General features: G+C 73.1%; 55 protein-coding genes (1 of these 55 running past the window's edge). 20 read left to right on the plus strand and 35 right to left on the minus strand.

Annotation, left to right across the window (positions count from 1 at the left end; genetic code table 11):
• Positions 1–151: 151 nt before the first annotated feature.
• Entirely contained in the window at positions 152–796 is a 645-nt protein-coding gene (locus tag ACPFP2_RS18785; RefSeq protein ID WP_424090478.1) for a C39 family peptidase, read from the plus strand.
• A 242-nt stretch (positions 797–1,038) separates the two neighbouring features.
• Here ACPFP2_RS18785 and ACPFP2_RS18790 read toward each other — a convergent pair whose 3' ends face one another.
• Complete coding sequence (locus tag ACPFP2_RS18790) at positions 1,039–1,398, minus strand: glyoxalase (protein WP_424090479.1); 360 nt, start codon at positions 1,396–1,398, stop codon at positions 1,039–1,041.
• Between the two features lie 160 nt (positions 1,399–1,558).
• Between ACPFP2_RS18790 and ACPFP2_RS18795 the strand changes: the two genes are divergently transcribed.
• Both ACPFP2_RS18795 and ACPFP2_RS18800 read left to right on the plus strand, forming a co-directional pair.
• Positions 1,559–4,414: an aconitate hydratase gene (locus ACPFP2_RS18795; RefSeq protein WP_424090480.1), complete on the plus strand. Its 2,856-nt coding sequence runs from the start codon at positions 1,559–1,561 to the stop codon at positions 4,412–4,414.
• A gap of 121 nt (positions 4,415–4,535) precedes the next feature.
• Positions 4,536–5,312 carry a hypothetical protein gene (locus tag ACPFP2_RS18800; RefSeq protein WP_424090481.1) on the plus strand — a complete coding sequence of 259 codons (777 nt, stop codon included), beginning with the start codon at positions 4,536–4,538 and terminating at the stop codon, positions 5,310–5,312.
• A 51-nt stretch (positions 5,313–5,363) separates the two neighbouring features.
• Here the strand turns inward: ACPFP2_RS18800 and ACPFP2_RS18805 are convergent, their stop codons facing one another.
• The 7 genes from ACPFP2_RS18805 to ACPFP2_RS18835 form a co-directional block, all read right to left on the minus strand.
• Complete coding sequence (locus ACPFP2_RS18805; protein WP_424090482.1) at positions 5,364–5,969, minus strand: GTP-binding protein; 606 nt, start codon at positions 5,967–5,969, stop codon at positions 5,364–5,366.
• Positions 5,950–6,336 (minus strand): DUF742 domain-containing protein, encoded by a 387-nt coding sequence (locus tag ACPFP2_RS18810; RefSeq protein WP_424090483.1) that lies wholly within the window; start codon positions 6,334–6,336, stop codon positions 5,950–5,952. Before ACPFP2_RS18810 ends, ACPFP2_RS18805 begins: the two co-directional genes overlap by 20 nt.
• A 4-nt stretch (positions 6,337–6,340) precedes the next feature.
• Positions 6,341–6,763, minus strand: coding sequence for a roadblock/LC7 domain-containing protein (locus ACPFP2_RS18815; RefSeq protein WP_088975097.1), 423 nt, complete (start codon positions 6,761–6,763; stop codon positions 6,341–6,343).
• 84 nt (positions 6,764–6,847) lie between these two features.
• Positions 6,848–9,391 (minus strand): nitrate- and nitrite sensing domain-containing protein, encoded by a 2,544-nt coding sequence (locus ACPFP2_RS18820; RefSeq protein WP_424090484.1) that lies wholly within the window; start codon positions 9,389–9,391, stop codon positions 6,848–6,850.
• Positions 9,392–9,479: 88 nt separating this feature from the next.
• Positions 9,480–11,078, minus strand: coding sequence for a prenyltransferase (locus ACPFP2_RS18825; RefSeq protein ID WP_424090485.1), 1,599 nt, complete (start codon positions 11,076–11,078; stop codon positions 9,480–9,482).
• Entirely contained in the window at positions 11,075–11,974 is a 900-nt protein-coding gene (locus ACPFP2_RS18830; protein ID WP_424090486.1) for a terpene synthase family protein, read from the minus strand. The genes ACPFP2_RS18825 and ACPFP2_RS18830 overlap by 4 nt, the downstream gene beginning before the upstream one ends.
• A 5-nt stretch (positions 11,975–11,979) precedes the next feature.
• Positions 11,980–13,362 (minus strand): cytochrome P450, encoded by a 1,383-nt coding sequence (locus tag ACPFP2_RS18835; protein ID WP_424090487.1) that lies wholly within the window; start codon positions 13,360–13,362, stop codon positions 11,980–11,982.
• Between the two features lie 495 nt (positions 13,363–13,857).
• Here ACPFP2_RS18835 and ACPFP2_RS18840 point away from each other — a divergent pair, with 495 nt between their 5' ends.
• Complete coding sequence (locus ACPFP2_RS18840; protein WP_088975100.1) at positions 13,858–14,106, plus strand: DUF2630 family protein; 249 nt, start codon at positions 13,858–13,860, stop codon at positions 14,104–14,106.
• 55 nt (positions 14,107–14,161) lie between these two features.
• Here the strand turns inward: ACPFP2_RS18840 and ACPFP2_RS18845 are convergent, their stop codons facing one another.
• The 3 genes from ACPFP2_RS18845 to ACPFP2_RS18855 form a co-directional block, all read right to left on the minus strand.
• On the minus strand, positions 14,162–15,091 hold the full coding sequence (locus ACPFP2_RS18845; RefSeq protein WP_424090488.1) for a serine protein kinase RIO: 930 nt from the start codon (positions 15,089–15,091) through the stop codon (positions 14,162–14,164).
• A gap of 202 nt (positions 15,092–15,293) precedes the next feature.
• The gene (locus ACPFP2_RS18850) at positions 15,294–15,938 is read right to left on the minus strand and encodes an HAD family hydrolase (RefSeq protein WP_424090489.1); all 645 of its coding nucleotides are present in this window, start codon (positions 15,936–15,938) and stop codon (positions 15,294–15,296) included.
• 61 nt (positions 15,939–15,999) lie between these two features.
• On the minus strand, positions 16,000–16,872 hold the full coding sequence (locus tag ACPFP2_RS18855; RefSeq protein WP_424090490.1) for a carbon-nitrogen hydrolase family protein: 873 nt from the start codon (positions 16,870–16,872) through the stop codon (positions 16,000–16,002).
• Between the two features lie 105 nt (positions 16,873–16,977).
• On the opposite strand from ACPFP2_RS18855, the gene ACPFP2_RS18860 reads away from it, so the two are divergent.
• From ACPFP2_RS18860 to mug, 6 genes are all read left to right on the plus strand, one after another.
• Positions 16,978–17,550: a TetR/AcrR family transcriptional regulator gene (locus ACPFP2_RS18860; RefSeq protein ID WP_088975104.1), complete on the plus strand. Its 573-nt coding sequence runs from the start codon at positions 16,978–16,980 to the stop codon at positions 17,548–17,550.
• Positions 17,551–17,649: 99 nt separating this feature from the next.
• A complete protein-coding gene (locus ACPFP2_RS18865; RefSeq protein ID WP_424090491.1) occupies positions 17,650–18,564 on the plus strand; it encodes a TIGR04222 domain-containing membrane protein in 915 nt (304 codons plus the stop codon).
• Positions 18,561–19,373 (plus strand): DUF692 domain-containing protein, encoded by an 813-nt coding sequence (locus ACPFP2_RS18870; RefSeq protein ID WP_424090492.1) that lies wholly within the window; start codon positions 18,561–18,563, stop codon positions 19,371–19,373. The genes ACPFP2_RS18865 and ACPFP2_RS18870 overlap by 4 nt, the downstream gene beginning before the upstream one ends.
• Positions 19,370–19,861, plus strand: a complete 492-nt coding sequence (locus ACPFP2_RS18875; protein WP_424090493.1) for a hypothetical protein — start codon at positions 19,370–19,372, stop codon at positions 19,859–19,861. Before ACPFP2_RS18870 ends, ACPFP2_RS18875 begins: the two co-directional genes overlap by 4 nt.
• A 49-nt stretch (positions 19,862–19,910) precedes the next feature.
• The gene (locus ACPFP2_RS18880; RefSeq protein ID WP_424090494.1) at positions 19,911–20,672 is read left to right on the plus strand and encodes an SDR family oxidoreductase; all 762 of its coding nucleotides are present in this window, start codon (positions 19,911–19,913) and stop codon (positions 20,670–20,672) included.
• Positions 20,669–21,406 (plus strand): G/U mismatch-specific DNA glycosylase, encoded by a 738-nt coding sequence (gene mug, locus ACPFP2_RS18885; RefSeq protein WP_424090495.1) that lies wholly within the window; start codon positions 20,669–20,671, stop codon positions 21,404–21,406. The genes ACPFP2_RS18880 and mug overlap by 4 nt, the downstream gene beginning before the upstream one ends.
• Here the strand turns inward: mug and ACPFP2_RS18890 are convergent.
• The 3 genes from ACPFP2_RS18890 to ACPFP2_RS18900 form a co-directional block, all read right to left on the minus strand.
• Complete coding sequence (locus ACPFP2_RS18890) at positions 21,403–23,385, minus strand: ABC transporter ATP-binding protein (RefSeq protein WP_424090589.1); 1,983 nt, start codon at positions 23,383–23,385, stop codon at positions 21,403–21,405. The genes mug and ACPFP2_RS18890 overlap by 4 nt on opposite strands.
• A gap of 114 nt (positions 23,386–23,499) precedes the next feature.
• Positions 23,500–24,267 carry an enoyl-CoA hydratase/isomerase family protein gene (locus ACPFP2_RS18895; RefSeq protein ID WP_424090496.1) on the minus strand — a complete coding sequence of 256 codons (768 nt, stop codon included), beginning with the start codon at positions 24,265–24,267 and terminating at the stop codon, positions 23,500–23,502.
• Between the two features lie 46 nt (positions 24,268–24,313).
• The gene (locus ACPFP2_RS18900; RefSeq protein ID WP_007072022.1) at positions 24,314–24,541 is read right to left on the minus strand and encodes a helix-turn-helix domain-containing protein; all 228 of its coding nucleotides are present in this window, start codon (positions 24,539–24,541) and stop codon (positions 24,314–24,316) included.
• A gap of 205 nt (positions 24,542–24,746) precedes the next feature.
• Here ACPFP2_RS18900 and ACPFP2_RS18905 point away from each other — a divergent pair, with 205 nt between their 5' ends.
• On the plus strand, positions 24,747–25,340 hold the full coding sequence (locus ACPFP2_RS18905; protein ID WP_424090497.1) for a cadmium resistance transporter: 594 nt from the start codon (positions 24,747–24,749) through the stop codon (positions 25,338–25,340).
• 142 nt (positions 25,341–25,482) lie between these two features.
• Here the strand turns inward: ACPFP2_RS18905 and ACPFP2_RS18910 are convergent, their stop codons facing one another.
• Entirely contained in the window at positions 25,483–27,087 is a 1,605-nt protein-coding gene (locus ACPFP2_RS18910) for an ABC-F family ATP-binding cassette domain-containing protein (RefSeq protein WP_424090498.1), read from the minus strand.
• 244 nt (positions 27,088–27,331) lie between these two features.
• Between ACPFP2_RS18910 and ypfJ the strand changes: the two genes are divergently transcribed.
• A complete protein-coding gene (ypfJ, locus tag ACPFP2_RS18915; protein ID WP_424090590.1) occupies positions 27,332–28,246 on the plus strand; it encodes a KPN_02809 family neutral zinc metallopeptidase in 915 nt (304 codons plus the stop codon).
• Between the two features lie 202 nt (positions 28,247–28,448).
• On the opposite strand, the gene ACPFP2_RS18920 is transcribed toward ypfJ, so the two are convergent.
• The 3 genes from ACPFP2_RS18920 to ACPFP2_RS18930 form a co-directional block, all read right to left on the minus strand.
• Entirely contained in the window at positions 28,449–29,666 is a 1,218-nt protein-coding gene (locus ACPFP2_RS18920) for an RCC1 domain-containing protein (protein ID WP_424090499.1), read from the minus strand.
• A gap of 159 nt (positions 29,667–29,825) precedes the next feature.
• Positions 29,826–30,464: an acVLRF1 family peptidyl-tRNA hydrolase gene (locus ACPFP2_RS18925; protein WP_424090500.1), complete on the minus strand. Its 639-nt coding sequence runs from the start codon at positions 30,462–30,464 to the stop codon at positions 29,826–29,828.
• 41 nt (positions 30,465–30,505) lie between these two features.
• A complete protein-coding gene (locus tag ACPFP2_RS18930; protein ID WP_424090591.1) occupies positions 30,506–31,111 on the minus strand; it encodes a LysE family transporter in 606 nt (201 codons plus the stop codon).
• A 377-nt stretch (positions 31,112–31,488) separates the two neighbouring features.
• Here ACPFP2_RS18930 and ACPFP2_RS18935 point away from each other — a divergent pair, with 377 nt between their 5' ends.
• Positions 31,489–32,235 carry a glyoxalase gene (locus tag ACPFP2_RS18935; protein WP_424090501.1) on the plus strand — a complete coding sequence of 249 codons (747 nt, stop codon included), beginning with the start codon at positions 31,489–31,491 and terminating at the stop codon, positions 32,233–32,235.
• A gap of 109 nt (positions 32,236–32,344) precedes the next feature.
• On the opposite strand, the gene ACPFP2_RS18940 is transcribed toward ACPFP2_RS18935, so the two are convergent.
• The 8 genes from ACPFP2_RS18940 to ACPFP2_RS18975 all read right to left on the minus strand — a co-directional run bounded on the left by ACPFP2_RS18940 (position 32,345) and on the right by ACPFP2_RS18975 (position 39,034).
• Entirely contained in the window at positions 32,345–32,767 is a 423-nt protein-coding gene (locus ACPFP2_RS18940) for a metal-sulfur cluster assembly factor (protein WP_424090502.1), read from the minus strand.
• Positions 32,764–33,240 (minus strand): Fe-S cluster assembly sulfur transfer protein SufU, encoded by a 477-nt coding sequence (gene sufU, locus ACPFP2_RS18945; protein WP_424090503.1) that lies wholly within the window; start codon positions 33,238–33,240, stop codon positions 32,764–32,766. Before sufU ends, ACPFP2_RS18940 begins: the two co-directional genes overlap by 4 nt.
• Positions 33,240–34,544: a cysteine desulfurase gene (locus tag ACPFP2_RS18950; RefSeq protein ID WP_424090504.1), complete on the minus strand. Its 1,305-nt coding sequence runs from the start codon at positions 34,542–34,544 to the stop codon at positions 33,240–33,242. Before ACPFP2_RS18950 ends, sufU begins: the two co-directional genes overlap by 1 nt.
• 25 nt (positions 34,545–34,569) lie before the next feature.
• On the minus strand, positions 34,570–35,343 hold the full coding sequence (gene sufC, locus ACPFP2_RS18955; protein WP_424090505.1) for a Fe-S cluster assembly ATPase SufC: 774 nt from the start codon (positions 35,341–35,343) through the stop codon (positions 34,570–34,572).
• Positions 35,343–35,669, minus strand: a complete 327-nt coding sequence (locus ACPFP2_RS18960; protein WP_424090506.1) for a non-heme iron oxygenase ferredoxin subunit — start codon at positions 35,667–35,669, stop codon at positions 35,343–35,345. Before ACPFP2_RS18960 ends, sufC begins: the two co-directional genes overlap by 1 nt.
• Positions 35,669–36,814 carry a Fe-S cluster assembly protein SufD gene (gene sufD / locus ACPFP2_RS18965; protein WP_424090507.1) on the minus strand — a complete coding sequence of 382 codons (1,146 nt, stop codon included), beginning with the start codon at positions 36,812–36,814 and terminating at the stop codon, positions 35,669–35,671. Before sufD ends, ACPFP2_RS18960 begins: the two co-directional genes overlap by 1 nt.
• A 91-nt stretch (positions 36,815–36,905) precedes the next feature.
• Positions 36,906–38,336, minus strand: coding sequence for a Fe-S cluster assembly protein SufB (sufB, locus tag ACPFP2_RS18970; protein WP_424090508.1), 1,431 nt, complete (start codon positions 38,334–38,336; stop codon positions 36,906–36,908).
• Complete coding sequence (locus ACPFP2_RS18975) at positions 38,333–39,034, minus strand: helix-turn-helix transcriptional regulator (protein ID WP_424090592.1); 702 nt, start codon at positions 39,032–39,034, stop codon at positions 38,333–38,335. The genes sufB and ACPFP2_RS18975 overlap by 4 nt, the downstream gene beginning before the upstream one ends.
• A 215-nt stretch (positions 39,035–39,249) precedes the next feature.
• Between ACPFP2_RS18975 and ACPFP2_RS18980 the strand changes: the two genes are divergently transcribed.
• Positions 39,250–40,203: a COX15/CtaA family protein gene (locus tag ACPFP2_RS18980; RefSeq protein WP_424090509.1), complete on the plus strand. Its 954-nt coding sequence runs from the start codon at positions 39,250–39,252 to the stop codon at positions 40,201–40,203.
• Positions 40,204–40,329: 126 nt separating this feature from the next.
• Here the strand turns inward: ACPFP2_RS18980 and ACPFP2_RS18985 are convergent, their stop codons facing one another.
• The 3 genes from ACPFP2_RS18985 to ACPFP2_RS18995 form a co-directional block, all read right to left on the minus strand.
• Positions 40,330–41,262 carry an ATP-grasp domain-containing protein gene (locus ACPFP2_RS18985; RefSeq protein WP_424090510.1) on the minus strand — a complete coding sequence of 311 codons (933 nt, stop codon included), beginning with the start codon at positions 41,260–41,262 and terminating at the stop codon, positions 40,330–40,332.
• Positions 41,259–41,591, minus strand: a complete 333-nt coding sequence (locus ACPFP2_RS18990; RefSeq protein WP_424090511.1) for a hypothetical protein — start codon at positions 41,589–41,591, stop codon at positions 41,259–41,261. The genes ACPFP2_RS18985 and ACPFP2_RS18990 overlap by 4 nt, the downstream gene beginning before the upstream one ends.
• A 288-nt stretch (positions 41,592–41,879) precedes the next feature.
• Entirely contained in the window at positions 41,880–42,839 is a 960-nt protein-coding gene (locus ACPFP2_RS18995; protein ID WP_424090512.1) for a heme o synthase, read from the minus strand.
• Between the two features lie 262 nt (positions 42,840–43,101).
• Here ACPFP2_RS18995 and tkt point away from each other — a divergent pair, with 262 nt between their 5' ends.
• The 6 genes from tkt to pgl all read left to right on the plus strand — a co-directional run bounded on the left by tkt (position 43,102) and on the right by pgl (position 51,682).
• Positions 43,102–45,240, plus strand: a complete 2,139-nt coding sequence (tkt, locus tag ACPFP2_RS19000) for a transketolase (RefSeq protein ID WP_424090513.1) — start codon at positions 43,102–43,104, stop codon at positions 45,238–45,240.
• A gap of 16 nt (positions 45,241–45,256) precedes the next feature.
• Positions 45,257–46,438 (plus strand): transaldolase, encoded by a 1,182-nt coding sequence (gene tal / locus ACPFP2_RS19005; protein ID WP_424090514.1) that lies wholly within the window; start codon positions 45,257–45,259, stop codon positions 46,436–46,438.
• Between the two features lie 75 nt (positions 46,439–46,513).
• Positions 46,514–48,142: a glucose-6-phosphate isomerase gene (locus ACPFP2_RS19010; RefSeq protein ID WP_424090515.1), complete on the plus strand. Its 1,629-nt coding sequence runs from the start codon at positions 46,514–46,516 to the stop codon at positions 48,140–48,142.
• Positions 48,143–48,144: 2 nt separating this feature from the next.
• The gene (gene zwf / locus ACPFP2_RS19015; RefSeq protein WP_424090593.1) at positions 48,145–49,695 is read left to right on the plus strand and encodes a glucose-6-phosphate dehydrogenase; all 1,551 of its coding nucleotides are present in this window, start codon (positions 48,145–48,147) and stop codon (positions 49,693–49,695) included.
• A gap of 58 nt (positions 49,696–49,753) precedes the next feature.
• Positions 49,754–50,770 (plus strand): glucose-6-phosphate dehydrogenase assembly protein OpcA, encoded by a 1,017-nt coding sequence (locus ACPFP2_RS19020; RefSeq protein WP_424090516.1) that lies wholly within the window; start codon positions 49,754–49,756, stop codon positions 50,768–50,770.
• Between the two features lie 141 nt (positions 50,771–50,911).
• Positions 50,912–51,682 (plus strand): 6-phosphogluconolactonase, encoded by a 771-nt coding sequence (pgl, locus tag ACPFP2_RS19025; protein ID WP_424090517.1) that lies wholly within the window; start codon positions 50,912–50,914, stop codon positions 51,680–51,682.
• Positions 51,683–51,734: 52 nt separating this feature from the next.
• Here the strand turns inward: pgl and ACPFP2_RS19030 are convergent, their stop codons facing one another.
• From ACPFP2_RS19030 to whiA, 6 genes are all read right to left on the minus strand, one after another.
• The gene (locus ACPFP2_RS19030) at positions 51,735–52,079 is read right to left on the minus strand and encodes an RNA polymerase-binding protein RbpA (RefSeq protein WP_424090518.1); all 345 of its coding nucleotides are present in this window, start codon (positions 52,077–52,079) and stop codon (positions 51,735–51,737) included.
• A gap of 129 nt (positions 52,080–52,208) precedes the next feature.
• A complete protein-coding gene (gene secG, locus ACPFP2_RS19035; protein ID WP_363877378.1) occupies positions 52,209–52,469 on the minus strand; it encodes a preprotein translocase subunit SecG in 261 nt (86 codons plus the stop codon).
• Between the two features lie 95 nt (positions 52,470–52,564).
• Positions 52,565–53,356: a triose-phosphate isomerase gene (gene tpiA / locus ACPFP2_RS19040; RefSeq protein WP_424090519.1), complete on the minus strand. Its 792-nt coding sequence runs from the start codon at positions 53,354–53,356 to the stop codon at positions 52,565–52,567.
• Positions 53,356–54,555: a phosphoglycerate kinase gene (locus ACPFP2_RS19045; RefSeq protein ID WP_424090520.1), complete on the minus strand. Its 1,200-nt coding sequence runs from the start codon at positions 54,553–54,555 to the stop codon at positions 53,356–53,358. The genes tpiA and ACPFP2_RS19045 overlap by 1 nt, the downstream gene beginning before the upstream one ends.
• Entirely contained in the window at positions 54,552–55,556 is a 1,005-nt protein-coding gene (gap, locus tag ACPFP2_RS19050) for a type I glyceraldehyde-3-phosphate dehydrogenase (protein ID WP_088975131.1), read from the minus strand. Before gap ends, ACPFP2_RS19045 begins: the two co-directional genes overlap by 4 nt.
• A gap of 264 nt (positions 55,557–55,820) precedes the next feature.
• Positions 55,821–55,886 carry the end of a DNA-binding protein WhiA gene (gene whiA / locus ACPFP2_RS19055; protein WP_076467662.1) on the minus strand. The gene runs 915 nt beyond the window's last position, so only the last 66 of its 981 coding nucleotides appear in the window; its start codon lies beyond the right edge, outside the window; its stop codon occupies positions 55,821–55,823.

Raw genomic sequence — 55,886 nt, forward strand, 5'->3', positions numbered from 1 at the left:
CCCCCGGACACCCGAGCAGGCCCCGCCGCCAGGCGTCCCCCCGGACCCCGCGCAGGCACCGCCGCCGGAGACGTCCCCCGAACCTCCCCCTTTGCGGCACACCGCCCCCCAGCGCACTGCCGCATCCCCCTGACGCAGAAGGAGCATCCCCATGCGTACCGACATCCTGCGCAAGACCGCCCTGACCGCCCTGACCATCACCGCCACCGCCGGTGGCATCGCCGGCCCCGCCCTGGCCGCCCACGCTGCCCCCACCGACAAGCCGGTGCAGGCCGAGCGCAAGCCCGGCGACGAACGACAGCTCAAGGTCGACTACGAAGCCCAGCCCAACTTCTACTACTGCGGCCCCGCCGCCACCCGCAACGCCCTGAGCGTGCAGGGCAAGGACATCGACGTCGACGCCATGGCCAAGATCATGGGCACCACCGAGAACGGCACCAACAGCATCAACGACATCACCCCCGTCCTGAACAAGGAAACCGGCCGCGACGCCTACCGCAGCGTCGAGATCAAGACCCCCAAGGCCGATGACAAGCAGACCGACACCATGCGCGCCGACATCGTCGCCGCCATCAACGACGGCCACGCCATCGTCGTCAACATCGCCGGCACCGCCACCGACACCGACGGCGGCACCCACTCCTTCGAAGGCGGCCACTACATCAGCGTCACCGGCTACCGCGACAACGGCAACACCGTCACCATCGCCGACTCCGCCAACCCGAACACCGCCACCTACCAGATGGACATCGACACCCTCGCCGACTGGGCCGCCACCCGCGGCTACTCCCACTGACCAACACACCGAAGGGCCGACCCCCACCCGGGGGCCGGCCCTTCGGCGTATCCGTCCCTGGCGCCCCGGTCCCCACCGGCAGCGTCCGGGGCCGGCCGTCGGGTGGTGGCCCCGGGGCGGCACCACCGTCCGGTCCCGGCCAGGTGTCGACGACGACCACGGCGAGCCGGGCCCGGCAGGACAGCCGTGGGTGCCGTCGAGGTCGTCGCGCCCGGACCGGTGTCCCGGGCGACCGGCGGCGGTCAGCCGGGTACGGGGGCGACGAACTCCAGGCGGTTGCCGTGGGCGTCGTGGGTGTGGAAGCGACGCAGGCCGGGCAGTTCGTCGTCACCCCAGGTGACCGGGTGCCCGGCGCCGGCCAGCCGGGCGGCGAGGTCGTCGAGGTCGGGGCGCAGCAGTGCCGGGTGGGCCTTGCGGGCGGGTCGGAAATCGTCCTCGACACCGAGGTGCAGTTCCGCGCCGTACCCGGTGAACCAGCACCCACCGCGGGCGGCGAGGGCCGGCGGTTTGGGCTTCTCGGTCATGCCGAGCAGGCCGGCGTAGAAGGCCCGGGAGGCCTCCTCGGAGCCGCGTGGGCAGGCGAGCTGAACGTGATGGATCATGGTGGCACCTCCTCGTCCCGAACCCTGGCACGAGGTTGCGTGAATAGCAAGACGGACGTACGGTTTTGTAGACGACGACAATCGGCGGTAAGTGTCACCTAACCTGGGCGGCGCTCCGGCCGGTGCGACAGACTGCTCAGGACTACTCACGGTCGCTGGTGTGAAGGAGTACGACGTGGCGAGCCTCGACACCTTCGGTGCGAAGACCCAGCTACGCGTCGGAGACGCGAGCTACGAGATTTTCAAGATCGGCAAGGTGGAGGGGCACGACCGGCTGCCCTACAGCCTGAAGATCCTGCTGGAGAACCTGCTGCGGACCGAGGACGGCGCGAACATCACCGCCGACCACATCCGCCAGCTCGGCGGGTGGGACCCCACCGCCGACCCGAGCGTGGAGATCCAGTTCACCCCGGCGCGGGTGCTCATGCAGGACTTCACCGGCGTCCCCTGCGTCGTGGACCTGGCCACCATGCGCGAGGCGGTACGCGACCTCGGCGGCGACGCCAGCAAGGTCAACCCGCTCGCGCCGGCCGAGCTGGTCATCGACCACTCCGTCATCGCCGACCTGTTCGGCCGTGAGGACGCCTTCGAGCGCAACGTCGAGCTGGAGTACGAGCGCAACAAGGAGCGCTACCAGTTCCTGCGCTGGGGCCAGACCGCGTTCAACGAGTTCAAGGTCGTCCCGCCGGGCACCGGCATCGTGCACCAGGTCAACATCGAATACCTGGCCCGTACGATCATGGAGCGCAACGGCCAGGCGTACCCGGACACCGTGGTCGGCACCGACTCGCACACCACCATGGTCAACGGCCTGGGCGTGCTGGGCTGGGGCGTCGGCGGCATCGAGGCCGAGGCCGCGATGCTCGGCCAGCCGGTCAGCATGCTCATCCCGCGGGTCGTCGGCTTCAAGCTCTCCGGTGAGATGCCGGCCGGCACCACCGCCACCGACCTGGTGCTCACCATCACCGAGATGCTGCGCAAGCACGGCGTCGTCGGCAAGTTCGTCGAGTTCTACGGTCCGGGCGTGAGCGCGGTGCCGCTGGCCAACCGGGCCACCATCGGCAACATGTCCCCGGAGTACGGCTCCACCGTGGCGATCTTCCCGATCGACGCCGAGACCGTCCGCTACCTGGAGCTGACCGGCCGCGACCCGCAGCAGGTCGCGCTCGTCGAGGCGTACGCCAAGGAGCAGGGCCTCTGGCACGACCCGGACCACGAGCCGGAGTACTCCGAGCGGCTGGAGCTCGACCTGAGCACCATCGAGCCGTCCCTGGCCGGCCCGAAGCGCCCGCAGGACCGGGTGCCGCTGGGCAGCGCCAAGACGCTGTTCCGCTCCGCCCTCACCGACTACGTCGCCGCCGACGAGACCGGTGGCGACCCCGGCCGCAAGCCGGGCGTGCCGCAGCTGGAGGCGCCGTTCGGCACCGAGGGCCCGGCCGACGAGGCCAGCGCCGAGTCGTTCCCGGCCAGCGACGCCCCGGCCAACGGGGTCAACGACCCGGCCGACGCCCCGCGCGACCTGGAGACCGCCGCCGTCGGTGCGGGCGGACGCGCCAGCAACCCGGTCCGGGTCACCAGCGCCGACGGCGTCGAGTACGAGCTGGACCACGGCGCCGTGGTGATCGCCGCGATCACCTCCTGCACCAACACCTCGAACCCGCAGGTCATGATCGGCGCCGCCCTGCTCGCCCGCAACGCGGTCGACAAGGGCCTGGCCCGCAAGCCGTGGGTGAAGACCACCCTGGCCCCGGGCTCCAAGGTCGTCATGGACTACTACGACCGCGCCGGCCTGACCCCGTACCTGGAGAAGCTCGGCTTCAACCTGGTCGGCTACGGCTGCACCACCTGCATCGGCAACTCCGGCCCGCTGCCGGAGGAGGTCTCCGCCGCCGTGAACGAGGGCGACCTGGCCGTCGTCTCCGTGCTGTCGGGCAACCGGAACTTCGAGGGCCGGATCAACCCGGACGTCAAGATGAACTACCTGGCGTCCCCGCCGCTGGTGGTCGCGTACGCGCTGGCCGGCACGATGGACATCGACCTGGCCAACGAGCCGATCGGCGAGGACACCGAGGGCAACCCGGTCTTCCTGCGCGACATCTGGCCGAACAGCGCCGAGATCCAGGACGTCATCGCCTCGGCGATCGGCGCGACCGGCTTCAGCGCCGCGTACGCCGACGTGTTCGCCGGTGACGAGCGCTGGCAGTCGCTGCCCACCCCGACGGGCGACACCTTCGCCTGGGAGGGCGAGTCCACCTACGTCCGCAAGCCCCCGTACTTCGAGGGCATGCAGCGGGACCCGAAGCCGGTGCAGGACATCGCCGGCGCCCGGGTGCTGGCCAAGCTGGGCGACTCGGTCACCACCGACCACATCTCCCCGGCCGGCTCGATCAAGGCCGACTCCCCCGCCGGCACGTACCTCGCCGAGCACGGCGTGCCGCGCCACGAGTTCAACTCGTACGGCTCGCGCCGGGGCAACCACGAGGTGATGATCCGGGGCACCTTCGCCAACATCCGGCTGCGCAACCAGCTCGTGCCGGGCGTCGAGGGCGGCTTCACGGTCAACCACCTGACCGGCGAGCAGAGCTCGATCTACGACGCCTCGATGGCCTACCAGGAGGCGGGCGTGCCGCTGGTCATCCTGGCCGGCAAGGAGTACGGCTCCGGCTCGTCGCGCGACTGGGCGGCCAAGGGCACCATGCTGCTCGGCGTGAAGGCGGTCATCGCCGAGTCGTACGAGCGGATCCACCGCTCCAACCTGATCGGCATGGGCGTCCTGCCGCTGCAGTTCCCGGTGGACACCACCGCCGAGTCGCTGGGCCTGACCGGCACGGAGACCTTCTCCGTCTCCGGCGTGACGGCGCTGAACGACGGCGAGACCCCGCGTACCGTCAAGGTCACCACGGACACCGGTGTCGAGTTCGACGCGGTGGTCCGGATCGACACCCCGGGTGAGGCGGACTACTACCGCCACGGCGGCATCCTGCAGTACGTGCTGCGCCGCATGATCGCCAGCTGATCCCGCACGACCGGCGAAGGGCCGCTCCCCGTTCCGACGGGGAGCGGCCCTTCGCCGTACCGTGCTCATCGACGCGGCGAATGCAGGTGCGGCCGCCGACGGGCGTCGGTAGCCTGCCGGCGTGGGGCTCGACGCGTTCGTGTACTGCCGCTGCTGGCAGGACGGACTCGCCGCGCCGTGCCCGGTCGGCCCGGTCGGCTTCGACGAGGACGGTCACCTCGCCCTGTTGCAGCCCTGGGAGGACGATCCGGCGGCGCACCACGCGTTCGACGCCTGGCTGGTGCGGACCTGCCCACACGAACTGATGGAGCAGGCGAGCGAGGGCGTGGCCAACTGGACCGGCGTACGGCTCTTCCAGCAGGCGTTGCGCTCGGTCGGGAGGGAGCGTTTCCCGACCCTGGCCGCCGGCCTGCCGGACGACAACAGCGGCCGGCTGTCGCCCGAGCAGGCCACGGCGGCCCTGGCCGAGCTGGACGAGTTCCGGGAGAGCCGGATCACGGACGAGGTCGTGCTGGTCGACGAGGCGACCGGCCGGGAGGTGATGACGTACGTCGCGGTGTACCACGGGGTGTTCATGTTCGGGCCGGGCTGGCAGGCCGGCGTGGACCCGGACGGCTTCTTCGTCCTCGACACCGGAGCGGACCCGCCGGTCACGCTGTTCCGGGCCACCCGGTTCACGCAGCGGGTGCTGCTCGACGGCCGGGTGGAACTCGTCGGCGACGACTCGCGGACCGTCGTGGCGATGAGGCCGGTGGGCAGGAACGGAACGCCTCCGCCCGAGCGCCTCGCGGTACGGGTTCGGACCCGGTGCGCCGACGACTACGCCTACATCGTCGAGCCGCTGCGCCGGCTCTGCGCGGCGGCGGTGGCCACCGGCAACCCGGTGATGTGGGCCTGATCCTCACCCACGACCTCGCCACCGGGCCGGTGCCGGACGCACCCGCCGAGGTCAGTCGCCGCCGGCGCGCCGCGAGTCCCGCGACTTCATCGCGTGCTCCAGCAGCGTGATCAGCACGTCCCGGCTGGACTGCCGCTGCCGGGCGTCGCAGAGCACCACCGGCACGCCGGGGTCGAGGTTCAGCGCGGCCTGCACCTCGTCCAACCGGTAGCGCCGCGCCCCATCGAAGCAGTTCACCGCCACCACGAACGGCGTGCCGCGCTCCTCGAAGTAGTCGATCGACGGGAAGCAGTCGGCCAGCCGCCGGGTGTCGGCCAGCACGACCGCGCCGATCGCCCCGAGGGCCAACTCGTCCCAGACGAACCAGAACCGGTCCTGCCCGGGAGTGCCGAAGAGGTAGAGCACCAGGTCGGGGCTGATCGTGATCCGACCGAAGTCCATCGCCACCGTGGTGGTGGTCTTCCCCTCCACCCCGGACAGGTCGTCGACCCCGATGCCCGTCTCGGTGAGCACCTCCTCGGTGCGCAGCGGCTTGGTCTCGCTCACCGCCCCGACCAGGGTCGTCTTGCCCGCTCCGAAGCCACCGGCGATCAGGATCTTGATCGCGGTGGGCAGCGGGGGCGCGCCCGCCGGCCGCTCAGAGTGCCCGTAGTCCATTGATAACCGCCTCGAATACGCTCTCATCGGGTAGGCCGGCACTGCCCCGGGGCGGCCGGACCTGGACCAGGTCGCGGGCCATCAGATCACCCAGCAGGACCCGGACGGTGCCCACCGGCAGGTCCAGGTGGGCGGCGACCTCCGCCACGGACTGCATCCGCTGGCAGAGCGCGACGATCGCCACGTGCTCCGGGCCCAGCCCGGACTCGCCGACGACGTCCACGCGGGTCGCCGTGACCAGGGAGATCAGGTCGAACGTGCCGGTGACCGGGCGGGCCCGACCCCGGGTCACCGCGTACGGGCGGACCACCGGGCCCGCGTGGTCGTCGACCCACCTGTCCTCTGCGGAACCGCCCTCGACCGTCATGCCGTTACTTCCCGCCGGCCGGCTGGTCGAGCCCCCGGGTCGGTGACGCGACGAACTTGCCCACCCGGGTCACCAGCATCGCCATCTCGTACGCGATCAGTCCGACGTCCGCGTCCTCCGAGGCGAGCACCGCCAGGCAGGCGTTACGCCCGGCCGCCGTGACGAACAGGAACGACGACTGCATCTCGATGATGGTCTGCTGGACCTGCCCACCACCGAACCGCTTGCCCGCGCCCCGGGCCAGGCTCTGGATCCCGGCCGCCATCGCCGCCAGGTGCTCGCCGTCGTCCCGGCTCAGCCCCTGCGAGGAGGCCATCAGCAAGCCGTCCGAGGAGAGCGCCACGGCGTGTTCGGCCTGCTTCACCCGGCCGACCAGATCGTCCAGCAGCCACGTCAGGTCGGCACTCGAAGCCGTCTTCTGCACCACTCGCGTCCTCTTCTCCCCCGGCTGGTGTCGCCGTTGCTCGGTTGCCGTGCGCCGTCGCGCCTCGGCGCGGCCGTCCCGCCGCCGTCAGGTCGCCTGCCCGTCCCCGGTGTCCGGCCCGTTGCCGGCCCGCGCCCCGGCGGTGGAACCACCGAGGAGTCGGGCGGCGTCGGTGCGGCCACGCCGGGTCCCCGTCTGGTACGAACTCATCATCCGCCGCACCTGCTCCGGCGGACGCGGCGCCTGCTCCTCGGTCTCGTCGTCCGCGGCGGTGTCCGCCGGGTCGGCCCGCAACTCCGGCGCGATGCTCGCCTGCCGTACCCGCACCGGCAGTCCGGCATCGGTCACCGGGCCGGCGGTGGCCGCCGGCTCGGCCGGGACCGGGTCACCGGGCGGGGTCGGAGCGCCGCCACCGCCGTCCTGCGCCGCCGCCACCGGCGCCGCCGGCTCCGAGGTGGACGGTCGGACGGTCGGCAGGGCGATCGGCACGGTCGGGCCGGTCAGCGCGCCCTGCCCCGGGCGGGTCCGGGTCCGGGTCGGCAGCCCCGACTCGGTCACCGGCGGGGTGGGACGCTCCGAGGTGGAGGCGCGTCGCGCCCGCACCGGCAGCACCGCCGGCTCCTCGTCGACCCCGGCCGGTGCGGGCCGCGGCACGGCGGGCGCGTCGATCGCCGGCGTCGGCACGTCGTCGCCGGCCCGCCTCGCGTCGAGCCCGGCGCCGGTCGGGAAGCCGCCGGAGGCGCTCGGGTCCTCGCCGGTCTCGACCAGGGCCGCCGGAATAAGCACGACGGCGGTGGTGCCGCCGTACGCGGACTCCTTGAGGCCCACCTTGACCCCGTGCCGCTCGGTCAGCCGGCTCACCACGTACAGGCCCAGCCGGGAGGCGTTGGCCAGGTTCAGCTCCGAGCGGTCCACGATGCGGTGGTTGGCGGCGGCCAGGTCCTCCGCGGTCATGCCGAGGCCGCGGTCCTCGATCTCGATGGCGAAGCCGTTGGCCACCAACTGCCCGCGCACCTCCACCGAGGTGTGCGGCGGGGAGAAGGTCAAACCGTTCTCGATCAGCTCGGCCAGCAGGTGGATGACGTCACCGACCGCGCGCCCGGCCAGCGAGACCGGGCCCAGCGACAGCACGTTGACCCGGGTGTAGTCCTCGACCTCGGCGACCGCGCCGCGCACCACGTCCACCATGGGCACGTTGCGCCGCCAGGCACGGCCCGGGGTCGAGCCGGAGAGCACGATCAGGTTCTCGGCGTTGCGTCGCATCCGGGTGGCCAGGTGGTCCACCCGGAACAGGTCCTCCAGCTCCTCGGCGTCGTGTTCGCGCCGCTCCATCGCGTCGAGCAGGGTGAGCTGGCGGTGCACCAGCGCCTGGGTGCGCCGGGCCAGGCTGAGGAAGACCTCACGCACGTTGCGGCGCAGCTCGGCCTGCTCGACCGCGGTTCGCACGGCGGTCTCCTGCACGACGTTGAACGCCTTGCCCACCTGGCCGATCTCGTCGTCGCCGAACTCCAGGGGTGGGGCCTCCTTGGCGACGTCGACCTGATCGCCCCGGCCGAGCCGTTCCACCACCCCGGGCAGCCGTTCGTTGGCCAGCGTGAAGGCGGCCTCGCGGAGCCGTTCGAGCTGCCGGACCAGGGCGCGGGCGGTGGTGATCGAGACGACCACCGAGGCGATGACGGCGATCAGGCCCAGACCAGCCGCGAGCACCATCCGGATGATCACCCAGACCGCCACCGGGGTGGCCCGGTCGACCAGCGCGTCACCGCTGGCCAGCACGGCGGCCTCCTGGTCGTCCAGGGCCGGGTCGATGGCCGCCTGCCAGGCGTCCGCCTCGACCGGCAGCGGGGCGTTGGGGCGGCCTTCGCGGATCAGCCGGTCCTCCAGGGCCCGCAGCCGACCGAAGGACTCGCCCTCGGTCATGGCGACGTACCGGTCCCGGTCGGCGGCGGGCAGCTCGGCCAGGGCCTCCTGGGCCAGGAACCGCTGCGCGCCCACCAGGTGGGCGAACTGGGCGTACTCCTTGTCGTTGATCCGGCCGGCCGCGGCGACCCCGGCGAAGAGGGCGTCCTCCTGGGACATCAGCTCCCGGACCCGGACGAGCTGGGTGAGGGTGGCGGTGTCCTTGGCGATCTGCTCGTCGTCGAGCTTGCCGAGCGAGGCGTAGACCCGGAACAGCGAGTCCAGGACCCCGGTGTACGCCGCGGCCGCCCCGGCCCGGTCCACCGAGCGGGCGACCACCGAGTCGCGGACCGGCCCCAGGCCGTCCAGCCCGGCGACCACCTCGTCGATGCGCTGCCCCAACTCGTCGCTGGAGGCGAGCCGGGCCCGCCAACTGCGGGCCGACTCGGCGAAGGAGACGGCCAGCGCCTCGCTGCGCTGCCGCTGCTCCCGCAGCTGCTCCGCCTGCTGCTGGCTCGGGCGGCCCAGGTAGGCCAGGGACATCCGGCGTTCGCGCTGCAACTCGGTGCGCAGCGACTCGCTCGGTTCGGCGACCTGGGCGTCGAGGGTCTGCACACCGAGGACGTTGAGCCCGTCCCGCAGGGTCACCCAGGCCGCGAACGCCCAGAGTGCGGTCAGCGAGACCAGCAGGGCCACAACCTTGGTGCGCAGACTTGCACTGCGGGAACCCATCACACCGTCCCTCGCCGGTCCTGATTCACGTTTCGGGTTGGCCGAAAGCGCGAGCCGGCCCCGGCGCACGCTAGCAGTGTCCGGAACTTCACTCAAGCAGTGCAGACCAGGGGCCGGACGGGCTATAGGGGTGGCCCCGTAACCGCTCAGCTGCCAGCTTGGTGGCGGCCACCACGGCGGCACGGACGATCACATCCGGATGATAGAGATCCTTGTCATGCCACAGTGGAGGATCGTCGCACCCGGCGTCCAGCAGGGACAGCCGCCGGGCCGCCCGGACCACCACCGCGTCGAAGGCCGGGCCGCCGGCCCCGGCGAGCAGCGCCTGGAGGGCGTACGCGGTCTCCTCGGCCGTGCTGCGCCACCGCCCCCAACCGCCGTCCGGGCGCTGGGTGTCGCGCACCCAATCGACCGCCCGGCGCACCGCCGGCCGGGCCGCCGGGCCGCCGTGGTCGTGCAGGGCCAGCACCGCGCAGCAGGTGGCGTAGTAGGGGGAGGCGTGCCAGCGGTCCGTCCACGACCCGTCGGCCCGTTGCTGGTCGAGCAGCCAGCCGGTGAGCCGACGCAGCACCGTCGGGGCGGGCCGGCCGGCGCCCCGGCCGAACGCCTCCAACACGTGCGCGTTGGTGGTCACCGAGGCGCCGTCCTCCCCCCGCCAGGTGCAGAAGTGCGCCCCGGTGTCGTACCGGGACAGGCACGACGGGTCGACCGGCCGACCCAGCCGGGCCAGCGCGTACAGCGTCACGGCGGTGGTGTCCGCGTCGGTGGGCAGGCCGGGCCCGGTCGCGGCGCCGTCGGGGCCGAGCGCGTCGCGCAGGTCGGCGACGACGGCCGGTGGCACCACCAGCGGCACCCCGGCCCGGGCCAGCGTGCTGAGCACCCAGGACCGCTCGAAGACGGTGATCGGGGTGGCGCACGGCACCGGACCGCCGTGCTCGGCGACCACCGCACGCAAATAGTCCACGGTGGCCGGTCGGCTGTCGTCCGGAGTGCCGAGCCAGGCGGCGGTGGCGGCCGGGGACGCGCCCACCGGCCCCGCCGTCGTCGGGACCACGGCGGGCAGCCGACGCGCGGCGGGCCCGAGCACCTCCAGCGCGTGCGCCAGCTTCGGCGGCAGGCCGACGCCGGAGCCGGCCAGCAGGCGGACCCGGTCCAGCCGCCGCCGGTCCAGGCCGGCGGGCAGCGGCGGCGGCCCGGCGTCGCGCCAGCCGGCCAGTCCCGCCGGCGGGTCGGTCAGCCGCTCGCCGATCCGCTCCGCCAGCGCCGGTACGACCAGATCGGCGGCCGGCAGGTCGGGCACCGGGTACGCCGCCGGGCCGGTCGGACCGTGCAGCAGGCGCAACGCCCGGTCGACACCGTGGCGTACCCCGTCGACGGACCAGCCGACCGGCGCGTCCCGGTCGAGCACGGCCAGCAGCCCTTCCACTGCGCTGAGGGTGGGCACCAGGGCGTAGCCCTCCGGGCCGCCCCAGCCGCCGTCGGGCCGCTGCGCGGCCAGCAGGTACCGGATCCGCTCGGCGTGGCGGGTCAGCCAGGGCGCGAGGGAGACCAGCCGGGCCGTCTCGTACACCGACACCGAGGTCCGGCCGGCGGGCCGGGCGACGAGGTCGGCGACCAGTACGGCGGCGGCCTCGGCCGGCCCGGCGTCCTCCGGCGGGGCGCCCCGGGTCAGCGCGCCGGTGCTCACGCCACGCCCCAGAAGTCCGTCGACCGGTAGAAGCCGCTGGTGTAGCCGAGCTGGCGGGTCAGGTAGGCGGCCTCGCGGGGACGGTCGGGACGCAACTCGTCGAGCAGGTCGGTGGCCCGCGCGACCAGTCCGGTCAGCTCCCGTTCGACCACCGACCGGTCGTCGACCAGCCGCAGGGCGTTGAGGTCGCCGGAGCGCCGGTCCCGTTCCCAGGTGGCCAGGTCGTTGACCAGCCGCAGGGCGCGCTGCACGGCGTCGCTGGCGGCGACCAGCCGGTCGAAACGGTCGTGGGCGTCGGCCCCGCCCACCCGGATCCAGTGCGCCACGTTCACCACGGTGCAGGCCAGGTTGTCGGCGTTGGCGAGGTATTCGGCGAGGCCGGGCAGCGGTGCGCCGTCGCGGGCCGCGGCCCGCCAGTGCCACTCCCGCCGCATGGCCGCGCAGGTCCGGCGTACCGCCTCCCGCCAGGCCCCGCCCAGCGTGGCGAAGGCCGGCACGGCGGCCAGCTCGCCGTGCAGCCCGGCGAGGAAGCGGCCCAGCGGGTCGTCGACGTCGGCCGGCTCGCCGTCGGCGACCGCGACCTGCCGGCGGACCAGCAGGTCGAGGTCGGCGGCGGCGGAGGTCTGGTGGTCCACCTGCCAGTCGAGGGCGAAGCCCCAGAGCACCGCCCGGTTGGTCAGCCGCAGTTCCGCCGGGTCGCACCAGGGCGCGCTGAACGCGATGGCGAGGGCGATGCTGCTGGCCAGCGCCCCGTCGAAGGGGCCGTCGGCGAAGAGGTCCGGGTGGGCGGCCAGACAGCGTTGCAGGTCCCGCTGGCCCTGCGCGGCCAGGGCGCAGACCCGTCCGTGCTCGGCGGCCTCGGCCAGTTCGTCGGTGGCCGTCACGACAGCTGTCACGGCGGTCAGGCCAGGGCCGGCTGCCGGTGCGGGGTGAGCATCAGCGGCACCCGCTCCCGGGGACGCAGCGACGCGGCGAGCTGCGGGTGGGGCATCCCGGGCTCGCAGAGCCGGTACCGGAAGCGGCTGAACAGCGTCGCCACGATCAGCGGCGCCTCCAGCTGGAAGAGGTACTGGCCGATGCACTGGTGGGCGCCGCCGCCGAACGGGTAGTAGGCGTACCGGTGGGCACGCCGGGGCCGATCGGGGGCGAACCGCTCCGGATCGAAGACCTCCGGACGGTCCCAGAAGCGGGCCAGCCGCTGGGTGACGTACGGGCTGAGGATGATCGTCGCGCCGGCGGAGATCCGGGTGCCGCCGATGACGTCGTCGGCGACCGCCGTACGCGGCACCAGCCAGCCGGACGGGTACGCCCGGACCAACTCGTCGAGCACCATCCGGGTGTAGCGGAGTCGGCCGAGCTGATCCCGGCTGACCACCTCGCCGGGGCCGACCACCCGGTCGATCTCCTCGTAGAGCCGGGCGGCCACCTCGGGCAACTGCTCCAGCAGGGGGAAGAGCCAGGTGAGCACCACGTAGGTGGTCTCGGTGGTGGTGGCGAAGATGGACACCAGGTCGTCGCGGACCTGCTGCTCGTCCAGCTTGTTGCCGTGCGCGTCGCGGGCCCGGGCCAGCGTGGCGAGGATGTCGTCCCCGCCGTCGCCGCCGGCGCGCTCGGCGCGGACCAGCGGCAGCAGGATGTCGTCGATGTTGCGCACCGCCCGCCGGAACGCCCGGTCCCCGGGCATCGGGACCGCGTCGGGCAGGAACGGGGCGAGCAGCCGGTACCGCAGCGAGGTGGCCACGACGTCCCCCTCGGCGACCACCCGCACACCGTCGGCGACGGAGATCTTGTCGCCGAAGAAGACCCGGATGACGGCCTGGCAGATGATCCGGGAGATCTCCTTGGCCGCGTCGACCGGCGCGCCGTCGCGGGCCGGGGCGGCCAGTTCGTCGACGGCCTCGCTGATCGCCCGACTCAGGTCGTCCACCACCGCGTCGATCCGCTTGGCGGTGAAGTGCGGCTGCAGCCGCCGGCGGCTCGCCTCCCAGGACGGGCCCTCGCCGAGGATCCCGTCGCCGGTCATCTTCCGCACCGACTTCCACATCATGCTGTCGCCGGCGCGGGTGTAGTTGGCGGCGTTGTCACGCAGGACGTGCTGCACGTGCGCCGGCTCGGCCACCAGGTACGGGCGGATGGTGCCCAGGTTGAGCCGGACGACCTGCTCGGGTGCCGCGTCGGCGAGCGCCACCAGGGTGCCCAGCGGGTCGCGGAGCAGCCCGGGCAGGGTACGCCGCAGGGACGCGACGTACGGCGGGCGGAGCGCGGGGGCGGTCGGGTCAGCCACGGCTCACCTGCACGGGTCCTCCTCGCGTCGAGCGCCGCACTGCGCTGCGTACCCCCGTGGTGATCGCAACGTGACGGTCCCGGGAAGCATGCCATCGACGCAGGCACTTTCTCCAGACATCCCGGCGGGAGAAAATTTCACAGTGACCCCCCGAGCATCCACTTCGGACGGTGCCGCGACCCGGTCGGCGCAAGAGATTTCGCTGGTAGCGCCACTCGCCACCGACCGGTCGGTAACCTGAACCCCGGTTGATGCCGAGCGTCACCATGTTGCCCGCGTCATGGCCGGTACGGGTCCCGCGGGCCCGGGTCCCGGGCCCGGGGTCGACGCGCTGCCCGACCGCGGGGGCCGGGCCTGCGCGTACCCGGCCTCGGCGCCGGGGCCCGGCGGGGCGTCGTCCGGCGACGGCGGTCGGGCGGGCGACGGCGGGCGGCCCGGCGACGGCGGTCGGGCGAATCCGGGCGCGCCCGAGCGCCCTGTGCCAGGCTCAGGGGCATGGACGACAAGACCATCCTGAACCGGATCTCGGAACTCGTCGACGAGGAGCACCGGCTGCGCTCCGCGGCGCAGGAACACGAGACCGGCACCGACGACGAGGCCCGGGAGCGGCTGCGCGCGCTGGAGGAGTCGCTGGACCAGTGCTGGGACCTGCTGCGCCGCCGGCGGGCGGCGCGCCAGGCGCACGGCGACCCGGACGCCCAGGGCGAGCGCCCGCTGTCGGAGGTGGAGCGCTACCTGCAGTAGCCGGCGGCTCGCCACGCGCGCCCCGGGCGGTCGGTGGACCGCCCGGGGCGTCGGCTCAGCGGATGCCCGCCTCGCGCAGCAGCAGCCCGGTCAGCTCGCCCGGATCGGCCCCGTCGGGCGGCAGCCCGCGCGCGGCGAACCAGGCGCCCACCACCCGCACGTCCCGGGCCAGGAACTCCGGCCCCTGGGGGTTGGCCACCACGTCGACCACCTGCGGAAGGTCGATCATGACGAGCCGACCCCGGTGCACCAGCAGGTTGTACGGCGACAGGTCACCGTGGGCGTAGCCGGCCCGGGCCAGCACGACCAGGGCGTCGACCAGTTGCTCCCACAGCGACCGCAGCTCGGCGCCCTCGGGGCGCAACTGGGCCAGCCGGGGCGCCGCCGTGCCCTCGTCGGGGTCGCCGACGAACTCCAGCATCAGCTCGGTGCCGATGAGCTGGACCGGGTACGGCACAGCGATCCGGCCGGTGGCCGCGCCGATCTCCCAGAGCCGGGACAGCGCGGCGAACTCGGCCGCCGCCCACTGCCCGGCGATCATCTGCCGCCCGAAGGCGGTCCGCCCGGCCATCGCCCGGTTCTCCCGGGAGCGCCGGACCCGGCGTCCCTCCAGGTAGCCGGCGTCGCGGTGGAAGAGCCGGTGCTGGGCGTCCCGGTAGCGCTTGACGGCCAGCAGGCAGGAACGCCCGGTGTCCGGCACGGCCCGGCGGACGAGGTGGACGTCCGCCTCCTTGCCGGTCTTGAGCACGCCGAGTTCGGTGTCCCGGGCGGCCAGCTCGGTGACCAGCCAGTCCGGGTGGGGTTCGGGCCCGTGCACGGCCTCGTCCCAGGAGGACCAGCGGTCCTCGGGGTCGGGCTCGTCGTCGGGTTCGGCGAGGGCGGGCTCGGCGGCCCGTCCCCGCTTCAGGAACTGTGGTTCGTCGTCGTCGAAGCGGCTCTTGCCGCGGCCACGGCGCTGCGGCGCCGGGAGGTCGTGTTCACGCACTGAGCTGGTGATCCCTTGATCGAGGCTGATGGAGGCAGGTGGTACGACCCTGCGAAGACGGCCATGACCGACCTCCTCTCCTCGACCGGGCACACCCCGGTTGCGCACTCGCGCGGCCCCCATGCTGGTGGGTACGCCGAGCCGGGGTCAACCGAATTACCGCACCGGGTCCACCCGAGGCCGTGCGGGCGCTGCCGGACGCTCAGCCGGCGAGCACGACGGAGACCGCGGCGATCAGCGAGTCCACCGTGCGGGTCGGGGCGAACCGGGCGTCGGACCAGCGGCGTCCCCGGTGCAACCAGACGCTGGGCAGGCCGACGGCGGCGGCCCCGCCGATGTCCGCCTCGGGGCCGTCCCCCACCACCCACGCCCCGCGCAGCGACATCCGGGCCCGTTGCGCGGCGAGCGCGAAGATCCGCGGATTGGGCTTGCTGACCCCGGCCTCCTCGGAGATCACCCAGTCCGCGACGTACCGGTCCAGCCCGGTCCCCCTGATCTTGGCGTCCTCCTGCCGGACCGAGCCGTTGGTGACCACCACCGGCACCCAGCCGGCGTCGTCGGCGATCCGCAGCGCACAGGCGACCAGCGGATCGAGGCGGGTGTTCGCCACCACCCCGTCGCGCAGCTCGTCCACCAGGTCGATGGAGGGGATGCGCAGGTCGTACCGGTCGCGGATGGCGTCGGCGACGTCCCACCGGTCGGTGAGCCCGTCGGCGTCGATGGAGAGCAGCCAGTCGATGTCGGCGCCGGGCGCGCCGATCCCGGCCAGGAAGCGCTCGCCCCACGCGCGGAACGGCCCGGCCCGGTCGAGCAGGGTGTTGTCCAGGTCGAGGAGGAGCAGCGGCACTCGGGCACCTTACGGGAGTGGGCGTCTCGGTCGACAGGGCCGAGCGCCCCGTCGACGTCCGTCAGGCCGGCAGCGCCGTTCGGGGGAACCCCTGGTCGGCGGGTCGGTCGGCGAGCATGGTGTGGGCGGAGCGGGTGGCCGCCAGCACCGCCGGATCGAGCGTGGCGACCAGCACATCCTCGCCGGAGTCGGCGCCCCGGGCCAGCGGGCGGCCCTGCGGGTCGTAGACCGCCGCGCCGCCGTTGAACCGCCACGGCTCGGTGCCGTCGACGGCGTTGGCGAAGACCACGTACATGGTGTTGTCCAGGGCCCGGGCGGCGTAGTAGAGGTCGCGGCGGTGCGCGGACCCGGCCAGGTAGCCGCTCGGGCAGAGGTAGCCGTGCGCGCCGTCGAGCGCGGCGGCCCGGGCGTGCTCGGGGAAGCAGCCGTCGTAGCAGATGCCGAGGCCGAGCCGCCAGCCGTCGACCAGCAGCGACGCGCCCCGCCGGCCGGCGTCGAACAGGTCCCGCTCGCCGCCCCACAGCTGCTGCTTGTCGTACCCGGCCCGGACCGTGCCGGTCGGGTCGACGACCAGGGCGGAGATGGTCCGACGGCCGTCGGGGTGGCGGACCGCCGCGCCGACGACCGCGGTGAGCCGGCCGTCGCGGGCGGCGGCCCGCACCGGGTCGAGCCGGGGGTCGTCGACCGCGCCGTCGCCGGTGGCGGCCACGTCGGTGCCGGCCGGGTCCGCGGCCAGCGTCGGCGGGTGGTACGCCGGCAGGAACAGTTCGGGCAGCACGGCCACCCGGGCGCCCTGCCCGGCGGCCCGGGCGAGCAGCCGGGCGGCGGTCACCGCGTTGCCGGACAGGTCGCCGGGGGTGGGTTCGGCCTGCACCGCGGCAACGGTCAGCGGGGCGGCAGGAAGGGGTGCGGAGGTGACCGGGGGCGTCGTCACCAGGCGATCCTAACCGGATCGGTGAGGACCGCCGTCCCACGACCTGAGCAATCCAAGCCGTACGTACGGTTTGCGTAACAGAGGGTCAGCTGCAACGATCGACCCGTGCCCAGAGTAAGTCAGGACCAGCTCGACGCGCGCCGGCAGGAGATCCTCGGTGCGGCCCGGGCCTGTTTCGCCCGGCACGGCTACGAGGGAGCCACCGTCCGCCGGCTGGAGGAGGCCACCGGGCTGTCCCGGGGCGCGATCTTCCACCACTTCCGGGACAAGGACTCACTCTTCCTCGCCGTGGCCGAGGACGACGCCGCCGCGATGGTCGAGACGGTGGCCCGCAACGGTCTGGTCCAGGTCATGCGGGACCTGCTCGCCCGGGCGGTCTCCCCGGACACCACCGGCTGGCTGGGCAGCCAGCTGGAGGTCTCCCGCCGGCTGCGCACCGACCCGGCGTTCGCCCGCCGCTGGGCCGAGCGCTCCGCCGCGATCGCCGAGGCGACCCGGGAGCGACTGGTCCGCCAGCGGGAGGCGGGAGTGCTGCGCGAGGACGTCCCGATCGACGTGCTGGCCCAGTTCCTGGAGCTGGCGTACGACGGTCTGGTGCTGCACCTGGCCATGGGGCGGCCGGCCGGCGACCTGGGGCCGGTGCTGGACCTCGTCGAGGAGGCCGTGCGCCGGCGCTGAGCGCCGTCTCGGCTCGGTAACTGGGCCGGCGCACCGGTCGCCGCGTGGCGGGGCTGCTCCACAATGATGCCGCGATCCCCTCGCGCGACAGGAGCAGCCATGACCGTTCTCGCCGCCCCGGGCGACACCTGGGGCATCCCCGGTCCCGTCTTCCTCGGCCTGTACCTGACCGCCGCCCTGGTGGTGGTCGTCGGCGCGATCGTGCACCGGTCCCGGGTCCTCGCCGGGCGGCCGGGCGGCACGATCGACGCCCTCGGCCCGCAGCAGGTGGCGTACCTCAACGGCGGTGACCAGCTCGCGGTCTGGGCCTCGCTGGGCGGCCTGCGCGGCAGTGGCGCGGTCGGCGTACGTCCCGACCGGCGGCTCACCACCGGCGGTGCCCTGCCCGCCGGGGTCACCCCGCTGGACCAGGCGGTCCACCACGCGGCCCGGCGCAACCTGTACGCCCGCGAGCTGACCCGCGACGAGTGGGTGGCCCGGGCCCTGACCGAGCTGCGCGAGGGCCTCGAACGGCAGGGGCTGGCGCTCTCCCCCGCGCAGCGGCGCACCGCCCGCAACGGCTCCCTGGCGGTGTTCGGGCTGCTCGTGCTCGGCGCGGTACGGCTGGGCGCCGGGCTGTCCCAGGGCAAGCCGATCGCCTTCCTGCTGGTCGCCTTCCTCGTCCTGACCGTCCCGGCGATCCTGCTGAACCGGGTGCCGTGGCGTACCCGGGCCGCCGACGCCGCGCTGCGCGAGCTGCGTCGGCGGCACACCCACCTCTCCCCCACCTCCGCGCCGGCGTACGCCACCTACGGCGCGGCCGGAGCGGCGATGGGTGTCGCCCTGTTCGGCACCGTCTCGCTCTGGAGCCTGGACCCGGGCTTCGCCGAGCAGGCCGAGATCCAGCGGCAGGCACTCAACTCCGGCGGCGGGGCGGGCAGCTCCGGCGGCAGCTCCTGCGGCGGCGGCAGCTCGTGCAGCGGCGGCAGCTCCTGCGGAGGTGGTGGCGGCTGCGGCGGCGGGTGCGGCGGATGACCGGCCCGAGCGGGGTGGGCATCGGCTGGCGGCCGGAGATCGCCGGTTTCGTCGCCGAGCTGCCCGGCCTGCGCTTCGTCGAGGTGGTCGCCGAGTCGGTGCACGCCGAGCTGCCGCCGGGCCTCGCCGAACTGCGGGCGCGCGGGGTCACCGTCGTACCGCACGGGGTGCGGCTCTCCCTCGGCGGCGCGGAGCCGGTCGACCCGGCCCGGGTGGCCCACCTGGCACGGGTGGCGGAGCTGGTCGAGGCACCGCTGGTCAGCGAGCACATCGCGTTCGTCCGGGCCGGCGGCCTGGAGGCCGGTCACCTGCTGCCCCTGCCGCGCAGCCGGGAGGCGGTGGCCGCGGTGGTGGCAAACGTCCGGCGCGCCCAGGCCGAGCTGCCGGTGCCGCTCGCCCTGGAACCGATCGCCGCCCTCTTCGACTGGCCCGACGACGAACTGGACGAGGCGGACTTCCTCACCGAGATCCTCGACGCCACCGGGGCCACGCTGCTGCTCGACGTCGCCAACGTGCACGCCAACGCCCGCAACCGGGGCGGCGACCCGCTCGCCCTGCTGGACCGGCTACCGCTGGACCGGGTCGCCTACGTCCACGTGGCCGGCGGCGCCGAGCGGGGCGGGTTCTACCACGACACGCACACCGACCCGGTGCCGCCGGAGGTGCTCGACCTGGTCGGCGCGCTCTGCGCCCGGCGCCGACCCCCGGCGCTGCTGCTCGAACGCGACGGCCACTACCCGCCCGCGCCCGCGCTGCGGGCCGAGCTGGACGCCCTGGCCGCCGCCTCCGGATACCCGGTGGTCACGTGACCGCCCCCGACGCGCCGACCCCGCACCCCGAACGGCGTCCGGCGTACGGCGACCTGGCCGCCCGGCAGGCCGCGCTGGTGGCGGCCCTGGTCGCCGGCGCGCCCACCCCGCCCGGCTTCGCGCCCGCCCCGGTGGACGCGGCCCGGGCCGCACTGCTGCGCAAGCGGGCCGGCGACGTGGCACGGCACTGGCCGCTGCTCGCCGCCGGCCTCGGGGACACCTGGTGGGAGACCTTCCGTGCCTGGGCGGCGCACCGGCCGACCAACGGGTCGCTGCGCGACGGCTGGGACCTGGCCCGCGCCCTGCGCGCGAGGGGCGCCCTGCCCCCGCTCGGCGCGGAGGAGTTGGCGGCACGCGAGGCGGCCACCCGCTACGACGGCCTCGACACGCCGCGACCCCGTCGGCTGCCGGCCGTCGCCCGCGCCGGCGGCGCCGTCGCCGTCCAGCTCGCCGGTCGGGTACGGCTGCTGCGCCCGGCCCGCCGCTGAGCCCCACCGCCGGGTGCGACCGGTAGGCCGGTACGGCAGGATCGACCGTATGGATCTCGGACTCACCGATCGGGTGTACGTGCTGACCGGCGCGTCGCGCGGGCTGGGCTTCGCCACCGCGCGGTGCCTCGTCGCCGACGGCGCCCGGGTGGTCGTCTCCGCGCGGGCGCCGGAGCGGGTGGCCGAGGCGGTCGCGCGGCTGGGCGGCCCGGAGCACGCCGTCGGGCTCACCGCCGACCTGGCCGACCCCGCCACCCCGCAACGGCTGGTCACCGCGGCCCGGGAACACTTCGGCCGGCTGGACGGCGCGCTCGTCTCGGTCGGCGGGCCCCCACCGGGCACCGCCGCCCAGGTCGACGACGAGCAGTGGCGGCAGTCCTTCGAGACGGTCTTCCTGGGCAGCGTGCGGATGGCCCGTACGGTCGCCGCCGCGCTCACCGACGGCGGCGCGATCGGGCTGGTGCTCTCCACCTCGACCCGCAGCCCGGTCCCCGGACTCGGCATCTCCAACGGCCTGCGGCCCGGCCTGGCCGGGGTGGCCAAGGACATGGCCGACGAGTACGGGCCCCGGGGCGTACGCGTGCTGGGCCTGCTGCCCGGGCGGATCATGACGGACCGCAACCGCGAGCTCCTCGCCGCCACGGGCGACGCGGAGGCGGCCCGGGCCGAGGCGGAGGCGGGCATCCCGCTGCGTCGCATCGGCGACCCGGCCGAGTTCGGGCGGGTCGCCGCCTTCCTGCTCTCCCCCGCGGCGGGCTACGTCACCGGAGTGACCGTGCCGGTCGACGGCGGCGCGCTGCGCGGCCTGTGACCCCGGCCCGCCGTACCCCCGCCGGGGGACGGGCCTCGGACCCGGCCACCGGTGGCCGTGGACACACCGCCGACGGCCTCGGCCGCACCACCGGCGACGTCGCGCACACGGCCGGCGACCTCGACCGCACCGCCGGCAACCTCGGGCACACGGCCGGCGACCTCGCGCTCACCGGGGCCGGCGGGCGGCACCCGCGTCCGACGAAGGAGGAGCTGGCCGCGGCGGCGGACCGGACCATCCCGGACGTCATCGCCGACGGGCTGGACGTGATCTTCGTGGGCATCAACCCGGGCCTGTGGTCGGCGGCGACCGGCTGGCACTTCGCCCGTCCGGGCAACCGCTTCTGGCCGGCCCTGCACCGGGGCGGGTTCACCCCGCGCCGGCTGCACCCCGGCGAGCAGGGCGAGCTGCCTCGCCTGGGGCTGGGCATCACCAACATGGTGGCCCGGGCCAGCGCCCGCGCCGACGAGCTGACCGCCGCCGAGCTGGTGGCCGGCGCGGAGATCCTGGCCGGCAAGGTGCGGCGGCACCGGCCGGCCTGGGTGGCGGTGGTCGGGGTGACCGCGTACCGGATCGGCTTCGCCCGGCCGAAGGCCGGTTTCGGCCCCCAACCGGAGCGGCTGGCCGGTGCCCGGCTCTGGGTGCTGCCCAACCCGAGCGGGCTGAACGCCCACTTCACCGCCGAGACGCTCGGCGCCGCCTTCGCCGAGCTGCGCGCGGCGGTCGCCGGTTAGTTGGCGGCGGCGGGGGGCAGCGCCTCCTGGGCGACGTACGTGCCCATCGGCACGGTGGTCACCACCGGCTCGGGCTCCACGTCGTCGGCGTACGGGGCGGGCGAGTCGGCGACCGCGAACTGGGTGCGGTACAGCTCGGCGTAGAGCCCGCCGACGGCGACCAGCTCGTCGTGCCGGCCCCGCTCCACGATCCGGCCGTCGTCGAGGACCAGGATCTGGTCGGCCTCCCGGACGGTGGAGAGCCGGTGCGCGATGACCAACGCGGTACGCCCGGTCAGCGCCACTGACAGGGCCCGCTGCACGGCCGCCTCGCTCTCCGAGTCCAGGTGGGCGGTGGCCTCGTCGAGGATCACGATCGACGGCGCCTTGAGCAGCAGCCGGGCGATCGCGATGCGCTGCTTCTCGCCGCCGGAGAAGCGGTACCCGCGCTCGCCGACCATGGTGTCCAGCCCGTCGGGCAGGGCCCGGACCAGGTCGGCGACCTGCGCGCCGGCCAGCGCCGCCCAGATCTCGTCGTCGGTGGCCTCGGGCTTGGCGTAGCGCAGGTTCTCCCGGATGGTCTCGTGGAAGAGGTGGCTGTCCTGGGTGACCACGCCGATCTCGTCGCGCAGCGAGGCGAGGGTGGCGTCGCGGACGTCCACCCCGCCGACGCGCACCTCGCCGTCGGTGACGTCGTAGATCCGGGAGATCAGCATCGACAGCGTGGACTTGCCGGCGCCGGAGGGGCCGACCAGGGCCACCATCTGGCCCGGCTCGACGGTGAACGAGACGCCCTTGAGCACCGGCTCGTTGACCGTACGGTCGAGGGTGGCGACCTCCTCCAGCGAGGCCAGCGACACCTCGGCGGCGGCCGGGTAGCGGAACCGCACGTCGCGGAACTCGACCCGGCCGTTGCCCCGGGGCACCGGCGCCGCGTCCGGCTTCTCCTCGATGCCGGGGCGCAGGTCGAGCACCTCGAAGACCCGGTCGAAGGAGACGAGGGCGCTCATCACGTCCACCCGGACGTTGGAGAGCGCGGTCAGCGGGCCGTACAGGCGGGTGAGCAGCAGCGCGAGGGTGACCACGGTGCCGGCGCTGACCGCGCCGGTGACCGCCAGCCAACCGCCGAGCCCGTAGGTCAGGGCCTGGGCCAGCGAGGCGACCAGGAGCATCGCCACGAAGAAGGTACGCGAGTACATCGCCGACTGGATGCCGATGTCGCGGACCCGCTCGGCCCGGCCGGCGAAACGGCGGGCCTCCTCCTCGGGCGAGCCGAAGAGCTTGACCAGCAGCGCCCCCGCCACCCCGAACCGCTCGGTCATGGTCGCGTTCATCTTGGCGTCGAGGTTGTACGACTCCCGGGTGATCTCGGCCAGCCGCTTGCCGACCCGACGGGCCGGAATGATGAAGATCGGCAGCAGCACCAGCGACAGCGCGGTGATCTGCCAGGAGAGGGTGAACATCACCGCGGCGGTGAGGACCAGCTGGATGACGTTGCTGACCACGCCGGACAGCGTCGAGGTGAACGCCCGCTGGGCGCCCATCACGTCGTTGTTGAGCCGGCTGACCAGAGCGCCGGTCTGGGTGCGGGTGAAGAACTGCAACGGCATCCGCTGCACGTGGTCGTAGACCCGGGTGCGCAGGTCGAGGATGATCCCCTCACCGATGCGGGCCGAGTACCACCGCTGGGCCAGGGAGAAGAGCGCGTCGGCGACGGCCAGGGCGGCGATGATCAGCGCCAGCCGGACGACCGCGTCGCCCGCGTCCGGGCCGCCCCGGGTGATGGTGTTGATGACGTCGCCGGCCAGCACCGGGGTGGCCACCCCGATGATTGCGGCGATCACCACGGTGATCAGGAAGACGACGATGTCCCGCCGGTACGGCCGGGCGAAGGCGACGATCCGCCGGGCGGTGCCGCGCTTGAGCCGGTGCGCGGAGACCTCGTCCTGGCTGCGCATCGACCGGAGCATGCTCCACCCGGCCATGCCCCCGCCGGACATCGGGTTGGACATCGGTCACCTCCGGATCGTGGGCAGCGCTGCGCCGTCGGGTTCGATTCTCCCGACGACTACGACAACCTCGGCAGTAACCCGGATCTTCCCGAACGGTCCTTACTATTCTCCCCGGCCGGCGAGATCACGCAGCCGGCGGGTCTGCGCCTCCCGCTCCGCGCGCTGCTGCTCGGCGTGCGTACGGCCACCGGCGCCGGCGAGCAGGGCCTTGATCTCGACCACCGCGTCACGGTTGGCCGAGAGCAGCCCGGCGGTGAGGTCGCGGACCGCCCCGTCCAGGTCGGCGCGGGGCACGACGAGGGTGGCCAGACCGATCCGGTCCGCCTCGGCGGCGTCCAGCCGCCGGCCCGTCGCGCAGATCTCCAGCGCGCGGGAGTAGCCGACCAGCTCCACCAGGCGCTTGGTGCCGGCCAGGTCGGGAACCAGCCCGAGGGTCACCTCGGCCATGGAGAACCGGGCGTCCTCGGCGAGCACCCGCAGGTCGCAGGCGAGCGCCAGCTGGAAGCCCGCGCCGATGGCGTGCCCCTGCACGGCGGCCACCGAGATCACGTCGGGGCGGTGCAGCCAGCTGAAGCCCTGCTGGTACTCGGCGATCCGGTCGGCGCACTCCTGCTCGGGCAGGGTGGAGAGTTCGGCGAAGGAGCCGGGCCCGGAGGCGCCGGCCACCGACAGGTCGAGGCCGGCCGAGAACGCCCGCCCCTCACCGCGCACCACGACGACACGCACGTCGCCGGGAAGATCCCGGGAGAAGTCGCTCATCGCGCGCCACATCGCCGGGGTCTGGGCGTTGAGCACGTCGGGCCGGCACAACGTGACCGTCGCGACCGGCCCGTCGCAGTCGAGTCGTACCCCGGTCGTCTCTGCGGTCACCGGACCGCCCGGAGGACGACGCTGGTGGACGACACTGGTGGGCGGGTCACGCCTTCTTGCGGCGCCGGGCGCCGCCACGCTGGCGCAACTGCACCCCGGACTCGGTGAGCACCCGGTGGATGAACCCGTAGGATCGTCCCGTCGAGGCCGCGAGAGCACGGATGCTCTCTCCGCCGGTGTACCGCTTTACCAGGTCCTTGGCGAGCGTCTGACGCTCGGCTCCGACGATCCGGCGACCCTTCTCAGTGCTGGTGGCTGTGCCAGTGGCTGCCATGCTGATTCCTCACGTCCCAGACTGTGCGGTTCGGATACGGTCCCACCTATTAGACCGCCTCGAACGATCATGCGCCAGATATCAACTCTTCGCCAACCGACACGCTATGCGATGTCAGCTTCCCGATAGAGTGATCCTTCCGACGTCGCCGTGTGGTGGGGCGTCCGGTTCGACGGGCCGGGCCGCCGGCCGTACCCTGCCGGGCGTGACGGACCTGCTCGCCGCCGCTGCCGCCGCGGCGCTGGTGTTCGCGGCCACCAACGTCGACGACATCGTGGTGCTGACCGTGCTCTTCGTGGCGGCGCGCGGCACCGGGCGACCCCGGCCGTGGCACATCGTCGCCGGGCAGTACCTGGGCATCGGCGCGCTGGTCACCGCCGCCGTCGTGGGCGCGGTGGGGCTGCTGGTCGTGCCGGACCCGTGGACCGGGCTGCTCGGGCTGCTCCCGATCGGGCTCGGCGTACGGGCCCTGCTGGCCCGGTCCGACGGCGACGAGCCGCCGGCGGTGGTCGGCAGCCTGCTCGGGGTGGCCGGCGTGACGATCGCGAACGGCGCCGACAACATCGCCGTCTACGTCCCGGTGTTCCGCTCGCTCGATCCGGCGACCGGCCTGGTCTGGCTGCTGGTCTTCGCCGCCCTGGTGGCCGCCTGGTGCGCGGCGGCGGCCCTGCTCGGCAGCCACCCCCGGGTGGTCCGCCTGGTCGACCGCACCGGCCACCGGCTGGTCCCGGCGATCTTCATCGCCATCGGCGTCGTGATCCTGGCCAGCTCCGGCCTCCCCGCCCACCTCCTCCCCTGACTGGGAAGCTGGCCGCCCGCCGGCCCCCGCGCGGCCACCGGCCCCCGCGCGGTCGATCATGAAGTTGTTGTCGCGACACGCCGGGCGGGACGACAACAACTTCATGATCGACGGGGTGGCTCCCCTGGGAGCGGGGGGTGGGTCAGGCGAGTTCGACGAGTTCGAGGAGGTCGTCGGACCAGGCGTCCTCGTCGCCGTCGGGCAGGAGGATCGCGCGGTCGGGCTTGAGAGCCAGCACGGCGCCCGGGTCGTGGGTGACCAGCACGATTGCGCCCGGGTAGCGGGCGATCGCGTCGAGCACCTGCTCGCGGCTGACCGGGTCGAGGTTGTTCGTCGGCTCGTCGAGCAGCAGCACGTTCGCGCCGGAGCAGACCAGGGTGGCCAGGGCGAGCCGGGTCTTCTCGCCGCCGGAGAGCACCCCGGCGGGCTTGTCGACGTCCTCACCGGAGAAGAGGAACGCGCCGAGGATCTTGCGCAGGTCGGTGTCGGTCTGGTCCGCCGCGGCGCTGCGCATGTGCTCCAGGATCGTCCGCTGCACGTCCAGCGTCTCGTGCTCCTGGGCGTAGTAGCCCAGCCGCAGCCCGTGGCCCGGGTTCACCGAACCGGTGTCCGGCTCCAGCAGGCCGCCGAGCATCCGCAGCAGGGTGGTCTTGCCGGCGCCGTTGAGGCCGAGGATGGCCACCCGGGAACCGCGGTCCACCGCGACGTCCACGTCGGTGAAGATCTCCAGCGAGCCGTACGACTTCGACAGGGCGGTCGCGGTCAGCGGCGTCTTGCCGCAGGGCGCCGGGTTCGGGAACCGCACCTTGGCCACCTTGTCGGCGACCCGGACCTCGTCCAGGCCGGAGAGCAGCCTCTCGGCCCGGCGGGCCATGTTCTGCGCGGCGACGGTCTTGGTGGCCTTGGCCCGCATCTTGTCGGCCTGCGCCATCAGCGCGCCGGCCTTCTTCTCGGCGTTGGCCCGCTCCCGGCGGCGACGCCGCTCGTCGACCTCGCGGGCCTCCAGGTACGCCTTCCAGCCCAGGTTGTAGACGTCGACCACCGAGCGCGTGGCGTCGAGGAACCAGACCTTGTTGACCACCGACTCGAGCAGCGCGCCGTCGTGGGAGATCACGATCAGCCCGCCCTTGTGGTTGGCGAGGAAACCGCGCAGCCAGGTGATCGAGTCGGCGTCGAGGTGGTTGGTCGGCTCGTCGAGCAGCAGGATGCCGCCGCCGTTCTCGCCGGCGTCGCGGAACAGGATCCGGGCCAGCTCGATCCGGCGGCGCTGACCGCCGGAGAGGGTGCCGATGGTCTGCGCCAGGGCACGGTCGGGCAGACCGAGGTTGGCGCAGATCCGGGCGGCCTCGGCCTCGGCGGCGTACCCGCCGAGGGCGGCGAACTGGTCCTCCAGCGCGCCGTAGCGCCGGACCAGCTTCTCGTCGGCGTCGACGGCGAGGCGATCCTCCAGCTCCTTCATCTGGGCCATCAGCACGTCCAGTCCACGGGCGGAGAGCACCCGGTCCCGCCCGGTGACGTCCAGGTCGCCGGTGCGCGGGTCCTGCGGGAGGTAGCCGATGGCGCTGCGCCGGTCGATCTGGCCGGCGTACGGCTGCCCCTCCCCGGCCAGCACCTTCAGCGTGGTGGTCTTGCCGGCGCCGTTGCGGCCGACCAGGCCGATCCGGTCGCCGGGCTGCACCCGCAGGGTGGTGTCGGACAGCAGGATCCGGGCGCCGGCGCGCAGCTCCAGGCCGGTGGCAGTGATCATTTCCGGTACTCGCTCTCGGGGTCTGGAAGGGCTGACTCAGGGCACGCGAAACGGCCGGCGGGCCTCAGGGACCGTCGGCGCGGGGCGGTTCAGCCTTCGCAGAGCAGCACGGGGGCAAGTGTACCGGGCGGCCCGTGACGGGCCGCCCGGATTACCCGGCAAGATCATCGGGTACCGAATCGCCGTCCGGACCCGGTCCGGTACCGCAACCACCAGACGTGACGAATCGGTGATCGGGGTCAACATGGAGCTGAACGAGAACGCGCGGATCGACACCAGTCAGGTGGACGACCGGCGAGGGTCCGGCGGAGGCGGCGGGATGGGCATCCCCATCCCGATCGGCGGCGGTCGCGGGGGCATCGTCGGCATCATCATCGCCGTGCTGGTGGCCCTGGTCGGCGGCGGCTTCGGGCTGAACGCGATGAACGGCGGCGGCGGGGCGGAGCAGGGGGACAACACCTCCCTGGAGCAGAAGTGCTCCACCGACGACGCGCTCCAGCAGTTGGACTGCCGCAACACCCTCTACGTGAACTCCATCCAGGCGTACTGGCGCACGGCGCTGCCGGAGGCGTTCGGCGAGCAGTACCGCCCGTCGAAGACGGTCTTCTTCAGCCAGGGCGTGAACACCGCCTGCGGCCAGGCCGACTCCGGCGTCGGCCCGTTCTACTGCCCCGCCGACGACCTGATCTACATCGACCTCACCTTCTACCGGGTGCTGGCCGACCAACTCGGCGCCGAGGGCGAGTTCGCCCAGCCGTACGTGCTGGCCCACGAGTACGGCCACCACGTGCAGGACCTGCTCGGCACCGAGGCGCAGATGCGCCGCCAGCAGCAGCGCGACCCGGACAACGCCAACGCGCTGTCGGTGAAGCTGGAACTCCAGGCCGACTGCTACGCCGGGGCCTGGGCGAAGAACGCCACCGGCACCGCCGACGAATCGGGTCAGAAGATCTTCAAGAGCATCTCGGAGCAGGACATCGCGCAGGCGATCGACACGGCCGAGAAGATCGGCGACGACGCCATCTCCGAGCGGGCCAACCGCCCGGTCAACCCGGAGGAGTTCACCCACGGCTCGTCCGCGCAGCGCAAGGAGTGGTTCACCCGGGGCTACCAGACCGGCGACCCGAAGTCCTGCGACACCTTCGGCGGCAGCCTCTGAGCGTCCGGCACCCGACCGGCGCGGGGGGGGGGGGGGGGGGGGGTGGTGGGGGGGGGGGGGGGGGAGGGAGCGGAAAACAGAAAATGGTTTTTTGTTGGTAGTGTTGGAGAGGAACCCGTACGGGCGGGCGGGGTTGTTGCCTGGGACGGTGGAAGCGCAGTCAGTGGTCAGGCCGACGGCCCGGCATCGTGTTTCGGCGCGGTCAGCTCGGCAGGGTCACCTGGGCCGGGGTGGACCGCCCGGTGGTGGTGCCGTCGCCCAACTGCCCTCCGCTGTTGTCGCCCCAGCACCACAGGCCGCCGTCGGTGCGGATCGCGCAGCTGTGGCTGCTGGCGGCCAGGCCGCCGGTCCAGGTGCCGGCGTCACCGACCCGGGTGGGTGCGTTGCGGTGGACGGTGGTGCCGTCGCCCACCTGCCCCTCCGCGTTCTTGCCCCAGCACCACAGGCTGCCGTCGGTGCGGACCGCGCACGACGTGTCGCCGCTCGCGCCGACCCTGCTCCAGGTGGTGGTCGTGCCGACCTGGACCGGCGTGGTCTGGAAGTTGGCGCTCACGCCCAGCTGCCCGTACCCGTTCTCACCCCAGCACCAGAGGGTGCCGGACCGGACCCCGCAGGTGTGCGCGTACCCGGCCGTCACGCCGGTCCAGGTGGTCGCGGTGCCGACCTGCGCCGGCGTCGTCTGAGAGCCCAGGATGCCGAGACCGAGCTGCCCGTCGGAGCTGTAACCCCAGCACCACAGCGTCCCGTCGGTGCGGACACCGCAGGTGTGCGCGAAGCCGGTCGAGACGCTCGCCCAGTTGGTCGCCGTACCGACCTGCAGCGGGGTGGTCGCGACATAAGGCGAGCTGCCGACGCCCAACTGCGAGGTCCGGTTGAAACCCCAGCACCAGAGGGTGCCGTCGGTCCGCACGGCGCAGGTGTGGGCGGGCCCGGCGTCGACCCTGGCCCAGGTGGTGGCGGTGCCCACCCGCACCGGGGTGCTCCGGCTCGTGGTGGTCCCGTCACCGAGCTGGCCCCGGAAGTTGCTGCCCCAGCACCACAGCGACCCGTCCGCCTGCACCCCGCAGGTGTGCCCGGAGCCCGCGTCGACCCCGGTCCAGGTGGCGGTGCCGACCCGCGCCGGGGCGCTCCGGTTCGTGGTGGTCCCGTCACCGAGCTGGCCACCGTAGTTCGAGCCCCAGCACCACAGTCCCCCGTCGGCACTGATCGCACAGGTGTGGGCGGTGCCCGTGGTGACGCTGGTGACCGCCGGGGCGGCCAGCGCGCCGCGCTCGGTGGGGCTGACGCCCGCGGTCGCCGCGCCGACCGTCAGCGCGACGGTGAGCACCGCACTTCCGGTGGACATCGCCGCTGCGGCGACGAGGAGTCTGGTTGCACGGCGCCACCGGGCCCGCAGCCGGCCGTCCTGATGTCCGTTCATGTACTGTTCTCTCCCAACGATGTCGGTGCCTGGATGACGGAGCTGCCCCGGTGGGTCGCCCGGAGACCCACCACTTCGTGGCACCGACCATATGCATCGACTGCGTTCGATGCACTATCGACGGGCTGGATTGCCCCGTCTTGATGAGATCTTTTCCGTTCAGCGGACCAGAATGTGGACCGCTCGGGCGGCGGAGACGGCGGCGACCAGGACCGCGTGCCGGGGTTCCGGCACGTCCAGGAGGCGGCCGGCGCGCAGCGCGGCGAGCGGGGCCAGCCGGCGATCGGCCAGCACGGTCTCCACCGCCCGCCGGTCACCACCGCAGACCAGGGCCGCAAGGGTCGACGCCTCCGGCAGCAGCAGGCGCACGGCCAGCTCCGCCGCGTCACCCAGGGCCGCCTTCGCCTGGTTGTCGCGCCGCCGGGCGAACCGCTGCTGGGACCACCCACCGGCAGCGGTGCGCCCCTGCACGTAACGGGTGTCCACCTTGGAGATGACCAGGTCGGAGCCCTCGGCCACGCCGACGGCGACCGCGCCCTTGCGGGCGAGCAGCAGGCCGAGCCGGCGGGGTGCGGCCGCCGCCCCGACGAATCCGGGCAGGTCCCGCGCGGGGCGCGCGCCGGGCGGCGTGTGCAGCTCGGCGGTGGCGCCGTCCGGGGCGGTCAGCAGCAGGCCGTACCCGAGGACGGTGGTGGTGGGCGGACCGTGCCGCTCGGCGAAGCCCTCGGTCCACCGGGCCACCCGGGCCGGCTCGACCTCGACCCACCGGCCGCCGCCGGCTGCGGGTCGGCTGCTCATGATCCGACCGTACGGCACGGTCCGCGCCGACGGGGCGGCGGTCACCCGACGAGCAGCACGGCGACGGCGAGGGCGGCGATGATCGCGCTGGACACCAGGGCGGTGACCAGGCGGCCGCGCGGACCCGCCAGCACCCGGCCGACCAGCGAACCGCCACCGGCGATCAGCAGTTGCCAGCTCGCCGAGGCGACGAACGCCCCGAGCACGAAGGCGGACGCGGCCGGCAGGTCCGGGTCGGCGGAGCCCCTGCGGCCGATGACGAGCGCCGCGAAGTAGACCATGGTGGCCGGGTTCAGCAGGGTCAACGCGAGCACCCCGGTGAAGGCCCGGGACGGGCTGTCCAGGCTCCGGCGGGGGACGCCGGTCGCCGCCGTGCCCGCCGCCGGGCGGAGCGCGCGCCAGGCGGACCGGGTGGCGAGACCGATCAGCACCAGGGCGGCGACCACGCGCAGCGGACCGGCGAGCGGGGCGATCACGGCGGCGAGGGCCGCCCCGCCGAACGCGGCGGACGCGGCGTACAGGCCATCGGCCGTGGCGACACCGAGCGCGGCGGCGGCGCCCACCCGGAACGAGGCCCGCGCGGCCAGCCCCATGACGAGCACGGCGATGGCGCCGACCGGGATCGCGACGCCGTACCCGGCGACCATCCCGGCCAGGAAGGCCGCCGTCACGACGGCGGGCGACGCGTCGGGGCGGACGCCGGCGCGGTCCGCTGTCGGCGCGCGGCGGTGGCCGCCCGGACAGGGACCGGCATCGGGTACGCCTCGACCATGGCGTCATTCTGGCCCGGCTGCGGCCGGGCGTGCCTCCGATTTCCGCAGGCGTCAGGGCAGGCCGGGCACCGGCGGGACCCGTGCGGGGTGGGGCCCCGACGACGGCGCGCAGATCAGGTTCCGCTCGGGAGCAGAACTCTCGCGCCCTCCACGCCCGACCCCGGAAGTCTGTCGCCTTCGGCAAGGGCGCACCGGCACGGGACGCGCACACAATTGCCGGGCGTCCGACCGCTACCCCCAGTGAGGTGCCGATGACCAGCGACCGTGTCCAGCCCAACGAGACCGTCGTGCCGCTGCTGCACTGCGTGTCGGCCGAGGAGACCCTGACGTTCTGGCGGGCCCTCGGCTTCGCGGTGACCTACGAGCAGCGCAGGCCGTACCTGTTCCTGGCATTCCGGTGGAGCGGACTCGACCTGCGCTACAAGGACGCCCCGAGCGGCGTGGACCCGTCGACCGAGAACACCGGTGGCTGCCTCGTGATGGTCGACGCGGTCGCCCCGTACCACGCGACGTTCAGCGAGGCGATGCGCCGCACGTACGGCAAGGTGCTCGCCAAGGGACAGCCCCGGATGACCCGCTACCGCCCCGGCGCCTCACGGTTCACCGTGATCGATCCGTCGGGAAATTCGATCGTCTTCATCCAGCGCGACGAACCGATGGAACTGGAGTACGGCGGGTCGAAGCGGTTGCAGGGGCTCGCCCGGGTGCTCGACAACGCCCGGATCCTGCGCGAGTTCAAGGACGACGACCGCGCCGCGTACCGGGCGCTCAACTCCGGGCTGCGCCGGCACGGCGAGTCGGCGCCGGCCGTCGAACAGGCGCTGGCGCTGGCCGCGTTGATCGAGTTGTCGGTCTCGCTGCCGGAACCGGAGCGCGTGCCCGAGTGGGGCGCCCGGCTGCGGGCGCTCCCGCTGACCGCCGCGGAGCGGGAACAGGTGACGCTCGGCGTCGCCGACCCGACCGTCCTCGCGCCCTGGTTGCCCGAAGCGGACGCGTAGGGCTCGTGTCGTCCGGGTCCGCCGCAGGCCGGCCAGGGACTTCGACCCCCGCCCTGGACGCGTCGAGCGCGGCACCCCGGTTCCGGGTGCCGCGCTCGAGGCGTGACGGTCAGACGTTGAAGCCGAGCGAGCGGAGCTGGTCACGCCCCTCGTCGGTGATCTTGTCCGGGCCCCACGGCGGCAGCCAGACCCAGTTGATCCGGATGTCGTCGACCAGACCGCCGCCGGGGCCGGTGGTCAGCGCCTGCCGGGCCTGGTCCTCGATCACGTCGGTGAGCGGGCAGGCCGCCGAGGTGAGCGTCATGTCCAGCGTGGCGACGTTGTCGTCGCCGACGTGCACGCCGTACACCAGGCCGAGGTCGACCACGTTGATGCCCAGCTCGGGGTCGACGACGTCCTTCATCGCCTCCTCGATGTCGGCGACGGCGGCCCTGCCGCCGGCCGCCGGCGCGGCGCCCCCGGTCGCCACGGCGCCGTCGGCCGGGGTCCCCGTCTCCGGCGTCGCCGCGGTCGCGGTGTCCTCACTACTCATGCCTTCACCTCCGTCGGGCTCGCGCCCACACCGGCGCGTGCCGCGGCGTCCTTGAACGCCATCCACGGCAGCAGCGCGCACTTGACCCGGGCCGGGTAGCGCGCGACACCCGCGAACGCCACCCCGTCACCGAGCACGTCCTCGTCGGGCGTGACCTGGCCACGCCCGGACATCAACTCGACGAACGCCTCGTGCACGGCGAACGCCTCACCCGCGTCCCGGCCGCGCAGCAGCTCGTGCAGCACGCTCGCCGACGCCTGGCTGATCGAGCAGCCCATCCCGTCGTACGAGATGTCGTCGAGCACGTCGCCGTCGGTGGCCACCCGGACGGTGATCTCGTCACCGCAGGTCGGGTTGACGTGGTGCGCCTCGGCCACCCGGGCCTGCGGGTCCTCGGCGTCGCGCAGCCCACGCCCGTGCGGGTGCTTGTAGTGGTCCAGGATGATCTCCTGGTAGAGCTGGTCGAGCTGCATCAGTCGAACACCTTCCGCACCTGCTCGAGACCGGCCACCAGGGCGTCGATCTCCTCCGTGGTGGTGTACAGGTAGAACGACGCCCGGGTCATCGCCGGGACGCCGAACCGGGTGCACACCGGCTTCGCGCAGTGGTGCCCCACCCGTACCTGCACGCCGAGCGAGTCGAGGACCTGCCCCACGTCGTGCGGGTGCACGTCGCCGAGCGCGAACGAGATCGTCCCGCCCCGGCCGACCGGCACGTTCGGGCCGAAGATCCGCAGCCCGGGCACCGTGGCGAGGGCGTCCAGCGCGTACGCCGTCAACTCCTTCTCGTGCCACTGGATCGCCCGCATCCCGATCCCGCTGAGGTAGTCGACCGCCGCCCCGAGCGCGACCGCCTCGGCGATCGGCGGGGTGCCGGCCTCGAACCGGGCCGGCGGCGCGGCGAACGTCGAGCGCGCCATCGTCACCGTCTCGATCATCGAGCCGCCGCCGAGCACCGGGGGCATCGCGGCGAGCAGCTCGCCCCGGCCCCACAGCACGCCGATGCCGGTCGGGGCGCACATCTTGTGCCCGGTGAAGACGATGAAGTCGGCGTCGTAGTCGACCACGTCCATCGGCATGTGCGGCACCGACTGTGAGCAGTCGAGCAGCAGCAGCGCGCCCACCTGGCGGACCCGCTCGGTGATCCGCGCGGTGGCGTTGACCGTGCCGAGGATGTTGGAGGTGTGCACCAGCGAGACGATCTTCGTCCGCTCGGTGACCAGCTCCTCCAGCCCGGACTCGTCCAGGCGTCCGGAGTCGGTGACCGGGAACCAGCGCAGGGTCGCGCCCGTGCGCTCGCAGAGCAGCTGCCAGGGGACGATGTTCGAGTGGTGCTCCATCTCGGAGATCACGACCTCGTCGCCCGGACCCAACCGGAACCGGGGGTCCGCGTCGGGCCGCAGCGACGCGTTGGAGAACGCGTACGCCACGATGTTGATCGCCTCGGTGGAGTTCTTGGTGAACACCACCTCGTCCACGCTCGGCGCGTTGATGAACGCGGCGATCTTCGCCCGGGCCCCCTCGTACGCCTCGGTCGCCTCGGTGCCCAGGGTGTGCACCGAGCGCGACACGTTGGCGTTGTGCATCGCGTAGTGCTCGGCGAGCACGTCGAGCACCTGCCGCGGCTTGTGCGAGGTGTTGGCGCTGTCGAGATAGACCAGCCGGTGCCCGTTGACCTCCCGGTCCAGGATCGGGAAGTCGGCGCGCACCGTGGCCACGTCGAAGCGGGGCACGTCGTCGTACTGCGGCATGCCCTCGGGGATGGCGATGGTGGTCATCTCAGCGGCCCCTGTCGTGTGCGTGTCAGGCCCGCGCCGAACCGGCCCCGGCGGCGTAGCGCTCGTAGCCCTCGGCCTCGAGCTTGTCGGCCAGCTCCGGCCCGCCCTGCTCGACGATCCGGCCGGCGACGAAGACGTGCACGAAGTCCGGCTTGATGTAGCGCAGGATCCGGGTGTAGTGGGTGATCAGCAACACTCCGGTGTCACCGGTGTCGCGGACCCGGTTCACGCCCTCGCTGACCACGCGCAGCGCGTCCACGTCGAGGCCGGAGTCGGTCTCGTCGAGGATGGCGATCTTCGGCTTGAGCAGCTCCAGCTGCACGATCTCGTGCCGCTTCTTCTCACCGCCGGAGAAGCCCTCGTTGACGTTGCGCTGGGCGAACGCCGGGTCCATCTGGAGGCGCTCCATGGCGCCGCGCAGCTCGCCGCCCCAGGTGCGCAGCTTCGGGGCCTCGCCGTCGATGGCGGTCTTGGCCGTGCGCAGGAAGTTCGCCACCGAGACGCCGGGGACCTCGACCGGGTACTGCATGGCCAGGAAGAGGCCGGCACGGGCCCGCTCGTCGACGGACATGGCCAGCACGTCGGAGCCGTCGAGGGTCACCGAGCCGCCGGTGATCTCGTACTTGGGGTGGCCGGCGATCGAGTACGCCAGGGTCGACTTGCCGGAGCCGTTCGGACCCATGATCGCGTGGGTCTCGCCCGACTTCACGGTCAGGTCGACGCCGGCCAGGATCGGCTTGAGCTCACCCTCGGGCAGCTTGACCGACACCTTCAGGTCGCGGATCTCCAGGGTGCTCATTATCGGGTCACTCCATTGCTCGGCGTCAGGCTGACGTAGATGTCGCCGTCGCGGACTTCGACGGGGTAGACGGGAACGGGTTCGGTGGCGGGCAGCCCGGTGGGCTCACCGGTACGCAGGTCGAAACGGGAACCGTGCAGCCAGCATTCCAGCGTGCACCCCTCGACCTCCCCCTCGGAGAGGGCGACCGCGGCGTGCGAGCACTCGTCGTACACGGCGTAGAACCGGCCGTCCTCGCCGTGCACGAGGGCGATCCGCGTGCCGTCCACGTCGGCGCTGATCACGGTGCCCTTGGGCACGTCCTCGGTCGAGCAGATCCTGATCATCAGGCGCCGGCCTTCGCGAGGCGGGCCTCGATCGCGTCGCCGAGCCGCTCGCGCAGCTCCTCGACCGGGATCTTGTTGATCAGCTCGGCGAAGAAGCCGCGCACCACCAGACGGCGGGCCTCGCCCTCCGGGATGCCCCGGGCCATCAGGTAGAAGAGCTGCTCGTCGTCGAAGCGGCCGGTCGCGCTCGCGTGGCCGGCGCCGGCGATCTCGCCGGTCTCGATCTCCAGGTTCGGCACGGAGTCGGCCCGGGCGCCGTCGGAGAGCAGCAGGTTCCGGTTGATCTCGTACGTGTCGGTGCCGGTCGCCTCGGCCCGGATCAGCACGTCGCCGACCCAGACGGTACGGGCGTCGTCGCCCTGCAGCGCGCCCCGGTAGCCGACGTAGCTACGGCAGTCCGGCACGTTGTGGTCGACCAGCTGCCGGTGCTCCAGGTGCTGGCCGCCGTCGGCGAAGTAGACGCCGTACAGCTCGGCCTCGCCGCCCCGGCCGGTGTACTCCACCGAGGTGTACTGCCGGACCAGGTCGCCGCCGAGGCTCACCTGCACGTGCGACACCTTCGCGTCGCGGCCCAGCCGGATCTTCACGTGCTGGGCCTGCACCGCGTCGGCGGCCCAGTCGGCCACGGTGACCAGGGTCAGCTTCGCGCCGTCGGCCACGGACACCTCGACGTTGTCGGCCAGCGTGGCCGAGCCGACGTGCTCCAGCACCAGGACCACCTCGGCGAACCGGCCCACCTCGACGAAGGTGTGCCCGAAGGCCAGGCCCTCCACGCCGTCGCCGACCACCCGCAGGGTCACCGGCCGGTCGACCACGGCGTCCGGCGCGACCGTCACGAGCAGCGCCCGGTCGGCCCCGCCGTACGCCAGCGCGCTGACCCGGTCGACCGGGGTGAGCACGCTGCCCACCCGCGGGTCGTCCTTGGTGATCCGCTCGACGGTGACGCCGGAGGGCAGGTCACCGTACTCGTGGCGGACCGTGGCGGAGGCGGCCTGCGGGTCGCCGCCGACCAGCCCGCGCAGCCGCTTGAGCGGGGTGAAGCGCCACTCCTCCTCCAGACCGGTGAGGGCCGGGAAGTCGGCGACGTCGTACGAGCGGAGCGCCTGCGTCTTGGTGCTGGGCGGCGCGGAAGCCTGGGTAGTCATCTCTTCCTTGGTCTGTCTGATCCGTGACGACGAGGTCGGGGCCTGGTGCGGCGGGCCGGGGCTGCCGGCCCGCCACGCGGGGGCGGTGGCGTCAGCCGACCGCGCCCTCCATCTGGAGCTCGATCAGGCGGTTGAGCTCCAGGGCGTACTCCATCGGAAGCTCCTTGGCGATCGGCTCGATGAAGCCGCGCACGATCATCGCCATCGCCTCGTCCTCGCTCAGACCACGGCTCATCAGGTAGAAGAGCTGGTCGTCGCTGATCTTGGAGACGGTCGCCTCGTGCCCCATCGACACGTCGTCCTCGCGGATGTCGACGTACGGGTAGGTGTCCGAGCGGGAGATGGTGTCGACCAGCAGCGCGTCGCACTTGACCGTGCTGCGGCTGTGGTGCGAACCCTCCAGCACCTGCACCAGACCCCGGTACGAGGTGCGGCCGCCGCCCCGGGCGATCGACTTGGAGATGATGGTCGAGGAGGTGTGCGGGGCCGCGTGCACCATCTTGGCGCCGGCGTCCTGGTGCTGGCCCTCGCCGGCCATGGCCACCGAGAGCACCTCGCCCTTGGCGTGCTCGCCGGTCATGTAGACCGCCGGGTACTTCATGGTGACCTTGGAGCCGATGTTGCCGTCGACCCACTCCATGGTCGCGCCCTCGTGGCAGACGGCGCGCTTGGTGACCAGGTTGTAGACGTTGTTCGACCAGTTCTGGATGGTCGTGTAGCGGCAGCGGGCGTTCTTCTTGACGACGATCTCCACCACCGCGCTGTGCAGCGAGTCGGAGGAGTACAGCGGCGCGGTGCAGCCCTCGACGTAGTGCACGTACGCGCCCTCGTCGACGATGATCAGCGTCCGCTCGAACTGGCCCATGTTCTCCGTGTTGATCCGGAAGTAGGCCTGCAGCGGGATCTCCACGTGCACGCCCTTCGGCACGTAGATGAACGAGCCACCGGACCACACGGAGGTGTTCAGCGCCGCGAACTTGTTGTCGCCGACCGGGATGACCGTGCCGAAGTACTCCCGGAACAGCTCCTCGTGCTCCTTGAGCGCGGTGTCGGTGTCCAGGAAGACGACGCCCTGCTCCTCGAGGTCCTCACGGATCTTGTGGTAGACCACCTCGGACTCGTACTGCGCCGCGACACCGGCGACCAGGCGCTGCTTCTCCGCCTCGGGGATGCCCAGCCGGTCGTAGGTGTTCTTGATGTCCTCCGGCAGGTCCTCCCAGCTGGTGGCCTGCTTCTCGGTGGACCGCACGAAGTACTTGATGTTGTCGAAGTCGATCCCGGTGAGGTCGGCGCCCCAGGCCGGCATCGGCTTGCGGCCGAACAGCCGCAGGCCCTTCAGGCGCAGGTCGAGCATCCAGGCCGGCTCGCTCTTCTTCGCCGAGATGTCCCGCACCACCGCCTCGCTGAGGCCACGCTGGGCGGCGGCCCCGGCGACGTCGGGGTCGGCCCAGCCGTACTCGTAGCGACCGAGGGCGGCGAGCTGCTCTTCCTGGGTCAGGGGCTGGACGATCTGCTCGGTCATCTATCTGTCCTCACAGTGGTGACGGTGATACCGGACTGGGCACGCGGCTGGGCCGGGATGTGCGTGGTGCACACCCCGTCGCCGTGCGCGATGGTGGCCAGGCGCTGCACGTGAGTGCCGACCAGGCGGGAGATGACCGCGGTCTCGGCCTCGCACAGCTGGGGGAACTCGGCGGCCACGTGCGCCACCGGGCAGTGGTGCTGACAGAGCTGGCCGCCGGAGGCGATCGTGGACGCGTTGGCAGCGTAGCCCTCGGCGGTGAGCGCCCCCGCGAGCGCCTCCGCCCGTGCGAGGGGCTCGTCGCCGGCGTCCTCCATCGCGGCCCGGCAGCGGGCCTCCAGCGCGGCCACCTGATCGGCGGCGAACGCCTCCACCGCGTCGGAGCCGCCGTTGCGGGCGATCCAGCGCAGCGCGGCGGTGGCCATGTTGTCGTAGTGGTGCGTGCCGCAGCGGATCCGGGCGGCGTCGGTCAGCAGGAACACCTTGGCCGGGCGGCCCCGGCCGCGGCTGCCCCGCACCGCCTGCTCCCGGGCGACCACGTCGCCGTCGGCGAGCATCGCGTCCAGGTGTCGGCGGATCGCGGCGGGGCTGAGCCCGAGCGCCGAGCCGAGCTGCGCGGCGGTGGTCGCCCCCCGCTCCAGCAGCAGCTGGGTGACCCGGTCGCGGGTGGAGAGGTCGGCGGACGCGGCCGGCGACAACTCCGGCTCGGCGCGTCCGGCGCCGCGCCGCGACCGGGAGCGGTCGGCGACCGGGGCGGTCGCCGACAGGTGCTCCGAGAGCGCCGCCGCGTTTTTCACAACGCCAACGTTACGTAATTCGCCGGAGGCCCGCAAACCCGGGTCCCGGTGATCCCCGACACCGAGGCGACGGAGTCGCCCGATCGGGCTCCACTACACGCCGTAGGATTCGCTGCGTGAAGGCATCCGACCGGTTCCCGGTCTCCACCAGCCTGCTGCGCCGCCTCGCGTACGCCTCGATCGTGGCGAACGTGGCCATCGTCGTGACCGGTGGGGCCGTCCGGCTCACCGCCTCCGGCCTGGGCTGCCCGACCTGGCCCCGGTGCACCGACGCGTCGTACACCACCACGCCGGAGATGGGCGTGCACGGGATGATCGAGTTCGGCAACCGGCTGCTGACCTTCGCCGTCGGGATCATCGCCCTCGCCGTGGTGCTGGCCGTGCTGCTGCACCGCCCGCGCCGGCGGGGGCTGCTGCCGCTCGCCGTGGCGGTGCTGCTCGGCATCCCGGCGCAGGCGGTCATCGGCGGGATCACCGTGCTGACCAACCTGAACCCGTGGGTGGTCGGGCTGCACTTCCTCGCCTCGATGGTGGTGATCGCGGCGGCGTACGCGCTGTGGCGACGGATCGGGGAGCCGGACGGCCCGGCGGTGGCCGTGGTGCCCGGCCCGCTGCGTACCCTCGCGCTGGTCACCACCGTCGTCAGCGCCTCGGTGCTGGTGGTCGGGACGTGGGTGACCGGCAGCGGCCCGCACGCCGGCGACGGCGGCGCGGCCCGCAACGGCCTGGACCCGGAGCAGATCTCCCAGGTGCACGCCGACGGGGTGTTCCTGCTGATCGGACTCTCGGTGGCGCTGGTCTTCGCGTTCCGGGCGGTCGGCGCGACCGACGCCGCCCGGACGGCCGTGGTGCTGGTCGCGGTGGAGCTGGGTCAGGGCGTGATCGGCTTCGTGCAGTACTTCACCGACCTGCCCGCGCTGCTGGTCGGCGCGCACATGCTCGGCTCCTGCCTGGTGCTGCTGGCCACCCTGTCGGTGCTCTGGTCGACCCGCGAGCGCCGCCCGGTCACCGCCCCGACCCCGACCGCCACCCCGACCCCGGCCGCCGACCGGGTCACCGCCGCCGCCTGACCGCCGGCTGCGGCCCCGGTTGCCTGCGCCGTTTGCGGCGTGTCGCGGTGTCGGACTTCGGGGATACCGCGACACGCCGCAAACGGCGTCGATCGCTACGTGGGGCGGGTTTCGGGGGTGGGGCGGTCAGGGCGCCCGACGAGCCAGGTGGGTGACGATCGCGTCGGCGAGGCGCTCGGGGGCGCCGTCGGCGTAGCCGAGGAACAGGGACGGCTCGGTCAGCTCCAGCTCCACCAGGACGGGCGTGCCGTCCGCGCCGGGGATGAGGTCCACCCGGGCGTAGAGCAGGCGCTGCGACCCGCCGGGGACCGCCGCCAGGACCCGCTCGGCGACGGCCAGCTGCTCCGGCGTCGCGGTACGGGCGGTGATCTCCTCGGGCTTGTAGAGCCCCTCCACGCCGAGGTCCGGGCCGTCCAGCATCGGGCCCTTGCGGATCGCGTGGCTGTACGCCGGCCCCTGCGGCCCGGCCAGGTAGAGCAGCGCCGTCTCCCCCGCCGTGTCCACCGCGGTCAGGTACGGCTGCACCATGGTGACCCGGCCGGCCGCGGAGAGCCGCCGTACGTGGGCCACGGCCAGCTCGCGGTGCTCCGGGTCGGCGAGGTCGTACCGGCCGGTGTCCTGGCTGCCGGCGCTGACCGCGGGCTTGATCACGTACTCGCCGGAGTCCGCGGGCGGCGTCCAGTCCTGTCCCGGCTCGACCCAGCCGGTCGGCACGGTCGGCACCCCGGCGGCGGCCAGCTCGCCCAGGTAGCGCTTGTCGGTGTTCCAGCGCACCACGTCGGCCGGGTTGACCAGTTGCGGCACACTCTCCGCCCAGGCCACGAACTCGTCGCGGCGCAGCGCGTAGTCCCAGGGCGAGCGGAGCACGACCAGGTCGTAGGTGGCCCAGTCGACGTCCGGGTCGTCCCAGACGGCCGCCTCGGCGGTGACGCCGTGGGCGGCCAGCGGGGCGAGCACGAGCCGGTCGTCGGGGTCGAGGTCGGCGAGCCGGTCGCAGGTGACGAGAGCGACCCGGGGTTCCCCCCGGGTCGACTGGTGGTGGGTCAATTTATCTGTCAACGGGCCATCGTGCGTCGGGCCATCGACCGCCAGAGGTCGTTGCTCGGGCGCATCTGGTCCATCAGCTCACGCTCCCAGGCGTTCTCGACGGTGACTCCCGCCTTCGCGCACGCCTGGCGTGCGACGACGGTGTCGTCCGCGAACTGGTCGGCCCACGCGCCGTCGGAGCCGACGAGGACGATCCGCGCGCCGCGCTTGCCGACGTACTCGATGACCGCCTTGGCGCCGCCGTGCCCGGCGGCGAACGACTTGATGCCGGAGACCAGGCCGTTGGGGGCCTGCTCCGCGGTCTGCTCAGCCGTCAGCGTCGTATCGGAACCATCTGCCATGACGCGAAGCCTAAGCAGACATCCACCCGTTGGTGCGAGAACGATGAACCTTTTGTGATGCCAATTACCTACGGGTTTAAGGAAGACCACAGGTAATTTGGCCGGACATGTCGACAAAGTCAGGACAAACCGGTCGGCCCGGATCGCCCCAATGCGTCCAACTTGAGTCGGTGCCGCTCACCCGAAAAAAGATTCCGGAAATTGATGTTCACCGAGGCCGGCGGCGTGACGCACGGCACGCCAGGGCGGCCCGATGTGACACCGGGCCGCCCCGGCAGCGTGCGGGTGTCAGACCAGCGCGTCGACCGCGACGGCGGCGAAGAGGATCGTCAGATAGGTGGTCGACCAGTGGAACAGCCGCATCGGCTTGACCGCCTCGCCGCGCCTCACCCGGCGGCACAGCTTGTGCGCCTCGACCAGGAAGATGCCGCCCACCACGAGCGTCGGCACCCCGTAGATCGGGCTCATCCCCATCGGCCAGAGCGCCAGCGAGGTCAGCACCGTGAGCCAGGCGAAGATCAGGATCTCGGCGTTGACCCGACGGGCCGAGGCCACCACCGGCAGCATCGGGATGCCGGCCCGGGCGTAGTCGTCCTTGTACTTCATGGCCAGCGGGTAGAAGTGCGGCATCTGCCAGAAGAAGACCACCGCGAAGAGCGCCCACGCCTGCGGCGCGAGCGAGCCGGTGACCGCCGCCCAGCCGATCAGCACCGGCGCCGCACCGCAGGCCCCGCCCCAGAACGTGTTCGCCGTCGTGGTGCGCTTGAGCCAGAGCGTGTAGACGAGGTCGTAGTAGGCGATCGCGGCCACGGTCAGCGCGGCCGCGAGCAGGTTGGTGAACGCCAGCATCAGCGCCGTCGACACCACCGCCAGCACCAGGCCGAAGATCAGCGCGCTGCGCGGCGACACGGTGTGCGCCGGCAGCGGACGGCGCTTGGTGCGCCGCATCAACTGGTCGATGTCCCGGTCGATGTAGCAGTTGAGCACGCTCGCCGCGCCGGCGGCGAGCGAGCCACCGACCAGCACCACCGCCACCAGCCAGAGCGACGGCATGCCGCCGTCGGCGAGCATCATCGCCGGCACCGTGGTCACCAGCAGCAGCTCGACGATCCGCGGCTTGGTCAGCGCCACGTACGCGGCGACCACCGCCCGGACGTCGCGGCGCGGAGTCGCCGACTCCTCGGCCACCGTGCGCACCGGCGGCTGCCCGGCAGAGTTGCTGACGGGGCGCTCGGTGATCATGCTCACGGATTGCCACCTTCCGGCTTCGGCAGGGGGATCGGGTCGGCCGGACCCGACTGGGCCCACACACCGCCCCACAGACTACGCGCCGTCGTTTTGGCTGCCCGGGCGACCCGACAACGGTGCGAGCCGTCACACATGGCGACTGAACGGTCCCGACGTCCGACACGTACCCGTGGGCGTGCAGTGATCCCCGGGCGGACGTTTAGGGCCGCTCGATAGGGTCACTGGTGAGGGTTCCGCCCATCTGCCGAGGAGCACAACCATCGTGGCTGCCAACCGTCCCGAGCACTCCGCTCTCAACTGGTCCGACCTCGACCGCAGGGCCGTCGACACCGTCCGCGTGCTGGCCATGGACGCCGTGGAGAAATCCGGCAACGGTCACCCGGGCACCGCGATGAGCCTCGCGCCCGCGGCGTACCTGCTCTTCAACCGGGTGATGCGGCACAACCCGGCCGACCCGAACTGGCCCGGCCGGGACCGCTTCGTCCTCTCCGCCGGGCACTCCAGCCTGACTCTCTACATCCAGCTCTTCCTCTCCGGCTACCCGCTGAGCCTGGAGGACCTGCAGTCGCTGCGGCAGTGGGGCTCGCTGACCCCGGGGCACCCCGAGCACGGGCACACCCCCGGCGTCGAGACCACCACCGGCCCGCTGGGCCAGGGCATGGGCAACGCGGTGGGCATGGCGATGGCCGCCCGCCGCGAGCGCGGCCTCTTCGACCCGGAGAGCGAGCCCGGCGCGTCGGTCTTCGACCACGACATCTGGTGCATCGCCTCCGACGGCGACATCGAGGAGGGCATCAGCCACGAGGCCAGCGCCCTCGCCGGCCACCAGCAGCTCGGCAACCTCTGCGTGATCTACGACGACAACGAGATCTCGATCGAGGACGACACCCGCATCGCCAAGAGCGAGGACGTCGCGGCCCGCTACGAGGCGTACGGCTGGCACGTGCAGACCGTCGACTGGCGCGCCGGCGACGCCGACCAGGGCGACTACCACGAGGACGTCGAGGCGCTGTACCAGGCGCTGCTGGCCGCCAAGGCGGAGACCGACCGCCCCTCCTTCATCGCGCTGCGCACCATCATCGGCTGGCCCGCCCCGAACAAGAAGAACACCGGCAAGATCCACGGTTCGGCGCTCGGCGCCGACGAGGTGGCCGCCACCAAGCAGATCCTCGGCTTCGACCCGCAGCAGAGCTTCCAGGTCGACGAGGAGGTCCTCGGCCACGCCCGGCTGGTGATGGGCCGGGGCGACGCCGCCCAGCGGGAGTGGCAGCAGGCCTTCGACGCCTGGGCCGGCGCCAACGCCGAGCGCAAGGCGCTCTACGACCGGATGGCCGGCCGGGTGCTGCCCGCCGGCTGGGCCGACGCCCTGCCGACCTTCCCGGCGGACGCCAAGGGCGTGGCCACCCGGGCCGCCTCCGGCAAGGTGCTGGAGGCGCTCGCCCCGGTGCTGCCGGAGCTGTGGGGCGGCTCGGCCGACCTGGCGGAGAGCAACAACACCACCATGAAGGGCGAGCCGTCGTTCATCCCGGCCGCCCACGCCACCAAGGACTTCCCCGGCCACGAGTACGGCCGCACCCTGCACTTCGGCATCCGTGAGCACGCCATGGGCGCGATCCTCAACGGCATCGCCCTGCACGGCGGCACCCGCCCGTACGGCGGCACCTTCCTGGTGTTCAGCGACTACATGCGCCCCTCGGTGCGGCTCGCCGCGCTGATGAAGCTGCCGGTGGTCTACGTCTGGACGCACGACTCGATCGGCCTCGGCGAGGACGGCCCGACCCACCAGCCGGTGGAGCACCTGACCGCGCTGCGCGCCATCCCCGGCCTGGACGTGGTCCGGCCCGCCGACGCCAACGAGACCGCCTGGGCCTGGCGGCAGGCGCTGGAGCACACCGACCGGCCGACCGCGCTGGCGCTGAGCCGGCAGGCGCTGCCGACGCTGGACCGTACGCAGCTCGGCGGCGCCGAGGGCGTCGCCAAGGGCGGCTACGTGCTGGCCGAGGCGTCCAACGGCAAGCCGCAGGTGATCATCATCGGCACCGGCTCCGAGGTGCAGCTCTGCCTCACCGCCCGGGAGCGGCTGGAGGCCGACGGCACCCCCACCCGGGTCGTCTCGATGCCCTGCCAGGAGTGGTTCTACGCGCAGGACGAGGCGTACCGGGAGTCGGTGCTGCCACGCGGGGTAAAGGCTCGGGTGAGCGTGGAGGCGGGTATCTCGATGTCCTGGCGCGGCGTCGTCGGCGACCTCGGCGAGAGCGTGAGCCTGGAGCACTACGGGGCGAGCGCGCCGCACACCGTGCTCTTCGAGCAGTTCGGGTTCACCCCGGACCGGATCGTGGCGGCGGCTCACGCGTCGCTGGCCCGGGTGGGCGACATCACCGGTTTCACGACCGGCAACTGAGGGGAGCGTGGACGGCATGACGACGGACAGGCTGAACGAACTCACCGCCGCGGGCGTGGCGGTCTGGCTCGATGATCTCTCCCGGGTACGACTGAGCTCCGGCGGGCTGGACCAGCTGCGCCGCGAGAAGCACGTGGCCGGGGTGACCACGAACCCGACCATCTTCGCCAAGGCGCTGAGCGACGCCGACGAGTACAACTGGCAGCTGCGGGACCTGGCCGCCCGTGGCGTGGAGGTCGAAGAGGCCGTCCGCATGCTCACCACGTACGACGTGCGCTGGGCGTGCGACGTGATGCGCCCGTCGTACGACGCCAGCCACGGCGTCGACGGCCGGGTCTCCATCGAGGTGGACCCCCGGCTGGCGCACGAGACGGAGCGGACCGTCGCCGAGGCCAAGGCGCTGTGGTGGCTGGTCGACCGGCCGAACCTGTTCATCAAGATCCCGGCGACCGAGGCCGGCCTGCCGGCGATCACCGCGACCCTGGCCGAGGGGATCAGCGTGAACGTGACGCTGATCTTCGGCCTGGACCGCTACTCGCAGGTGATGGAGGCGTTCCTCGCCGGCCTGGAGCAGGCGAAGGCGAACGGCCACGACCTGTCGAAGATCGGCTCGGTGGCGTCCTTCTTCGTCTCCCGCGTCGACAGCGAGGTCGACAAGAGGCTGGAGAAGATCGGCTCGGACGAGGCCAAGGCGCTGCGCGGCAAGGCCGCCGTCGCCAACGCCCAGCTCGCCTACGAGCGCTACGGCCAGGTCTTCTCCTCCGACCGGTGGCAGGCCCTGGCCGACGCGGGCGCCCACCCGCAGCGGCCGCTCTGGGCGTCCACCTCGACGAAGAACCCGGACTACCGGGACGTGATCTACGTCGAGGAGCTGATCGCCCCCGGCACGGTCAACACCATGCCCGAGTCGGTGATCCACGCGTACGCCGACCACGGCGAGACCCGGGGCGACACCATCACCGGGTCGTACGACGCGGCGCGCACGGTCTTCACCGATTTGGAGTCGGTCGGGGTGGACATGTCCGACGTGATCGCCACCCTGGAGCGCGAGGGTGTGGAGAAGTTCGAGGCCAGCTGGCTGGAACTGCTCGACGGCGTGACGAAATCGCTGGCCGAGGCGGCGAAGGGCACCGGGAAGCCGAACCGGGCCGCCAAGGGCAACGCGGAGGCCGCCGAGCAGGCCGGGGGCAACGCGTGACGTTGGGCGTCGGACGCGCCGCGGGGTTCCGCCCCGCGGCGCGCCACGCCGTCACCCGCCCGACCCGGTGGCCAGATGAGTGACCTGACGGCGAACCCGGCGGTCGCGGCCGCCGGGTTCGCCGTGCACGGCGCGGACGCCGTCGACGGCGCCACCCGGCTGCGGGAGGACCTGGTCGGCCGTGGCCTGCCGGCGCGGCTGGCCGCCAAGGACCCCTCGCTGTGGGGGCCGGACGCCGAGCCGACGGCACGCCTGCGGCTGGGCTGGCTGGACACCCACCGGCGCAGCCGGGAACTGCTCCCCCAGCTCGCCGAGCTGACGGCGGAGCTGGCCGACCTGGACCACGTGGTGCTCGTCGGGACGGGCGGCTCGTCACCGGCCGCCGAGGCCATCGCCCGCACCCTGGGCCGGCCGCTGACCGTGCTCGACACCACCGACCCGGGACGGGTCCGGGCGGTGCTGGCCGACCGGCTGGAGCGCACCGTGGTGGTGGTCGCCGGCAGGTCCGACGCCACCGTGGAGACCGACGGCCACCGCCGGGCGTACCGGCAGGCGTTCCTGGACGCCGGGTTGGGCGAGGCCGAGGCGGCCCGCCACTTCGTGGTGGTGACCGACCCCGGCTCGCCGCTGGAGGCGGTCGCCGACGAGATGGGCGCGGTGGTGCTGCCCGCCGACCCGGAGGTGGGCGGCCGGTACGCGGCGCTGACCGCCGTCGGCCTGGTCCCGGCCGCGCTGGCCGGGGCAGAGGTGACCGCCCTGCTGGACGACGCCGAGGCGTTCTCGACGTCGCTGGGCCGCGATGCGGACAATCCCGCGCTGGCGCTGGGCGCGGCGCTGGGCGCGGCGGTCACCGGCGGCCGGGGCACGGTCGCCCTGGTCGGCGACGGCACCGGCCTCGACGGTCTGGGCGAATGGGCCGAGCAGTTGCTGGCCGAGTCGACCGGCAGGGCCGGCGCCGGCATCCTGCCGGTGGTGGTGGAGACGCCCACGGCGCCCGGCGTCACCGGGCCGGACGTGCTGACCGTCAGCTACGGCGGCGCCCTGGCCGCCGGCGACGTCCCCGGCGGCGGGTGCGAACCGCACCTGGCGGTGAACGGCCCGCTGGGCGCGCACTTCCTCGCCTGGGAGTACGCCACCGCGGTCGCCGCGACGGCGCTCGGTGTCGACCCCTTCGACGAGCCGGACGTCGCCGCGAGCAACGAGAACACCCGGCGGATCCTGGAGTGCGGGCCGCCGGCGCAGGCGCCGTCGCGCACCGAGGGCGCCATCGAGGTGTACGCCCCGCCGGGCGCCCCCGCCGACCTCGACGGCGCGCTGCGGCACCTGCTCGACGGGGTGGGCGACGCCGGCCACCTCGCCGTGACGGCGTACCTGGATCCGGTCGCCGACGCCGACGCGGCGCGGCTGCGACCGCTGCTGGCCCGGGCGCTGCGCCGTCCGGTCACCTTCGGCTGGGGCTCCACCGGACGGCACCACAGAGCCGTCCGGCCCGCCGGCAGCTATCTTCAGCTCACCGCGACGGTGGACGTTGATCTGCCGGTGCCGGGCCGGCCGTACTCCTTCGGACAGCTGCAGGCGGCGCAGGCCGCCGGTGACCGGCAGGCGCTGGCCGACCGGGGACGGCCGGTGCTGCGGCTGCACCTGACCGACAGGGCGGCCGGGCTGGCCCAGCTGCGGGATGCGATCGGACGATGGCGGGCGTGACGATGGACGACATGGACCAGACCGAGCGAGGAGGCGGCGTGAATCCGCTGCGCGACGCGCAGGACCGACGACTGCCCCGGATCCCGGAGCCCTGCGCTCTGGTGATCTTCGGGGTGACCGGCGACCTGGCGCGCAAGAAGTTGCTGCCGGCGGTCTACGACCTGGCCAACCGGGGACTGCTGCCCCCCGGATTCGTGGTCCTGGGCTTCGCCCGGCGGGACTGGGGTGACGGCGACTTCGAGTCGCTGGCCCACGAGGCGGCGAGGAAGCACGCCCGCACGCCGTGGCGGGAGGAGGTGTGGTCGCGGCTGGCCGGCAACATCAAGTTCGTCGGCGGCTCGTTCGACGACGACGCGGCCTTCGACCAGCTCGCCCGGACGTTGGACGACCTGCGCGGCAGCCACGGCATCCACGGCAACGCCGCCTTCTACTTCTCCATCCCCCCGGCGGCCTTCCCGGTGGTGCTCAAGCAGCTCGCCCGCACCGGCATGGCCGACAACGACAAGTGCGGCGGCTGGCGTCGGGTGGTGGTGGAGAAGCCGTTCGGGCACGACCTGCCCTCGGCCAAGGAGCTCAACGACCTGGTCGACGACGTCTTCACCCGCCAGGACGTCTTCCGCATCGACCACTACCTGGGCAAGGAGACGGTCCAGAACATCCTCGCCCTGCGGTTCGCCAACAACCTGTTCGAACCGCTGTGGAACTCCAAGTACGTCGACTCGGTGCAGATCACCATGGCCGAGGACGTCGGCATCGGCACCCGGGCCGGTTTCTACGACTCGGTCGGCACCGCCCGCGACGTGCTCCAGAACCACCTGCTCCAACTGCTCGCCCTGGTGGCGATGGAGGAGCCGACCAGCTTCGACGCCGACGAGATCCGGGCCGAGAAGCTGAAGGTGCTCAAGGCGATCACCCTGCCGAAGGACATCACCCGGGGCACCGTACGCGGGCAGTACCTGCCCGGCTGGGTCGGTGGTGAGCGGGCGGTCGGCTACCTGGACGAGGAGGGCGTGCCGGCGGACTCCACCACCGAGACGTACGTCGCCGTCGAGCTGGGCATCCAGAACCGCCGCTGGGCGGGGGTGCCGTTCTACATCCGCGCCGGCAAGCGGCTGCCGCGCCGGGTGACCGAGGTGGCCGTCATGTTCAAGAAGGCGCCCCACCTGCCCTTCAACCCCGCCGACATGGAGTCGTTGGGCCCCAACCAGCTGGTCATCCGGGTGCAGCCGGACGAGGGTGTGGTGCTGAAGTTCGGCTCCAAGGTGCCGGGCACCACGATGGAGGTCCGCGACATCGCGATGGACTTCCAGTACGGCGAGGCGTTCACCGAGTCCAGCCCCGAGGCGTACGAGCGGCTGGTGCTGGACGTGCTGATCGGCGACCGGACCCTCTTCCCGGACGCCGCCGAGGTCGAGCAGAGCTGGGCGGTGGTGGACCCGCTGGAGCACGCCTGGACGGGCACGAAGCCGGAGCCGTACCGGGCCGGCGAATGGGGGCCGCGGGCGGCCGACGAGATGCTGGCCCGCGAGGGCCGCGCCTGGCGGCGGGCGTGAGCGCCCACCGCCGGACGGCGGCCGTGGACAGTCGAAGCGAGCGGACCGGGAGGCTCCAGTGATCGGCCTGTGGGACACCACCGGCAACGAGGTGGTCAAGGCGCTCGCCGCGGAACGGCGCAGCGCGGGTGGGGTGGCCAGCGGGATGGCCCTGACCCTGATCGTGGTGGTGGACGAGAAGCGGGTCCGCGAGGCGGAGGCCGCCGCGACCATCGCCGCGGCGGCCCACCCGTGCCGGCTGCTGGTCGTCGTCCGCTCGGACGTCGAGCGGGAGCGCAACCGGCTGGACGCGGAGATCGTCGTCGGCGGCCGGCTCGGCCCCTGCGAGGCCGTGGTCACCCGGATGTACGGGCGGCTGGCCCTGCACGCCGAGTCGGTGGTGATGCCGCTGCTGGTGCCGGACGTCCCGGTGGTCACCTGGTGGCACGGCGAGCCGCCGCAGGAGATCGCCACCGACTTCCTCGGTGTGGTGGCCGACCGGCGGATCACCGACTCCGCGCAGGCCGCCGACCCGATCGAGGCGCTGCGGCAGCGGGCCCGGGACTACGCCCCGGGCGACACCGACCTGGCCTGGACCCGGATCACCCCGTGGCGCACCCTGGTCGCCGGGGCGTTCGACACCACCGAGGCGCGGGTCACCGACGCGACGGTGGTCGCGCCGCGCACCGACCCGACGGCGGCGCTGATGCGCGGCTGGCTGGCCGCCCGGCTCGGCGTCGACCCGCAGTGGCAGCACACCGACGAGCACCCCCGGATGCGCGAGGTGCAGCTGCGCTGCGCCAACGGCGACGAGCTGACCCTGACCCGCACCGACAGCCTGGCGGTCTTCCGGCGTACCGGTCAGGACGACCGGACGCTGCCGCTGGTGCGCCGCCCGCTCGGCGACGAGCTGGCCGAGGAGCTGCGCCGGCTCGACGCCGACCAGGTGTACGCCGAGGCGCTCGGGGCCGCGGCCGGGCTGTCCGGCCTCGACCAGCGCCCCGCCCAGCGGGTGCACGTCTGGAAGGACCCGGCGACCGCGCGGCGCGCCGAGGCCGGGGTGACCGCCCACGCGGGCACCAGCGCCGGCAGCTGACCGCCGTGAGCGTGGGTGGAGGCCGTCCGGCTGCCACCCACGCCCACGGGCGGGCGAGGACCCGCGACCCACGGGCCGACCGGCCCCGGGCACGACGAACAGGGACCGCGTGGACGCGGTCGGGAGACGAAGGCACAACACATGAGTGAGGCGAGTGTCGCCGTCCACGCCGATGCCGACCTGCTGGCGCAGGCGGTGGCGGCCCGGCTGGTGGTGAAGCTGCTCGACGCGCAGGCGGAGCGAGGCCAGGCGTCGGTGGTGCTGACCGGCGGGCGGATCGCCGCGGCGGTCCACCGGGCGGTGGCCGCGCTGCCGGCCCGGGACGCGGTCGACTGGTCCCGGGTGGACGTCTGGTGGGGCGACGAGCGTTTCCTGCCGGCCGGCGACCCGGAGCGCAACGAGACGCAGGCGCGGGCCGCCCTGCTGGACGCCGTGCCGCTGGACCCGGCCCGGGTGCACCCGATGCCGGCCTCCGACGGCCCGGCCGGGGCGGACCCGGAGGCGGGCGCCGCCGCGTACGCCCAGGAGCTGGCCCGGGCAGCGCGCCCCGGGCACGCCACGCTGCCCCACTTCGACGTGCTGATGCTGGGCGTCGGCGAGGACGGGCACGTGGCGTCGGTGTTCCCGGAACACCCGGTGCACCACGACAACCGGCCGGTCAGCGCCGTGCGGGGCAGCCCGAAGCCGCCGCCGCTGCGCACCACGCTCACCCTGCCGGCGATCAACACCGCCGAGGAGGTGTGGCTGGTGGCCAGCGGTGCGGACAAGGCCCGGGCGGTGGGCATGGCCCTGGCCGGGGCGGGGCCGGTGCAGCTGCCGGCGGCGGGCGTGCGGGGGGTCGCGCGTACCCTCTGGCTGCTGGACCGGGCGGCGGCGGCCGACGTGCCGCCGCGCTCGCGCAGCCTGCGCTGAGACGACAGCGCGGAGCCCCGGCCTCCTGCGGGAGGACCGGGGCTCCGGCGTCTCAGTCGCGGCCGCGACGTCGGCGCAGCGCCGCGAGGGCCTCGGCCAGGATGGCCTCCCCCTCCGCGTCGCTGCGCCGCTCCTTCACGTACGCCAGGTGGGTCTTGTAGGGCTCGGGGCGGGCCCGGCCGGGCGGGTTGTCGGCGTCCCGGCCGGCGGGCAGGCCGCAGCGGGGGCAGTCCCAGAGGGCGGGGACGTCGGCGTCGAGCGCCATCCGGATCTGCGTGGCGTGCGCGTTGCGGCACCAGTAGGTCACCGCTCGGCGGGGCGCCAGCTGGTAGCGCTCGGCGGGGCGCTCCGGGGCCGAACCGACCCGTGCACCCCGGATGATGTTGACACTCGGCACGGCTGCTCGCTCCTGTCCGTCGGAGGGGACCACCACCCGGAGGGGAGGGCGGCGGCGACGCGGTGCACAAAAACTGCGCGCGGTCCGTAACGGACCGCGCGCAGATTGTACGCCGAGACTCCGACGGGATCAGGCCCCGCTGTTGAGCTGGAGCCGGAGCCAGAGGCCCAGCCCGACGATGCAGGCGAACCAGATGATGCTCACCAGGACGGTGTAGCGGTCCAGGTTCTTCTCGGCCACCGACGAGCCGGCCAGGCTGGAGCTGACCCCACCGCCGAACATGCTCGACAGCCCGCCGCCCTTACCGCGGTGCAGCAGGATCAGCATGGTGAGCAGAACGCTCGTGATGACCAGCAACACGATCAACGTGTATGCGAACCAGATCGGCATGGCTGGGGTCAGTCCTCTCGTTACGATCCTCGCCCGGACAGATCGGGCACGGCGGCACCGACCGGTGGACGGGCGGAGTCAAGGATAGCGAGCGATCAGCGGGCCGTGTGCTCCGGGAACCGGCAGATCTTCGCGAACTCCTCGGCATCCAGGCTGGCGCCACCGACCAGGGCCCCGTCCACGTCCGGCTGGGCCATGATCGCCGCGACGTTCGAGGACTTGACCGAACCGCCGTAGAGGACCCGGACCTGGTCCGCGGTGCCCTGGTCGAAGGTCTCGACGAGCCGCTTGCGGACCTCGCCGCAGACCTCCTGGGCGTCCTCCGGCGTCGCTGTCTTGCCGGTGCCGATCGCCCAGACCGGCTCGTACGCCACGACGACCTTGGTGACCTGCTCGGCGGTGAGCCCCTTGAGGGCGCCGTCGAGCTGGTCGCAGCAGTGCGGCACGTGCCGCAGCTGCTCCCGGATCTCCAGGCCCTCACCGATGCAGAGGATCGGGGTGAGCCCGTTGGCCAGCGCCGCCGCCACCTTGGCGTTGACGATCGCGTCGTCCTCGTAGTGGTACGCGCGTCGCTCGGAGTGCCCGACCACCACGTACGTGCAGCCCAGCTTGGCCAGCATCGCACCGGAGATGTCCCCGGTGTAGGCGCCCGACTGGTACGGCGACAGGTCCTGCGCGCCGTAGCCGATCAGCAGCTTGTCGCCGTCCACCGCGGTCTGCACGGTACGCAGGTCGGTGAAGGGCGGCAGGACCACCGTCTCGACGTCGGTGAGCTGCTTCTCGGTGAGGCTCGCGGCCAGCTTCTGCACCAGCAGGTTGGCCTCGAGGTGGTTGAGGTTCATCTTCCAGTTGCCGGCCATCAACGGCCGGCGGGTGACGCTCGCCATCACTTCTCCAGGGCCGCGATGCCGGGGAGGGTCTTGCCCTCCAGGTACTCCAGGGACGCGCCGCCGCCGGTCGAGATGTGCCCGAAGGAGGACTCGTCCAGGCCCAACGCACGGACCGCCGCGGCGGAGTCACCGCCGCCGACCACGCTGAACGCGTCGGCCTTGGTGATCGCCTCGGCGACCCCACGGGTGCCGTTGGCGAACGCCGCCATCTCGAACACGCCCATCGGGCCGTTCCAGAAGATGGTCTTCGCCTGCGAGAGCGCGGCGGCGAAGGCGGCCACCGTCTCCGGGCCGATGTCCAGACCGAGCCGGTGGCTCGGGATGCCGTCGGCGCGCACCGTGTCGTGCGCGGCGTCCGGGGCGAAGGCGTCCGCGGCCACCACGTCGACCGGGAGCATGATCTTGCCCGCGGAGCGCTCCAGGAGGTTGCGGCAGGTCTCGACCATCTCCTCCTCCAGCAGCGAGGTGCCCACCTCGTGGCCCTGGGCCTTGAGGAAGGTGAAGCACATCCCGCCACCGATGAGCAGCCGGTCGACCTTCGGCAGCAGGGCCTCGATCACCGCCAGCTTGTCGGAGACCTTGGACCCGCCGAGCACCACCACGTACGGGCGCTCCGGCTCGCCGGCCAGCTTGGAGAGCACCTCCACCTCGCGCAGCACCAGGCGGCCGGCCGCGTTCGGCAGCCGCGCCGGCACGTCGTACACGCTGGCGTGCTTGCGGTGCACGGCGCCGAACGCGTCGTCGACGTACGCCTCGCCGAAGGCGGCGAGCTGGTCGGCGAAGGCGCCCCGCTCGTCGGCGTCCTTGCTGGTCTCCCCCTTGTTGAAGCGGAGGTTCTCCAGCAGGGCGACCTGGCCGTCGGCCAGCCCCTCCACGGTGGAACGGGCCGAGTCGCCGACGGTGTCGGAGGCGAAGTGCACCGGCGCGCCGAGCAGCTCACCGAGCCGCCCGGCGACCGGGCGGAGGCTGAACTGCGGGTCCGGCGCGCCCTTCGGCCGGCCCAGGTGCGAGCAGACGACCACCCTGGCGCCGGCCTGGACCAGCGCGCCCAGGGTCGGCAGGACCGCGCGGATGCGGCCGTCGTCAGTGATCTCACCGGTCTGCTTGTCGAGTGGGACGTTCAGGTCGGCGCGCACGAGCACGCGCCGACCCGACACCCCCTCGGCGAGCAGGTCGTCGAGGTTGCGGATGCTCACAGCGAGCTACCCACCAGCTTGACGAGGTCGACCAGGCGGTTGGAGTAGCCCCACTCGTTGTCGTACCAGCCGACGACCTTGACCTGGTTGCCGACGACCTTGGTCAGCGGCGCGTCGAAGATGCACGACGCCGGGTCGGTGACGATGTCGGCCGAGACGATCGGGTCGTCGTTGTAGCTCAGGAAGCCCTTGAGCGGGCCCTCGGCGGCGGCCTTCATCGCGGCGTTGACCTCGTCCACCGTGGTCTCCCGGTTGAGGTTGACCGTCAGGTCGGTGGCCGAGCCGGTGGGGATCGGCACCCGCAGCGCGTAGCCGTCCAGCTTGCCCTTGAGCTCCGGCAGCACCAGGCCGATCGCCTTCGCGGCGCCGGTCGAGGTCGGGACGATGTTCAGCGCGGCGGCCCGGGCCCGACGCAGGTCCTTGTGCGGCGCGTCCTGGAGGTTCTGGTCCTGGGTGTACGCGTGGATCGTCGTCATCAGGCCGTGCTGGATGCCGAACGTGTCGTGCAGGACCTTCGCCATCGGGGCGAGGCAGTTGGTGGTGCACGAGGCGTTCGAGATGATGGTGTGCTTGGCGGCGTCGTACTGCTCGTGGTTGACGCCCATCACGACCGTGACGTCCTCGTTCTTCGCCGGGGCGGAGATGATGACCTTCTTGGCCCCGCCGTCGACGTGCGCCTTGGCCTTGGTGGCGTCGGTGAAGAAGCCGGTGGACTCGATGACGACGTCCGCGCCGACCTCGCCCCACGGCAGCTTCGACGGGTCCTTCTCCGCGTACGCCTTGATGGTCTTGCCGCCCACGGTGATCTCGTCGGCGGTGGCCTTGACCTCGTGCGGCAGGCGACCCAGGATGCTGTCGTACTTGAGCAGGTGGGCGAGCGTCGCGTTGTCGGTCAGGTCGTTGACCGCGACGACCTCGATGTCCGCGCCGGACGCCAGCACTGCCCGGAAGAAGTTACGGCCGATCCGGCCGAAGCCGTTGATGCCAACCCGGATGGTCACAGGTCCCATCTCCTCGCGTTCTGGTCCGCCGGCGTCAGACCCGGACCGGCGGAGGTGTGTGCGCCGACCGTTGGAGCCGGCCGTTGACGGTTCATCTCGGCCACCCCGCCGCGGTCCTGGAGGACCTGACCGCCCGAGGCGGTGAGCACGGCGAGGGATGCCTGTGCCGGCCCCCTTGCCGTACGCAGCGACCCTATCCGAGCGTGCCGCGCCGTGCAGCGTCGGGTGGTGACCCCACTCGCGCCACCGGCCCTCACCGTCCTATCAGACCACGAGCATGTCCGGCGTGACGGCCGCTTCCGTATCCGGGATGCCCAGGTCACGGGCGCG

Origin of the sequence: Micromonospora citrea (assembly GCF_049629545.1) — a bacterium.
GTDB lineage: Bacteria > Actinomycetota > Actinomycetes > Mycobacteriales > Micromonosporaceae > Micromonospora > Micromonospora citrea_A.

Coding starts and splice junctions, on each gene's coding strand:
- ACPFP2_RS18790 (WP_424090479.1), bottom strand. CDS start 1,398: ATGATCCATCACGTTCAGCTCGCCTGCCCACGCGGCTCCGAGGAGGCC.
- ACPFP2_RS18950 (WP_424090504.1), bottom strand. CDS start 34,544: ATGACCACCATCGCCATCCCCGAGGGCATGCCGCAGTACGACGACGTG.
- ACPFP2_RS18820 (WP_424090484.1), bottom strand. CDS start 9,391: ATGGGTTCCCGCAGTGCAAGTCTGCGCACCAAGGTTGTGGCCCTGCTG.
- ACPFP2_RS18930 (WP_424090591.1), bottom strand. CDS start 31,111: ATGGTCGCCGGGTACGGCGTCGCGATCCCGGTCGGCGCCATCGCCGTG.
- ACPFP2_RS18810 (WP_424090483.1), bottom strand. CDS start 6,336: ATGACGGTCGAGGGCGGTTCCGCAGAGGACAGGTGGGTCGACGACCAC.
- tal (WP_424090514.1), top strand. CDS start 45,257: ATGACGACGGACAGGCTGAACGAACTCACCGCCGCGGGCGTGGCGGTC.
- ACPFP2_RS18910 (WP_424090498.1), bottom strand. CDS start 27,087: ATGATCACTGCCACCGGCCTGGAGCTGCGCGCCGGCGCCCGGATCCTG.
- ACPFP2_RS18890 (WP_424090589.1), bottom strand. CDS start 23,385: ATGTCCGGCGGGGGCATGGCCGGGTGGAGCATGCTCCGGTCGATGCGC.
- ypfJ (WP_424090590.1), top strand. CDS start 27,332: ATGGAGCTGAACGAGAACGCGCGGATCGACACCAGTCAGGTGGACGAC.
- ACPFP2_RS19010 (WP_424090515.1), top strand. CDS start 46,514: ATGAGTGACCTGACGGCGAACCCGGCGGTCGCGGCCGCCGGGTTCGCC.
- sufC (WP_424090505.1), bottom strand. CDS start 35,343: ATGAGCACCCTGGAGATCCGCGACCTGAAGGTGTCGGTCAAGCTGCCC.
- sufU (WP_424090503.1), bottom strand. CDS start 33,240: ATGCAGCTCGACCAGCTCTACCAGGAGATCATCCTGGACCACTACAAG.
- ACPFP2_RS18870 (WP_424090492.1), top strand. CDS start 18,561: ATGACCGGCCCGAGCGGGGTGGGCATCGGCTGGCGGCCGGAGATCGCC.
- ACPFP2_RS18865 (WP_424090491.1), top strand. CDS start 17,650: ATGACCGTTCTCGCCGCCCCGGGCGACACCTGGGGCATCCCCGGTCCC.
- pgl (WP_424090517.1), top strand. CDS start 50,912: ATGAGTGAGGCGAGTGTCGCCGTCCACGCCGATGCCGACCTGCTGGCG.
- ACPFP2_RS18785 (WP_424090478.1), top strand. CDS start 152: ATGCGTACCGACATCCTGCGCAAGACCGCCCTGACCGCCCTGACCATC.
- ACPFP2_RS18900 (WP_007072022.1), bottom strand. CDS start 24,541: ATGGCAGCCACTGGCACAGCCACCAGCACTGAGAAGGGTCGCCGGATC.
- sufD (WP_424090507.1), bottom strand. CDS start 36,814: ATGACTACCCAGGCTTCCGCGCCGCCCAGCACCAAGACGCAGGCGCTC.
- ACPFP2_RS18920 (WP_424090499.1), bottom strand. CDS start 29,666: ATGAACGGACATCAGGACGGCCGGCTGCGGGCCCGGTGGCGCCGTGCA.
- ACPFP2_RS18840 (WP_088975100.1), top strand. CDS start 13,858: ATGGACGACAAGACCATCCTGAACCGGATCTCGGAACTCGTCGACGAG.
- sufB (WP_424090508.1), bottom strand. CDS start 38,336: ATGACCGAGCAGATCGTCCAGCCCCTGACCCAGGAAGAGCAGCTCGCC.
- ACPFP2_RS18925 (WP_424090500.1), bottom strand. CDS start 30,464: ATGAGCAGCCGACCCGCAGCCGGCGGCGGCCGGTGGGTCGAGGTCGAG.
- ACPFP2_RS18935 (WP_424090501.1), top strand. CDS start 31,489: ATGACCAGCGACCGTGTCCAGCCCAACGAGACCGTCGTGCCGCTGCTG.
- ACPFP2_RS18805 (WP_424090482.1), bottom strand. CDS start 5,969: ATGGACTACGGGCACTCTGAGCGGCCGGCGGGCGCGCCCCCGCTGCCC.
- secG (WP_363877378.1), bottom strand. CDS start 52,469: ATGCCGATCTGGTTCGCATACACGTTGATCGTGTTGCTGGTCATCACG.
- ACPFP2_RS18990 (WP_424090511.1), bottom strand. CDS start 41,591: ATGGCAGATGGTTCCGATACGACGCTGACGGCTGAGCAGACCGCGGAG.
- ACPFP2_RS18960 (WP_424090506.1), bottom strand. CDS start 35,669: ATGATCAGGATCTGCTCGACCGAGGACGTGCCCAAGGGCACCGTGATC.
- ACPFP2_RS18880 (WP_424090494.1), top strand. CDS start 19,911: ATGGATCTCGGACTCACCGATCGGGTGTACGTGCTGACCGGCGCGTCG.
- ACPFP2_RS18940 (WP_424090502.1), bottom strand. CDS start 32,767: ATGAGTAGTGAGGACACCGCGACCGCGGCGACGCCGGAGACGGGGACC.
- tpiA (WP_424090519.1), bottom strand. CDS start 53,356: ATGGCGAGCGTCACCCGCCGGCCGTTGATGGCCGGCAACTGGAAGATG.
- zwf (WP_424090593.1), top strand. CDS start 48,145: ATGGACGACATGGACCAGACCGAGCGAGGAGGCGGCGTGAATCCGCTG.